Below are 56,192 nucleotides of genomic sequence, written 5' to 3'. Positions count from 1 at the left end.
CAAAGCGCCGACGACCGCGCGCAAACCCAGCAGGTAACTGTCGGCACCGAAGCCGCAGATCTGTCCCTTGGCAATCTGGCCGAACACCGAGTCGTGCCGGAACTCTTCACGGGCATGCACGTTCGACATATGCACTTCGATAATCGGAGCGGTGAGGATGGCGAGTGCATCGCGCAAGCCATAGCTGTAGTGTGTCCATGCACCCGCGTTGATCACCACCCCGTCTACCTTCTCGGTGAAGGCCCTGTGGATGCGCTCGCACATCTCGCCTTCGTGATTTGTCTGGAAACACTCGACTTCGACGCCGAGTTCCTGCCCGAGAACACGCAACCGAGAATCGATCTCCGCAAGCGTAACGGTGCCGTATTGCTTCGGATCGCGCTTGCCGAACATATTGAGGTTGATGCCGTGCAGAACCAGTATCTTCTTCATTTCTCTTTTCTCCGCCCCCGGAGAGCGGCCAAGCGAAAGCTCTCGCGGGAAACGTAGCGAGCCTACGGCGGCAATTCACCGGGGCGATAACTAAATTGGAAGGGGATAGCCGACGTGCGGAGCGCGCGTCGGCGGAGGCCGCCGGGCTGCAAAAGCAGCCCGGCGCCGTCAGGCCAGATTACTTCTTGGCGGCGCGATACTTGGCGATCTCGGCGAAGAGTTCCTTGCCGAGTTGTTCGTCGTACACCTTCAGGTACTTCTCGACGACCGGCTTGGTCGCTTCGCGGAAACGAGCAATTTCTTCCGCGGACAACTCGGTAACCGCTGTCTTCGTCTTCTTCAGTTCAGCCAAGCAATCGGCCGACTTTTTGAGGGACATCTGGCGCTGATAACTCAACGACTCTTTGGCCGCATCCAGAATGATCTGCTTTTCGTCGGCGTTCAGCTTGTCCATCGACTTCTTGCTCATGAGCAGAGACACCGGCGTAAATGAGTAGCGGTTCACCGTGTAGTACTTCGACACTTCGCCGATCTTACCGTAGATCATGTTGAGCGGCGGTTGTCCGCCACCATCAACGATTTTCGACTCGAGCGCGGTGAAGAGTTCGGCGTAAGCCAGAGGCACGGCGTTGGCACCCCAAGCCTTGTAGGTATCGATGGTCACCGGCGTTTCGGTAACCCGCATCTTCAGGCCCTTGACGTCCTCGACCTTGGTAATGGGATGCGTGTTGTTGTGCAGGCTGTAATAGCCCATGTCGAAAAACGCCAGGCCGACCAAGCCCTTTGATTCAAGCTGGCCGTGAATTTTCTTGCCGAACGGGCCGTCGAGCACGGCGTAGGCTTCCTGCTCGGTATCGAAAAGGTAGGGGAGATCGACCAGGCCGGCATCCTTGATGATGCCGACGAGGAGGTTCGTGTTCATCGTCGCGCCGTCGACCGTGCCACCCTGCATCGAGGAAAGAACCTGGATATCCTTACCCAGCGTCGCGCCGGTGAATACCTTCACGGTCATTTTGCCGCCGCTCTTCGCGCCCACAAGTTCCGCGAACTTCATCAGGCCGTCGACTTGGGGATTGCCTTCTACGTTGCTCGTCGCAAACCGGAAAACCCGCTCATTGATTTCCGCCGCACCGGCACTGGCCGAGAGAACCAGACCACAAGCCGCCATGGCAATGCACACCGATTTCATACTCTTGATCATTGAGACTCCTCCTCCGTTTTCGAATCGTCGCTGACCGATGTTCCCGGCCAGACCACAGGAATAACAGGCAGACGCCCGCCGAAACGAGGAACGAACGCGAAACTGGAAAGACTCTCCACTAACGGCTCGCCCACCCCACACGACATCCTCGCATACGGCTTGCACAAAATCCTAGCCCTCGGAAACTATATTGTCCATCTGATAACTTAGATAATATTTATCCCGTTTTTCCGATAATCCCTCTCCCCGTGATTCCTCGCTGAGACGTGCACAATTATTCGTTTTTTTGATACTAGGTATCGCCGATATCGAATTTACAGGATGGGGCGGTCTTCCTATCATCCGTAACGACAGTCCGGCTGCTGCGACTCCGGACGCTTGTTAAACGAATGTTCCGGAAAACCAAAAATGATCACCGGCACCACTCAATTGCTCCCGCTGTTCGGATATCCCACTTACGCCTTCAAGGCTCCGCTCATCTACAACCCCTGGTTCGAAAAACGCGGCATCGACGCTGTTGTGGTACCAATGGGCGTGAAGCCCGAGGATTTTCCTGACGTCGTTAAATCGGTGTTCCAACTCACCAATGTCCCAGGCGCATTGGTCACCATGCCGCACAAGATCACGACGGCGGGTCTTGTCGATGACTTGTCCACGACAGCGCGCGTTGCCGGCTCGTGCAACGCGATTGCCAGGAGGCCGGACGGCTCGTTGTTCGGCGACATGTTCGACGGCACCGGCTTCACGCGCGGCCTCCGGCGCAAAGGATTTGAATTTTCAGGCGCTCGCTGCCTCGTCGTGGGCGCAGGTGGTGTCGGATGCGCCATTGCCGCCTCGTTGGCGGCCGAGGGCGTGGCCGCAATCACCGTATTCGATGCGGCCTCGGATGCGGCGGCTGGCCTCGTGGAACGGCTGCGTGAACACTATCCGCAGGTTTCAGCAAACACGGGGCCCAACTCGGCCGTTGGCCAAAACCTCGTGGTCAACGCAACCCCGCTCGGCATGCCTGGCGATCCGCTGCCTATCGATGTACGCGGCCTTTCGCCGGAGACTTTTGTCGGCGAAGTGGTGATGAAGCAGGAAATCACGCCGCTTCTGGAAGCCGCACAAAAATGCGGATGCCGCTATCAGGTCGGCGTCGACATGCTGTACGAAATGGTGCCTGCGTACCTCGAATTCTTCGGTTTCGGTAGTGCCACCCCGAGCGAGCTGCGCGCTGTCGCCCAGATTCGCTATTGAGTCCCCGCGCCGGTCGTGCCTTCGCCAGCCAACGTTAAACCACTTAGCTTGTAGCCTTGAGCCTAGGCCCGCCCCGACCAACCACGGGGTGGGCCTCTTTTTTTCCCATTGGCTACTAGAGCAACGGCAGGGCAACCGGCCATTGAAAGCCGGTATGATGAAGTCGCCCTGTCCGGGCCACTCGGCTCAAAGGTCCGACAAGGGCGCCTTCCGGGGAGCAGTCGATGAACGAAGCGCTGGAATACGAAAAATACCTCGACGCAAAAGACCTGAAGCTGATTGACGTCCTTTACACGACTCGCAGCGTCTCCAAGACAGCCGAAGTCATGGGGCAAAGTCAGCCGAAAATCAGTACGTGGCTGAAGCGCATCCGCGAGCAACTCAAAGACCCGCTGTTCGTACGTACGTCGGAAGGCATGACGCCGACGCCACGCGCCGAGGCCATCGTCGGCAAGGCGAGAAGCATCCTGGAAGCGATGCTGCAGATCATCGATGCGCCGAACTTCGACCCGCAGACGTCAACGCGAACGTTTCGCATGTGCATTCCCGACGGTGCTCAGACAACGCTGCTGCCCAACATGCTGCGTACCATCTGCGCGAATTCACCCGGCATTCGCTTCGAAGCGCTGCCTCTCGATCACAACACGCCAAGGCTCCTGGAAAGTGGCGCCGCCGATTTGGCGTTCGGCGGTTTTGTGCCCGAGATGGAGACCGGCTTCTACGAACAGACCCTGTTCGACCAGAACTACGTTTGCCTCGTCAGCGCGGAACACCCCCGGATCAAGGAGGAACTGACGCTCGATGCCTTCCAGCGTGAATCGCATATAGCGTTCGGATACGGTCGCTCGTATGAGCTGATCGAATCGGAGATGAAGCGCTTCAACATCTCCCGCCGGGTTCGCGTCTATTTGCCGGGCGTATTGGGGGTCACCAAGATCATCGCGGCGACGGACATGATCACGACGCTTCCGGGACAGATCGGCACCATCCTCGGCCGCAGCAGCCCGGCAATCCGGTTGTTTCCGTGCCCGGTACCTCTGGCCAACGTCGTCGTGAAGCAGTTCTGGCACAGTCGCTTTCACCTCGACCCGGGCCACCAATGGCTGCGCCGCATCTGTGCGGAGGAAGCGCGGCGCGGTATGGAAAACCTCTCGGTCGAATGAGTCCGCAGCCCTGACCGCTCTTCGCCTCGTTCAAGGCACACCGAAAAACGAATCGCTGTGTAGCGCCTGCCGCTGCGTTGCCGCGTCCGCTGCCCGGGTGTCGACCGTCAATAAACGGCGGGCGTGCTGAAGCACGGCGGAAACCGACCGGCCTTCCGGGTCCCAGATGCTGGCATGCAGCGATGTATCGATCGGCGCCCAGCGTGCCATTTCGGAGCGGGAGAAAATGACAACACTCGGCAATCCTAGACCATCCGCGATATGCGAAACCCCGGTGTCATTGCAGACAAGAAGCCGTGCCCGGCTCATCAGCGCGGCCATGGCGCCGATCGAAATCGGAGCGGCGGCATCTACCGGCGTATGGCGCATGCGCGCGGCCACGGCGGCCGTCATGTCGCGCTCCTTCTCGGAGCCGGTCAACACGACGGCTAGACCCGTTTCGTCCGCCAGGCGATCGGCCACCTCGGCAAAGTGCTGGGCCGGCCAGCACTTGTCGCGGCTGCGAGCGCCGGGGTGGACGCAGATATACGCCCCGGGGGTAAGGCCGGGTTCCAACCCGCTCGCATCCAGCTCGGCGTAATCCGCTTCGCGGAGCGGGAATTCCAGTCGCATTCCCGCGTCCGGCAGGCCGAGGTGTTGCGCAAGGGCAAGCAACCTGACGGCCTCGTGTCCCACCGTCGGATACGCGATGTAATTCAAGGCGTTGGCCGCCGCTCCGCCCGACGCCTCGTCGGCCGGCCGAAAACCCACTGAATGAGCGGCTCCCAAAGCCTCGACAATGGAGTTGCTCACCAGACCGTTGCCATGAAGCTGGACCGCCAGGTCGAAGCGGCATGCTCGCATGTTCTCGAAGAACCCGTCGGCAGCCTCACCCCGCACAGGTTGTTCGGGAAGGTCTGGATGTCCGGGGAAAGCGGCGAAGACGTCCACGTAACGATGGAAGCGGGCAGCGAACTGTTCTGCCCAAGGCAGACCGATGAGCGTTATTCGGGCTCTCGGAAACCCGAGTCGCAGTGCGCGAAGGGTGGGCACCGCGCACAACATATCGCCCAGTTGCAACGCGCGAAAGACCACGATCGAGCGAATCGCCCTGCCTCGGGACACGATGAAGGCAGGCTTGGAGGGTGTTGGCAGCCGTGGAGTCTTGGGCTGGTTTGGCATGGACACGCTTTCTTTAGGGCGAATCCCGCCTTCCTGCAAGCCATGTTCCCATGCCGTCAGCGGAGAGTTTCGGCGCTTCCTTCTTCACCGATCCGCGCGCGCAGGAAGTCCATGAGCACGCGCAGCCGGTGCGGCACATGCCGACTGTCCGGCAACACCGCGTAGATGCCGATTTCCGGCGGCGCAAAGTCCTTCAGAACTTCAACGAGTTGGCCGCTCGCCAGCAGTTCGCCGGCGCTGAACATCGGTTCGTAAGCGATACCCAAACCGGCGCAAGCGGCCTTGAGCAGGACTTCGCCGTTGTTGGCCTGCAAGCGCGAACGCGCCACGGCGAAACTTTCGATACGGCCATCGACTGAAAATGCCCACCGCTGTGCATTCGCCGTTGCCGTATAACCGAGGCAATGGTGGCGAACAAGCTCGCTTGGGTGCTTCGGTTCTCCGTGCTGCTCGATATAGCCTGGCGAAGCGACGACGACCATGCGGCCCGAGCCAAGACGGCGGGCCACGTCGTTCGGATCGAGACGCGGCGTAATGCGCACCGCAAGATCGATCCCTTCCTTGATCAGGTTTGCGCGCCGATCCGAAAAGTCCATATCCAGCTCGACCTCGGGATACCGCTGCGAGAATTCGAGCAACCAGGGCGCGAGATACTTGAGCCCATAGACGAGAGGAAGACTGAGCCGGATCAGCCCGCGCGGCGTCTGGTGGTCTTCGGCAATGCCCGCTTCCGCCACGTCGACAAGATCGAGGATGGCACGGCAACGTTCGAGGTAAGCGGCACCGGCCGGCGTCAGGGACAGACGCCGAGTACTGCGCGCCAGCAACTTCGCCCCAAGGTGCGACTCCAGCGCCGCCACCTGCCGCGTAACGACAGAACGTGCGACACCGAGTTGCACGGCTACCGCCGAGAAACTCCCGAGGTTGGCAACGCGCGAAAAGAGGCGCATTGCGTCGAGCTTATCCATAAGCGGAATTCCGAGCGAAAGGGTATTTGCCGGTAAACTGTTGCAACTAGAGCAACAAACCTTTCCAGATTGTCGCCTATTTTGGCACAGCCACAATCCGTACAGTGTCGTCTGCGGTCACATCCCGGGGCACTGGGTTACCTTCTTGCCCCTTCCGAGGACCGAGCCATTTACCCGATCGTGCCGTAACGCGACGCGACGGAATTGATACGCACTCCATGACTAAATACTCGACGACGGCAATCGTTTTGCATTGGCTGATGGCCGCGGGATTGGCGGGGCTCTTTGTGTTCGGTCTATACATGACCGACCTGCCCTTCTCGCCGCAGAAGCTGCAGTTTTACTCCTGGCACAAATGGGCCGGCGTCATTCTCTTCATGCTGGCGGTCGGGCGCATTCTCTGGCGCCTGACGCGCACACCGCCGCCCCTGCCAGGAACCATGTCCCGCCGCATGCAGGCAATCGCACATGCCGGACACGGCCTCCTTTACCTGCTGATGCTGGCGGTGCCGTTTTCCGGCTGGCTAATGAGTTCGGCCAAGGGCACGCAGACTGTATTGTTCGGCATCTTGCCGCTTCCGGACCTCCTGGCCCGTAACAAGGAACTGGGCGACCTGCTCGCCTCCCTGCATTGGTCGCTGAACGTGGCGCTGGCGGCCGTGGTTGCCGGACACGCGGCGGCGGCGCTCAAGCACCACTTCGTCGACAAAGACGACGTGCTCACCCGCATGCTGCCAGGGCGCCACGCGCGCTAGCCGGACCGGAGCACCCTCAGCTTGTCGGAAATCGAAAACGCTTCGGAGAAACCATGACATTCCGTTCGATCAGCACCCTCGCCTTTGGCGCCGCCGTTGGCCTTCTTCCCCTCGCAACGCAGGCGGCTGAATTCAGCGTCGTCCAGAACTCGCAAAGCACGATCGCCTTCGCCTACAAACAGATGGGGGTCGGCATGGACGGGCACTTCAAGAAATTTATGGCACAACTCGCCTTCGACCCGGCCAAGCCAGCGAACGCCCGGGTGAGTCTCGACGTTGATGTCGCCAGCATCGATACGGGCTTTGCCGAAGGCGATAGCGAGGTCGCCGGCAAAGCCTGGTTTGATGCCAAAACCTATCCGAAGGCGACGTTCTCAGCGAGCAGCGTGAAAGCCCTTGGCGGTAACCGTTATGAAGTCACGGGCCCGCTAACGATCAAGGGACGCACGCAGACTGTCACCGCCCCGACGAACGTGACGGTCCAGGGCAATACGGCCGCCTTCGACGGTGCATTTACGATCAAGCGAGCCGATTTCGCCATTGGCGAAGGGCAATGGGCCGATTTCGGCACCGTTGCCAACGAAATCCAGGTCAAGTTCCACATCGTCGCGGGCGCCAAATAGAGCGGTCCGCGGCCAATTCAATCCATCACCACCACCCGCAAGGAGTTCCCCCGCATGAAAAGAGCCCTCCGCCTGACGCTCGCCGTTACCGCGTTCGCCGCCCTCGGCGGGTCGGCATTCGCCGCACCCGAGACCTATGTCATCGACGGGGCGCACACCTTTCCTCGCTTTTCCTACAGCCACCTTGGTTTTACCACGCAGCTGAGCCGCTTCAACAAAACGACCGGCAAGATCGTGTTCGATAGGGAAGCGAAAACCGGCTCGGTGGACATCGTGATCGATACCAAGTCGGTCGACACCGGATTCCCGCTCTTCAACGAGCACATCCAGGGGGCGGATTTCCTCGATACGGCGACGTATCCGACGGCCACGTTCAAATCGACGGCAGTACGCTTCGACGGCGACGCGCCGGCCGCCATCGAGGGTAACCTGACGATCAAGGGCGTCACACGGCCGGTCACGCTGGCCGTCACCTCGTTCAAGGCCGTTCCCCATCCGATGCTGAAGAAGGATGCGCTCGGCGCGAACGCGACGACGAAGATCAGCAGGACCCAATTCAATGCCGGGAAATATGCACCCACGGTTGGCGACGAGGTGACGATCGACATCGCCGTCGAAGCGATCAAGGAATAGCGTCTACCTTTGAGTGCCCGGGGAACCCCTCCCTTCCAGTTGTCCCCGGGGCTTGCGACCGTCGCCCTTCTCCGCCGATCACGCGGAACTATCGTCTATTCCGTTGCCTAATTCTTTCGCGGACGCCTAACCGGACGTCTGGCGAACGGAATACCCGTTTGCGAGCGTCTATAGTGTTGTGATGCAGGCATGTGAATGACAAGCGGCAGATAAGCCGCGGGTCTCTCGTTTGCCTGTCTTTCGGCAAACGGAGGAAGTGGCATGCGATCGACGACGCTGACGAATCCCGAGAATCGGCCCGACCTGGAAGCCCAGTCCGACACGGGGCACGTTCCATCCACCTTGCAGTCCTTGGCGGCCGCCGCCGGGTTCCGATTCAATGGCAACGATCCTTGGGATATCCAAGTCCTCGACCCGCGGCTTTATCGGCGCATTTTCGTCGACGGCTCGCTCGGCTTCGGCGAAGCCTACATGGACGGATGGTGGGAATGTGCCCGCCTCGATCAACTCTTCCACCGGTTGCTCTCGGTCGACGCCGACCGGCAAGCCGACCGGTGGGCCTGGTTGCGCTCGACGAAGGCGGTGCTTCGTCACACGCTGTTCAACCTGCAGTCGATGCGCCGCGCCTTCCAGGTCGGCGAACGTCACTACAACATCGGCAACGACGTATTCACGACGATGCTCGACCCGACGATGAGCTACTCGTGCGCTTACTGGGCGCGAGCGAATAGCCTCGCCGACGCGCAGGAGCATAAGCTCGACATGATCTGTCGCAAACTCGAACTGCGGCCTGGCGAACGCCTTCTCGACATCGGTTGTGGCTGGGGCGGCCTGGCTCGCTTCGCGGCAGAGCGCTACAACGTCGAGGTGGTCGGCATTACCGTGTCGGTCGAGCAGCAGGCGCTTGCCCGTGAGCGTTGCGCCGGCTTGCCCGTGCATATCGAGTTGATGGACTACCGCAAGCTCGATGGCCACTTCGACAAGGTGGTCTCAGTCGGCATGTTCGAGCACGTCGGCCCGAAAAACTATCCTTCGTTTTTCGAGGTTGCTGAGCGCGTTCTCAAGGACCATGGACTGTTCCTGCTACACACCATCGGCAACTATCGGCCGACGCGCAAGGTCGACCCGTGGATCGACAAGTACATCTTTCCGAACGGCCATCTGCCTGCCGCGACCGAGATTTCCAATGCCGTCGAGGGTCGTTTCCTGATCGAGGATTGGCACAACTTCGGCCCCGACTACGATCGCACGCTGATGGCGTGGTGGGAGAATTTCGAGCGCGGCTGGGACGATCTGTGCGAGAAGTACGGCGAACGCTTCTACCGCATGTGGAAGTATTACTTGATGAGCTGTGCCGGCTTCTTCCGCGCTCGCCAGGGCCAACTCTGGCAGGTGGTCATGAGCAAGCGCGCCCGCACAGGGGTTTATCGCTCGGTCCGCTGAAACGGAGCCGGCGGGGCCCGCTCCGTTTCAGGTACCGGCGGGAGAGGTGAAATTCTGCGCTACCGATCACCCTGCCGCGTCGGCCAGGAAAACCTTTTCCGCCTCTTGAGTCGCGTCGTGGTCGAGCAGCTCGGGAAAGAGGCGCGGCGGAATCGTGATCGCGCCGACACCGATCTCCAGCAGCGCAAGATAGGCCGCCCGAGAGCGAATACTGGCCACGAGCAGGCGCGTTTGCGCATTACTGCGCTCGATGAGTCCTTGCATCTGCCGAATCAACGCCAGCCCGTCGATGCCGGCGTCTTCAAGGCGCCCGAGATAAGGGGCAGCATACGCGGCATCGAGTTGGGCTGCGAAATGGGCTTGTTCCTGAGCATAGACGGCGGTGAAGGTCACTGGCACGCCTTCGGTGGTCAGCGTCGCACCGGCGCGCAACCCTTCACGGGTCGCCGGAATCTTGATGACGATCTGGCCGACATCGAAACCTTGCAACAACGCTTGGGCGTCGCGCAACATCCCGTCGGCATCGCTTGACGAAACCTGCGCCTGCACCTGCTTGGCTCCGAACCGCAACAGCTGCTCGAAGAGCCGCGACCGCTCGGCAGGGCGAACCCCGGCGCGTTTAAGCAGCGTCGGGTTCGTCGTCACTCCATGAACGACGGGATGCGGCAAGCACTGACGCACCTCCTCAAGGTCGGCGCTGTCGAGGTAAAGGTGGAAGGATTTCATCGCGGTATCGTGCTTTCGAGGACGAAGCGAAATGATACGCCCGGCCACGAAGCCTTACCGATCGATTCCTGCCAGGCACACGTACTTTATTTCGAGGTACTCGTCGAGGCCGTGGCGCGAGCCTTCCCTGCCGAGACCCGACGATTTGACTCCGCCAAAGGGGGCAATCGCCGTCGAAATGATGCCGGTGTTGACGCCCACCATCCCATACTCGAGCTGCTCTGAAACGCGCATGATGCGGCCGATGTCGCGGGCGTAGAAGTAGGCGGCGAGCCCGTACTCGGTGTCGTTTGCCATGGCGACGGCTTCTTTTTCGTCGCGGAAGCGGAACAGCGGCGCCACGGGAGCGAACAACTCTTCGCGGGCAAGCCGCATGGCTGGGGTCGCATCGGCGAGGATCGTCGGCTCGTAGAAGGTACCGCCGAGGGCATGCCGACGCCCGCCCCGCACAACCCGCGCGCCTTTCTGCACCGCATCGGCGACAAGGCTTTCCACCTTCTTGAGCGCGGCCTCGTCGATCAAAGGTCCTTGAGCGACACCCGCCTCCAGGCCATTGCCGACCTGGAGCGCCGCGACCGTCGCCGACAACTTCTCAGCAAAGACGTCATAGACGCTGTCCTGCACCAATAGACGGTTCGCGCAGACGCACGTCTGGCCGGAATTCCTGTACTTCGAGGCGATCGCGCCGGTAACGGCCGCGTCGAGATCCGCATCGTCGAAGACGATAAACGGCGCGTTGCCACCCAACTCCATCGATAGCTTTTTCACCGTCGGCGCACACTGGGCGATCAGCCGGGAACCGGTTTCCGTGGAACCGGTAAACGACAGTTTACGCACCAGAGGATTCGCGCACAGCTCGTCGCCGATGGCCTGTGCCGAACCGGTGACGACGTTGAACACGCCACGAGGCAGTCCCGCTTTCTCGGCGAGCGCCGCGAGTGCCAGCGCCGAAAAAGGCGTCTGACTCGCCGGCTTGACGACGATCGTGCAGCCGGCCGCCAGTGCTGCCCCCGCCTTGCGCGTGATCATCGCCGCCGGGAAATTCCAGGGCGTGATCGCCGCGCACACACCGACCGGTTCGCGGGTCACGAGCAACCGGCGATCCGCCATGTGCGTCGGAATAATTTCGCCGTAGGCGCGTTTTCCTTCCTCGCCGAACCACTCGAAAAAGCTCGCCGCGTAAGCGATCTCGCCGTCCGATTCGGCTAACGGCTTGCCTTGCTCCAGCGTCACGATCCGGGCCAGATCCTGACGGTGTTCGAGCATCAGGTCGCTCCAGCGGCGCAGCAATTTTCCCCTGGCGGCCGCCGTCTGCGCTCGCCATCCTGGCAAAGCGGCGTGAGCGGCGGCGATCGCGCGCCGCGTCTCGTCGCCTCCCATGCGCGGTACGGCCCCCAACTCCTCACCCGTCGCCGGATTGCGCACCGTCAACGTCCCGCCTTGGTCGGCGTTGGTCCAGATTCCATCCACGTAGCATTGCGAGCGGAAGAGCCCGGCGTCCTTCAGATTCGACATGGTGATTTTCCTCTTCAGGTGGCCCAACAAGACCTCATCGTAGGCGCGCACGTCACGTCGTTTGCGCCGGCGACATCCTGCGGCGATAGCGGTATTTCAAAGGGGAGTTGCAGCTCCGCTTAGGCTAAACCTGCCGCGTTCTTCGGGCAAGGCGTATGCCTCGGCCGCGGCAATGCGTCTCTGCGGGCCGTTGGCATTTGACGGCAAATGCCGGCCGCCTCTCATGCTGACCAGAAAAAAAGACGGGCGCCCTTGGGCGCCCGAAAGTGGCTTTGCTACGAGGATAAAAAGGCTAGATGTGGTACGCGGTTTCGCCGTGGGAAGTGATGTCCAAGCCTTCGCGTTCTTCTTCTTCCGGAACGCGCAGGCCAATCAGCATATCGACGATCTTGTAAGCCACCACCGAGACGATACCCGACCAGATGATCGTGGTGCCGACGCCCCACAACTGGCTGATGACTTGCGCCGTCATGTCGTAATCGGCGACCTTGTTCGCGACGTAGTCGTAGACCCCGGTACCACCGAGCGACGGCGCGGCAAACACGCCGGTCAGGATGGCGCCGAGAATGCCGCCCACACCGTGGACGCCGAACACGTCGAGCGAGTCGTCCGCACCAAGCATGCGCTTCAGGCCATTCACGCCCCACAGACAGATCACACCGGCCAGCAACCCGATGGCAATGGCCCCCGGTACGCCGACGAAACCGGCCGCTGGCGTGATGGCAACGAGGCCTGCGACAGCGCCGGACGCCGCACCGAGCATCGACGGCTTGTCTTTGAGCATCCATTCCACGAGCATCCAGGACATCGTCGCGCAGGCCGTCGCCACCCAGGTGTTCACCATCGCCAGCGCAGAACCGCCACTCGCCTCGAGCGCCGAGCCTGCGTTGAAGCCGAACCAGCCGAACCACAGCAACGAGGCGCCGATCATGGTGAACGTCAGGCTGTGCGGCGCCATCGACTCGCGGCCGTAGCCGACCCGCTTGCCCATCAGGAACGCGCCCACGAGGCCAGCCACCGCCGCGTTGATGTGGACCACGGTGCCGCCGGCGAAGTCCAGGGCGCCCTTCTGAAACAAGTACCCGGCCGTTTTGCCCGCGGCTTCACCCGCCGCTGCGTCGACGTAGGCGTCCGGACCGGCCCAGTACCAGACCATGTGTGCCATCGGCAAGTACGAGAACGTAAACCAGAGCACCATGAACACGAGCACGGCGGAGAACTTTGCCCGCTCGGCAAACGCGCCTACGATGAGGCCGCAGGTGATCGCCGCGAACGCGCCCTGGAAGATGACGTAGGCGTACTCGGAGATGACTACGCCCTTGCTGAAGGTCGCCGCCGGGGAATCGACAGTCACACCGCTCAGGAAGAGCTTGCTCAACGTCCCGAAGAACGCGCCGCCTTCAGTAAAGGCGACGGAATACCCGTAGCAGACCCAGAGCACGCTAATCAGCGCAAACGTGACGAAGACTTGCATCAGTACCGAGAGCATGTTCTTCGAACGCACAAGGCCGCCGTAGAACAGCGCGAGGCCGGGGATCGACATCAAGATGACGAGCGCCGCGCTCATCATGATCCAGGCATTGTCGCCCTTGTTGACCACCGGCGCGGGTGCGGGCGTCGCTGCCGCCGCAGCAGGAGCCGCGGCCGCCGGGGCGGTGGCGGCGGGAGCCGAAGCCGCATTGTCCTGCGCCCACGCCGGAGAGATGCATAACACGGCGCCAAGCACAGCAAGTATTGCAAAGAGGTGTTTCATGGCTTTTGTCTCCTTACAGGGCTTCTTCACCGGTTTCGCCGGTGCGAATGCGAATGACTTGTTCGAGATCGAAGACGAAGATCTTGCCGTCACCGATCTTTCCCGTTCCCGCCGATTTTTCGATCGCCTCGATCACCTGGTCGAGGAGGCCGTCGGCGATCGCCGCCTCGACCTTCACCTTCGGCAGAAAGTCGACGACATACTCGGCGCCGCGGTAGAGCTCGGTATGCCCCTTCTGCCGGCCGAACCCTTTGACTTCCGTTACGGTGATGCCCTGAACGCCAATGACCGACAGCGCTTCGCGCACCTCGTCAAGCTTGAAGGGCTTGATAATTGCTGTAATCATTTTCATGATTGGCTCCAATTCTGAGGCCGGCTATCCAGACCCCGGTGGTTACTGAAGTTCTAGAACGAGTGGGTCACCGAAAGGATGGCGATGCCCCGCCCGGCGTCTTTGTTGCTGCTGCTGAGGTCGGCTACGCCGCCGTCATCCTGCCAAGACTTGGCGAAGCAGTACGGCTGGTAGGTTGATGCGCCAGAGCACTTGCCGGATGCATTGGTATCGACATAGGAGAGGCCGACGACCCAACCGTTGAAGTCCTTGGTCACACCCACCTTCCAATCGGTGTAGTCACCGTTGTAAACATTCTTCAGGTTCAGGTGACCGACGTGGCCGTTGACGCCCCAACCATCGCCGAGATCGTAGTTCGCATTGACCTCCAGGTAGCCCGTGCCACGCGTCTTCTTGCCCGTGCTCGTGCCGCTGGAATCAACCCCGCGCAGCGAGAAGTAATCGTCGATGCTGTGCGAGTACTTCACGGACAAGAACTTCCACGAGCCGCCAATGTAGAGTTCCTTGTTCGAGACGGCTCCATGATCGGCATGCAGCCCGAGCGAGCGGCCCTCGGAGCCGGGGTAGTAGTAGTAAATGGCGCCGACGTCGAGACCGAAATCGCCGAGCGACGTCTTGTAACCGCCATAGAAATCCATTTCGAGATTGCCGTCCGGGAAGCCGGCGCCCGAACTCACGTTGGAGTTCCAGTTGCCCGCGTAGAGACCGCTCGAATGTGCGTAATCGACGCCGCCCTGAATCGCCGGCTTGCCGTAGGTCTGATCAATACCGCGGAAGCGGTAGCTCGAGACGAGTCCGATGTTGCCGGTCACCGAATGCTCAGGCGTTGGCGCGGGAGTTTGTGCCGACGCCGCCATGGAAAATCCGGCGGCAAGCAAAGCGGCGATGATCGACTTGTTCATTGTCTGCTCCTCATGTAGACAGGAAAACTCAAAGCGGTGCCCACACTCTTAAGCAGCCTCCGTGCCAGAAGAAATCTAACGTATTTTCAGTTAGTTACTCTGCGACCGATAATCACCAGCCATAGGAGCGCACTGTGCTGGCGCATGATGCAAGCCCCCCGCACCACGCGAGGGCAACCGCGGAAATCCGCGCACCATCGAACAGCGCGCACGCGAAAGAACCGTCCTCCGGCGACATTCGGCGTATCGCCCCCAAAGCTGGCGGCCGCTACGGGCCGCTCCGTCTCGCAACCCACCGTGTGATAAACTCAGAGCGGTCTTCAGGGATAAATGACGCCATGCTCGACCCGAAAATATTTGAGGAATTCAGCGCCCGGCTCGGAGCGATCATCGCCGCCAGCCCAGCCGCCGACATCGAGAAGAACGCCCGTGCGCTCCTGTCGAGTTTTTTCACCAAGCTCGATCTTGTGAGCCGCGAGGAGTTCGATATCCAGGCGCAGGTGCTGCAACGCACCCGCGAAAAGCTCAAGGACCTCGAAGCCCGCGTCACTGCGCTTGAAAGCCGCAATCAGAACGACGCCTGATCCCGCGCCCGGCTGCGACGCGCTAAGCGCGGCCGGCTGGCCGTCGCAACCGATCCTCCGCACATGCCGCTAGCCATCGTCCATAGCCGTGGCCTCGACGGGCTTTCCGCTCCGGAAATCGCTGTCGAAGTCCATCTGGCCGGCGGGCTTCCGAGCGTCACTCTGGTCGGGCTCCCCGACACGGAGGTCAAGGAAGCGCGTGACCGCGTCCGCGCTTCCTTGCAGAACTCGGGCTTCGAGTTCCCCGCCAAACGCATCACCGTAAATCTGGCGCCCGCCGACCTGCCGAAGGAATCGGGCAGGTTCGATCTCCCGATCGCGCTCGGCATCCTGGCCGCCTCCGGGCAGATTCCGGACAGCGCGTTGCAGGGTTACGAGTTCGCCGGGGAGCTTTCGCTGTCGGGTGGGTTGCGCCCCATACGCGGCGCGCTCGCGATGGTCCTTGCCGCAGGCCAGCGCGGACGAGCGTTTGTCATGCCGACTGAGAGTGCCCGTGAAGCGTCGCTTGCTCGCGACGCGGAAGTGCTCGGCGCCGATACGCTGCTGCAGGTGTGCGCACATCTGGCCGGCCACGAGACGCTGCCCCACAGGACTCCGGAACTAACTGAGAGCGCGGAGGCTGACGCCTATCCTGACCTGACCGATGTGCGCGGGCAGACGCAAGCCAAGCGCGTGTTGGAAATCGCTGCAGCAGGCGGCCATTCATTGCTGCTCGCCGGACCGCCCGGGACCGGCAAATCGATGCTCGCGACCCGATTGCCCGGTTTATTGCCGCCCATGTCGCACGCAGCGGCGCTGGAATCGGCAGCGATCCTGTCGCTCGCCGGGCAGTTCCGCCCCGATGGGTTCGGACGCCATCCTTATCGCTCGCCCCATCACACGGCCTCGTCGGTCGCTCTGGTCGGAGGCGGCAGCGTGCCGCGCCCGGGCGAAATCTCGCTCGCTCACCAGGGCGTATTGTTTCTCGATGAGTTGCCCGAGTTCGATCGGCGCGTCCTCGAAGCACTACGCGAACCGCTGGAAAGCGGTCGCGTCCATATTTCGCGAGCCGCTCGACAAGCGGAGTTCCCAGCGCAGTTCCAACTCATCGCCGCGATGAACCCATGTCCGTGTGGATACCACGGCGACGCGAATGGAAAATGCCGCTGTACTCCAGACCAGGTGGCGCGTTATCGAAACAAACTCTCTGGCCCGTTGCTTGACCGCATCGATTTGCAAATCGAAGTGCCCGCTGTGCCGGCCGACGCGCTACAGAAAGCGCCCGATGGCGAGCCGTCCTCAATCGTACGTGAGCGCGTAAGTCAGGCACGCGCCTTGCAAATAGCGCGTCAAGGAAAACCAAACGCCCGGCTGACGGTAAAAGAAATCGACCGGCATTGCGAAACGGACAGTGACGGATCGGCACTGCTGAAACACGCCTTGGCCCGCCTGAACCTTTCGGCCCGCGCCTATCACCGTGCGCTGAAGGTCGCGCGCACGATTGCCGACCTAGCGGGAAGTCCGGACCTCCGTTCCCAACATATCGCCGAAGCCGTCCAGTACCGTCGCTTCGCCAAGGATTAACGTGTCGCAAACATCCAGCCCGCCACCGCGTGGCATCGCTCTTGTATTGGCTGCGCTCGGCGCGCTCGGCCCCTTCTCGATCGACGCCTACCTGCCTTCGTTTCCCGATATCGCGCAAAGCCTCGGCGCGACACCGATCGAGGTACAGCAAACGCTAACCGCCTACCTGATCCCCTTCGCCGTCATGGCGTTGTGGCACGGAGCCATTTCGGACGCCCTCGGTCGCCGGCGCGTAATCCTTGTCAGTCTCGTCCTGTTCGGCCTGGCCGCCGGCGGTTGCGCCTTCGCCACACGCATTGAGCATTTGTGGGCGCTACGCGCGCTGCAAGGCATATCGGCCGGAGCAGGTATCGTCATCAGCCGCGCCATCGTGCGCGACCTGTTCGACGGCCCGGCGGCGCATCGTTTGATGTCTCACATCGCCATGATGTTTGCGTTCGCCCCCGCCGTCGCGCCGATGATCGGCGGCCGGCTGCAGGCCTGGTTCGGCTGGCGCTCCGTGTTCGGCTTTCTGGTCGTGGCCACCGTCATTCTGCTCATCGCCTGCTGGCGGCTCCTGCCCGAAACGCTGCCCCTGGAACGCCGGCAACCACTGTATCCGGGCTACCTTGCGCGGACTTATGTGAAGGTTCTCAGTTCGCCGGTTTTTCTGTGTGCATGCGCGGCGCTGGCACTCAACTTTGCCGGCTTCTTCATTTACGTGATGTCGGCTCCGGAATTCCTGATGCGCCACCTCGGTGTCGCGGAAACGGGCTTTCTGTGGCTCTTCGGCCCGGCGATGGCCGGGCTCATGGCCGGTTCCTGGTACTCGGGACGGCTCGCCGGAAAACTGTCGCTGGAACAGACCATCGTCCGGGGTTACGTGGTGATGGCTTGCGCCGCGCTTGCCAACGTCATCCTCAACATAACGTTCCCGCCAGGACTGCCGTGGAGCGTGATGCCGATTCCGCTCTATACGTTCGGCATGTCGCTCGCCATGCCATGCCTGACGTTGCTTTCTCTGGAGCCTTTTCCCGAGCAACGCGGACTCGCCGCCTCGTGCCAAATGTTCCTGCAGTCGATAGGAAACGGGGCAGTGGCCGGCATCCTCGCACCGGCCCTCTGGGGATCGACGCGTACGCTGGCCTTCGGCATGGTCTCGCTGATGCTGTTTGGCGCCACCGCCGCGTGGCTGCATCGTCGGCTAACGAGCCGGCGTCAGGCCGCTTAGCATTGCCCCGCGGCCACCATGCGCGATCGGAGATGACCGCTTCAGTTTGCTGATGAGGCTTCGTACGCCGACAGAGTCACGCCGGCCCGAGCGAGGAACTCGCGTATCTGCTTGATCTCCTGCTTCGGGCACGTCGGGCTATTGTGCGGATGATGCAGGAAGATCTCGATGCGATTGAGCACGATGCGGAAACGGGCACCGTGTGCAGATTCGACTGTAGCGCCAAGGTGGTCGAATAGCGACTCGACCTCGCGCCAATGGATATTCGAACTCGGCGGATCGCGGTAGATCGCCTGAAGCAAATGCAGGTGTTTGTGGCTCATGCCGTCCTCCACGCCGAAACGGTCACCCACGCGGGCGGGGAAATGCTTTCGGGCATTTTGCGCCGACGCGCGCGACAAGAAAACCCATCGGCGCCAAAACGCACCACCATCCGCGCCGCCATCCTCACGGTACAGAGGGCGTGAGCCCGCTTTCGGCCCTGCAGAAACACCGTGGCCGCCGGCTTGCGGCGGTCACGGTAATGCGCGACCGTTTAAAGCGCAGCGATCTTGGCGCGCATCGATTCCGTTCCCGACACGATTTTGTCGAGAATGGCATCAAGGGCCCAGAAACGTTCGCGTACGTCGAAAGTGATCGTACGGCTGTGAATTGAACCGAAGGTGCCAATGCGCTGGTGGTACATCTTGGCCAACACGGGGTAGCCAAAGGCTTCGGACAACGCCGCCAGAACGAGGAAAGTCGCCACCTCGTCGGCCAGTTTCGGGTGCTTCGTACCCGACGTGTACAGCCATTTATAGAGGTCGGGGTGGAAGTTCGTGAACACGCCATTGAAGCCGCGCGAGCCGGCCTTCATCGCGTCATAGGCGATTGCCGCATTGGCGTTCAGAATCGCGAATGGCGAACCCTTGGTCAGGGCCACGCGGCGTTTCACAGTCTCCAGGTCGCAGGAAACGTCCTTGAGCATGATGAACCGGCCGCTATCCATGCAAAAGCGGAGTTCGTCGTCGCTCAAGAGGCGACGATACGGGGCCGGGCACTCGTAGAGCCCGAGAGGCATATCCTTCGGCAGACGCTCGAGCAACCAGCGCATGTTTCCGAGGAAGGTTTCCGTGCCGCGATTCTTCGGATCGAGATGGTTGGTCACGAGCACGACGCCGTCGGCGCCGGTTTCGGCGGCGACCGTCAACTCCTCGATCTGGCTGTGCGGATCGTCGCTGATGTGCCCGGAGACAACCACGGGAACCCGCCCGGCCGCTTGCTTGACGACGAACTTGCCCAGCGCAGCACGCTCTTCCAGCGACAGAAACTGCATTTCGCTCGACTGGCAAACGGCGAACAGCGCGTCCGAACCGTTTGCGATGTACCACTCGATGAGGCGCTCGAGTCCCGCATAGTCGATTTCGCCCGATTCCAGATAAGGCGTGATCATCACCGGGATGATGCCTTCGATTCGTTTCGCGTTCATTTGCCACCCTCCGAAAAATACCGGCGTCTACCCGAATAGGGTTCTCGCGGGTTTTTGCTAAATCGTATCAGCGCTAAATTTTAGGAGGTATCCGGTAGAGGGGCAAGAAGCAAGCGACAAAGAGTCGAGGAGCCTATTGCCCGACCGAAGGAGCCGTTGTCGGGAACACGACCTCCACGATCAGCCCTCCTTCGTCGGCATTCGAGAGCCGCACTTGCCCACCACACGAAGCGACGATCGTACGCACGATGGCAAGGCCCAAACCGCAGCTTCCGCGGGTAGCACGGGCGGGTTCGATCTGCGCGAACGGTTCCAGTGCGCGTTCGCGCAACTCCGCCGGGATGCCCGGCCCATGGTCGCGTACTCGTAGGCACACGCTACCCGGCCGATCGACCAGGATTTCGACCTCCACCGGCGGCGCTCCATACTGCAGGGCGTTGCCGATGAGGTTGTCGAGGATGCGACGGAGCGCGACACCCGCGATGGCTACCTGGCATGGCGCCGCGGCCTCGCTCACCGTCATCGTGACGGCGCGGCCGAGTTCGGCATGACGAGCGACTTCGTCGCTGACTGCGTCGGCGATCAACAAGGGCGCGGTCGGCTGAGCACAATCTTCCTCGGAGCGCAGAAACGCCAGACATTGACTGACAATGCGTTCCATGTCATCGACATCATGCGTCAGTCCGGCGGAATCGTCGGCGTTTTCGAGCAGCGCGAGGCGAACGCGCAACCGCGCCAGCGGTGCCCGTAGATCGTGCGTCAGCCCGGCCAGCATTTCACGCCGCTCGGCATCGGACCGTGCAAGCTGAGCCACCATCGTGTTGTGCTGAGTGGCCAGTGTCTGCACTTCCTTCGGTCCTTCAGGGAGAACGGTACGCGCCGCTCCTCCGCCCGTCGCTGCGACGGCTTCGCCCAATCGCTGCAAAGGACCTACGATGCCGCGTACAAAGATGGCCGCCAGTCCGACGAGTACGGCCAGCGTCGCGGCCAGCCATTGCCACAGATCGCGCGGTAACCCCTGGGGTTCGAAACGAGGGGGCGGCAGGACCAGCCACCACCGTTCCCCGCCCGCCTGGAAGCCGATCCAAAGGCCACCGCGAGGATTCTGCCGCGAATGGCGCAGCAGCACGGGTTCGCCGAGAGCCTGCTCGAGCCGTTCACCGAGGCCGTGCGCAAACCCGAAACGGGCCTCGCGGCGTGGCACGAGGTCGCCGTCCGGCACCAGTTGCAGCCACTGCTCGCCAATGTCCGCGCCTTCCAGATTCTGGCGCGCTCCCGGGTCAAGACCGGGCAGGACACTCTGCAGCAAGCGAATTTGCCCTGTGACGAACTGCACGGTTTTGTGCATATGCGTCGCGCGGCCGTTCTGGAAGATCAGCGAAAAGGTCGCGAACTCGGCGATAGCCACCGTGGCCACCACCAGCAGGAAAGTGCGCGCCGCAAGCGACGATGGAAGCAGCTTCATGAGGCGCGCTTTTCTTCGGCACCGCCGTCCGGCACGAACACGTAGCCGACGCCCCATACCGTTTGCAGATAGCGCGGGCGCGAGGGATCGGTTTCGATCAGTCGGCGCAGGCGATGGATCTGCACGTCGATCGCGCGATCGAACGAGTCGCTGTCGTCACCGCGCGTCAACTCAAGCAGGCGCTCTCGCTTCATGGGCCGATTGGCATTCATGACCAACGCATTGAGCAGAGCGAACTCGCCGCTCGTGAGGGCGACCACCTCGCCATTGCGGGCGAGCTGGCGCGTGCCGCGATCGAGCGACCATTCACCGAAGCACACGACCCCGCCCTGCGGGTCGGGCGCCGCAGCGGAGCGCAGACCGCGCCGCAACACGGCCTCGATGCGTGCCACCAGTTCGCGCGGATCAAAGGGCTTGCCGACGTAATCGTCGGCGCCCATTTCGAGACCGATAACCCGGTCAACTGGCTCATCGCGCGCCGTCAGCATGATCACCGGCAACGTTTCACCGCGTGCGCGCAACCGGCGGCAAGCAGCCAACCCGTCTTCGCCCGGCATCATGAGGTCAAGGACCACGAGGTGGGGGTGATAGCGCTCGAGATACGCGTCGAGTTGGCGCGTATCGGGCAGGAGCAGCGTGTCGAAACCGTGCCGCCCCAGATAGGTCGCGAGCAGTTGGCGAAGCTCCGGGTCGTCGTCGACGAGAAGTATCTTTTTCATAGTGACGGGCATCTGCATTGTTTTACGGAAATCATTCTATGCCTGCGCCCGGATGACGCCAGGCGACGGAAACAATTTGCAACGCACTGGTACGGCCTCGAAATCCTTTGCAATGGCATGCGCTGGAAAATGACGTCGTCGAAAGGGGCGGCCGAATCTCCCCGGCTCCAACTGCCGAACCGCCCTCGACCTATCTGAAGGAGAAAATGTCATGAAGAAAACCTATACCCCCCGCCTGATCGTCGCCGCGATCGCGTTTTCGATGGGCCTTGCCGTCAATGCCTACGCCATGCCGCGCGGAGAACATCCGGGCCCGGGAATGGGCATGTCGGGTCATCATGAGATGTACCATGGCCGTGCCATGACGCGCTTGCACGACGACTTGAAACTGGACGCGCAACAGGAGTCCGCGTGGAAGGACGCCGAGGCGTTCGCCAAGGAGACGATGGACGGCATGCATGAGCGATTCCGCAAGCATCACGAGGAAATGCGCAACGCACTCAATCAACCGAATGCCGATCTGCGTGACCTGGCCAAGCGTATGGACGACTTCCGCGCTGAAAGCCAGAAACTGCGCACCGCGGTGCGCGATCGTTGGCTGGCCGTTTACGACAAGCTGAATCCTGAGCAAAAGGAGAAAGCGCGCGTATTCTTCAAATCCGGCATGGAACGCATGGACCAGATGCACGAGCGGATGCAGAATCGCATGCACGAGCGTGGCCGCGGTCAGCCTGCGCAGCCGCAAGGGGCTCCGAAGAACTGAGGCTACCTGAGAGACCGGGAGCGCACCCCGCACCGCCGGGGTGCTACCCGCCATGTTTCGATCGGAGCTTCCTTCTTTACCCGGATTTACCGCTCATCCACCCGGAAAGCTTCCGCCTCTTTGGCTTGGCCGAAGATTTCCGGACCGATAATAGCGCCTCTCCAATCCAACAAAAAAATCGTGACTGCGTCACACACCGGAATCCGTACCGCTGCCCTTGCCATTACCGCCCTCTTTTTTCTTGGCGGATGCGCATCCCTCGAAGAACGCGTCGCCCAGATAAAGGCGACAAGCACGGTCAACGCACCGTCTACTTGGAATTCTGCCGCCGAAGCCACCCGAACGATAGCTCCGACGGATGACACCCTCGCCGTCTGGTGGCGTCAGTTCACCGACCCGCAACTCGATGCATTGATCGAGGCCGCCCTGACCGCCGCACCCGACGTCCGCACGGCGCAAGCCAAGCTGCGGCAATCGCGCGCGGCACGCGAACTGGCCGTTGCCAATCTGTATCCCAGCCTCGACGTTTCAGCTTCGGCTACCCGCTCCCGCGCTGCGGCTTCAGCCGGAGGCACGGGGAAGACGCAGACCTTGTATGCCGCCGGCTTCGACGCCAGTTGGGAGCCGTCGATCTTCGGCGGCCTGCGCGACGCCGCTTCAGGGGCCGAAGCAGACGCAGCGGCGGCAGCCGCCACGCTCGAGTCGACGCGAGCGTCATTAGCCGCCGAAGTCGCGTTGGAATACGTCACGCTGCGGGCAAGCCAGCAACGGCTTGAGATCGCCCGCGCCAACGTGGCCAGTCAGGCCGAGACGCTGCAAATTGCGACGTGGCGCGAGATGGCGGGACTGGTAACCACTCTCGACGTCGAACAGGCGCGCACCAATCTCGAACAGAGCCGCGCGTCAATCCCGAGTCTGGAAAACAGTCGCGCGGCGGCGGAGAACCGCCTCGCCCTGCTCACCGGTCGAGTTCCGGGCAGCTGGCATACCGCGTTGCAGGACGTAAAACCATTACCTACGGCCCCGGACGAGATCGCCGTCGGCATTCCAGCCGACACCTTGCGCCGGCGCCCGGATCTGCGTTCTGCCGAATTCACGTTACGTGCCGAGATTGCTCGCACGGCGGAACGCGAAGCGGATCGCTACCCGACGTTGACGCTGAGCGGCTCACTCGGCTGGAAGGCGTTCAGCACGGCGGCACTCGGAGGCAGCGGGAGCCTCGCGCGTTCGCTGGCGGCAAGCCTTGCGGCGAACATTTTCGACGCCGGACGCATCAGCAGCCGCATCGAAGCGCAGTCGGCGGTGCAAGAACAAGCGCTGATCACCTACGAGAAAACGCTCCTGACGGCACTCGAAGACGTCGAGAACGCGATGGTCTCGTACGCTACCGGACGCGACCGCATCGAAGCGCGGCGCCGCGCCGCCGTGGCCGCCGCGAACGCCGCTATCCTCGCCCGCAACCAATACGAAGCGGGCATTGCCGACTTTCAAAAAGTGCTCGAAACCGAGCGTACGCGGCTGACGGCCGAGGACAACCTCGCCAGCGCCGAAGCCGACATCCTCACCGCCGTCATCCAACTGTACAAGGCGCTCGGAGGCGGCTGGCAGGCAACTCCCACGCCACAATAGAAACGGACGGATTCAGGCAACATGCACAAATCAAACGACACTCCTGACTTCCTCAAACCCGGCGCCGGCGTATCACGGCGTTTTCTCGGCAGGTCAAAACGCTTCTGGGTAGTCGCAGGAGGCGCGGCAATGGCCATCGTCCTCGGTACGCTAGTCTTCGGTGGCGGCAACGGGCCCGCTGGCCAGTACGTGACTGAAGAAGCAGTGACCGGCAATCTGGTCGTCAGCATCTCGGCGAGCGGGACGTTGCAACCGACGCGCTCGGTCGACGTGGGCAGTGAGCTTTCCGGGACGCTGGAAGCCGTCCTCGCCAATGAGAACGATCGCGTCACAAAAGGGCAGATCGTCGCCCGCCTCGACACGGCCAAACTACGCGACTCGGTCGCCAAGTCAAGAGCCGCCGTCGAGGCGGCGGAGGCAAGCGTTGCCGAGGCGGAGGCGACGGTATCCGAATCACGCGCGAGCCTTAACCGCCTGCAACGCGTCGCTGAGCTTTCAGGCGGCAAGGTGCCTTCGAAGACAGAACTGGAGACGGCCGAGGCCACTTATCAACGTGCGCTGGCCAGTGTGTCAAGTGCCAAGGCGGCGGTCGCCCAGGCACGGGCCACGCTGAAGACGGACGAGACGAACATCGAAAAAGCGGTCATTCGTGCGCCGATCAACGGCGTCGTCCTGACGCGCAAGGTGGAACCGGGGCAGACCGTGGCGGCGCAGATGACAACGCCCGTTTTGTTCACGATCGCCGAAGACCTGACCAAGATGGAGTTGCAGGTTAAGGTAGACGAAGCCGACGTCGGCAGCGTTCAGCTCGGCCAGACGGCCAGCTTTACGGTGTCCGCGTGGCCCGGCCGGAGCTTTCCGGCGACCATCGAGCGCGTCGGGCTCGGATCGACAACGACCGACAACGTCGTTACGTACAAGACTGTCCTCGCGGTGACCAACGACGATCTTGCCCTCCGCCCCGGTATGACGGCGACCGCGCGCATCATCACCGCGAACCGGGAGAACGTGCTGCTCGTACCTAACGCGGCGCTCCGCTTCACGCCGCCGCAGACACTGGCACAAGGCCCATCCGGCAGTGTGCTCTCACGGCTGGTGCCGCGTCCGCCGCAGCAGAAACGACCGCCCGTGAAAGCCACCAATACGAGCGACGCCAAGCAGGTCTGGGTGTTGCGCGACGGCCAACCGGTCGCCGTCCCGGTCCAGGACGGCCCGAGCAACGGGCGCCTGACGGAGATTACCGGCGCCGACCTGAAAGCCGGCATGGCGGTGATCACCGACTACCAGGAAAAGGCGAAGTGAGGAATTGGTGAAGGACACTCCGGACAGGGCAGTGCCGTTGATATCGCTGCGCGCCGTCACCAAAACATACGGGAAGGGCTCGGCGGCTTTTCAGGCCTTGAAGGGTGTCGATCTCGACATCCCGCAGGGGCAGTTCATCGCCATCATGGGGCCGAGCGGCTCAGGCAAATCGACGGCTCTCAATATCCTCGGTTGCCTTGACGGCCCGACGACCGGCTCCTATCAGTTTCGCGACATTCAGGTCGAGGAGCTGACGCGCAACCAGCGTGCGTTGCTGCGGCGGCACTACCTCGGTTTTGTATTCCAGGGCTTCAACCTGTTATCGCGCACGTCGGCGCAGGAGAACGTCGAGCTGCCACTGCTTTACCGGGGCGCAGAGACAAAGGTACGTCATGCCGCGGCGCGCGAAGCGCTGGCGCAGGTCGGCCTTACCGGCTGGGAACACCACACGCCCGGCGAACTCTCCGGCGGCCAGCAGCAACGCGTCGCCATCGCTCGTGCCATCGTCACCCGGCCGCTCGTCCTCCTGGCCGATGAGCCGACCGGCAACCTTGACAGTCAACGCGGGCATGAAATCATGGACCTGCTCGTTGCTCTCAATCGGGACCAGGGAATCACCATCATCATGGTGACCCACGAACCAGAAATGGCCGCCTACGCGGGACGCGTGGTGAAGTTTGTCGATGGGCTCGTCGACAGCGACGTGCACGCAATCGAACAGAAGGGCGACCGATGACCCAGATGCTGCTAAACGCCTTGTTGCTCGCGCTGCGCGCCATCCGCCGCAACCTGATGCGCTCGTTCCTTACCGTCCTCGGCGTCGTCATCGGGGTCGCCGCGGTTATTACGATGGTAACGCTCGGTAATGGAGCAACGCGCATGGTCGCCGACCAGATTTCGAGCCTCGGCAGCAACCTGCTCATTCTGCGCCCCGGCCAACAGCTTGGCCCCGGACGCGACAGTGCCGGCGCGCCGAGCTTCAAGCTGGCGGACGTCGAGGCGGTGCAGACCCAAGTCCCGAGCTTGCGTGCCGTCGCCCCCGTGGTCGGCAGCAAAGTCACGCTCGTTGCCGGTAACCAGAACTGGCAATCGCAGGTGAATGGCACCAACAATGCCTATTTCACTGCCGGCAACTGGCAAATCGCCGCCGGGCGACAGTTCGAGGAAGACGAGGAAAGCGCCGGCAAAGCGGTGTGCATCATCGGTGCCACGACGAAAAAGCAGCTATTCGGCAATACCTCGCCAATCGGCAACGAAATCCGGGTCAAGAATTTCACCTGCCAGGTCATCGGCCTGCTGCAGGCCAAGGGCCAGGGCGCGATGGGCCAGGACCAGGACGATATCGTGCTGATGCCCATCCTCACCGCCCAGCGCCGGCTCACGGGCAGTACCGACGTATCGACCCTGATGCTTTCCATGCGTGACGGCATCGCCTCGGATCCCGTGATGGAACAGATCCGCAAGTTGATGCGCGAACGGCGCAAGCTTTCGGAAAACATGGACGACAACTTCAGCGTCATGGACACCAAGCAGATCGCCGAAGCGTTGTCGGGGACGATTCGCACGATGACCGGCCTGCTCGGTGCCGTCGCCGCCGTGAGCCTACTCGTGGGGGGCATCGGTATCATGAACATCATGCTCGTGTCGGTCACCGAACGGACCCGCGAAATTGGCGTACGCCTTGCCATCGGCGCCCTTGAACACGAAGTTTTGCTGCAGTTTTTGATCGAGGCCGTCGTGCTTTCCGCTCTCGGAGGATTGGTCGGCATCGTCCTCGCCCTCGTCGTCTGCCTCGGCCTCACGGCGCTGATGCACATGCCCTTCCTGTTCAGCCCGGGAATCAACCTGCTGGCTTTCGTGTTCTCCGGAGCCATCGGCATCGTTTTCGGTTACATGCCGGCACGGCGGGCGGCAAGCCTGGACCCGATCGTCGCCCTGCGCTTCGAATAACCCGCGTGCGCGGGTTTGGCCGCGGCTTTTTGACGTTGTCGAACGTCTCATTCGTTGATCTGACAAACGCTGACAACGTCCAAGCTTTCGTACGCCAAGGCGGCCGATCAGTGTGGGATCACGAAAAACGAAGGGGCGGCGGCCGCAGCGTCGAGCCGAATCGGCCTTACGGCAAGGTTCGATGCTTGACGTCGGAATCAACGCCGGGTGTTGCCCTCGCGTGTGCGAGTTTCTTCGCGCAAGCCATTGTCAGGAGTTCCCTCTGGTTGACGCCTATGACCCGTCCAAAGCGCTCATACTCGCTACGCGGGGGAACGAAACTGCTTAGTTGTTTTTCGCGCCCTGCTCGACCCACTTTTTGAGAACAGCGATCTTCTCTTTCGGTAACGGCTCACGCCCGTGCGGCATCTTGATCGACGGATCGGCGCGACCTTCGACGAGCATGATCAACACGCTGCTCAAGCTATCCCCCGGTTTGACGATCGCGCCGAAGCGGGTGCCTTTCATCAAGCTGTCGTAACTCGTAAGAACAAGGCCCGACGCCTGGCTTCCCTTGCCGCCTTCAGCGTGACACTCGACGCAATACTGCTGAACGATGGGCTGCACGTCCGCTTTGTAGCTCACTTCCTTTTCGCTGCAGCCAGCCAACGCGAACGCGACGGCGACAAAGAACGGTTTATGGAGACCCGGAGTATTCATGACACGCTCCCTTCCCAGTTGTCGTTTTCGCACGAGCCCGCCGGAACAGCAGACCCGGTGTTGTCTTCAATATAGCGCTACAAGGGAAGCAAGCGCCAGCACGGGCTTGTCCCCGTAACGTTGCCTGGAAGTTGCGACGCTAGAACCTCCTGCGGCTCGAGGTTTCGACAAGCAGAAAAGAAAGAGCTCACGTCGTTTTCCGGCGCCCGAAGTCCTACGCCATGTTCGTTGCCACAAGGATTACTGGCAAAAAAAATCCCGCGCCAGTTTGGCACGGGATTGAAATCCCATCATTGCGATGGGTCAGGGAGGGTCAAACGTTGCCAGCGGGGGGCGCTGAAGCAACGATTGCAGTGTACGGAAAACGGAATCTCAGGTCTGTACCTCGATTGAACTTTTGCGTAACAGTTTGTAATCGAGCATGACAATTGGTAACCTGAATGGCATAAACCGCGATGCCTCGGCATTTTAGCCGCTTCGGCACACCAGTCACCAGAATTTCGTCGTCATCGCCGCACCACGTGGTTTCTTCAAGTCGGCCGCACAGGGACTGACACAGTGACTGCGGCGCATGCGGCGGCGAAAACCTCTCGTTACAAATCGGCCGCCCGTTTTGACGAAGGCACCTCGATGCGCGCGCTATAATTCCCGGCTCCCACAGACACACTGCACAGGGTTCTCATGCGCACGCTTCAGAAGCTCTTTCTCTCCCTCCTGATTCTTCCAACGCTCGTTTTTGCCCAACAGCTTCCCACCCCGCCGGCGCTGGCCGCCAAATCGTGGTTACTGATCGAAAGTGCATCTGGCCAGGAACTCGCATCGCAGGCAGCCGACGACCGTCTGGAACCGGCATCGCTGACTAAGTTGATGACCGCGTACCTCACTTTCGCCGCGCTCAAACAAGGGACGATCAAGCTCGATCAAGCCGTGCCGGTTTCGGAGAAGGCGTGGAAGACGGAAGGCTCGCGCATGTTCATTCAGGTCAACACCCAAGTCAAAGTGGAGGATCTGATCAAGGGCATGATCGTTCAGTCGGGAAATGACGCCTGCGTAGCCCTCGCCGAAGCGATCGCCGGCAGCGAAGACAACTTCGCGCAGATGATGAACCGGGAGGCGCAGCGCCTCGGCATGAAGTCGTCCAGCTTCCGCAATGCCGCCGGCTTGCCAGACCCACAGCACTACACGACGGCCCGCGACCTCGCCACTTTGACCAATGCCCTGATCCGGGATTTTCCGGAGGAGTACGCCAAGTACTACTCGCTCAAGGAGTTTCGTTACAACAACATCACCCAGCCGAACAGAAACCGGCTGCTCTGGCTCGACCCCACGGTTGACGGTGTAAAGACCGGCCACACCGAAGCCGCCGGCTATTGCCTGATCTCGTCTTCCAAGCGGGGCAACCGGCGCTTGTTGTCGGTGGTTCTCGGCGCGAGCTCGGACAACGTGCGCGCGCGCGAGTCGCTGAAGCTGCTCAATTACGGCTTCCAGTTCTATGACGCGGTGCAGATGTACGCCAAGGATCAGGCGGTCTCAAACCTGAAGGTCTGGAAGGGCGCAGAAAAGACCGTCAAAGCCGGGTTCACTCGCGATTTCATTCTCGCCGTTCCCAAGGGCTTTGCGCCGCGGTTGAAGGCCGAGCTCGTATCGCAGCAACCCCTCATCGCCCCGGTAACGGCCGGCCAAGTCGTCGGCACGATGAAAGTCACCCTCGACGGCAAAGCGTACGGCGAGTATCCCGTTGTGGCGATCGACGGCGTCCCGGTGGCCGGCGTCATCGGTCGCGCGATCGACACCGTGCGTCTGTGGTTCAACTGACCGTCTGATTGTCCGGCGAGCGAAGGAGCACGTCATGATGGCTTATCTCAATGGGGCCTTCATGCCCCTGGCCGAAGCGCGGATTTCGCCGCTTGACCGCGGCTTTCTGTATGCCGACGGTGTTTACGAAGTCATTCCGGTTTACTCGCGCTGCCCTTTTCGGCTCGACGAACATCTGCGACGCATGCAAGCATCGCTCGACGGTATTCGCCTGAAGAATCCGCACTCGGCCGATGAATGGCGATCGATCATCCGGCGTCTGGTTACCAGCGCCGACTATGTCGACCAGACGGTCTACATCCAGATCACCCGGGGCGCCGATGTGCGGCGGGACGCCTGTTTCCCATTGCATGCCCAGCCCACCGTTTTCCTGTTTACGTCGCCGCTTGTCGGGCCCACGCCCGCGCAGCGGGAGAGCGGAGTCGCCGCCATCACGCAACCGGATATTCGCTGGGGACGTTGCGACCTGAAGACGCTCGCACTCCTGCCCAACGTGCTGATGCGCCAACTTGCGGCGGACGCAGGCTGCGCCGAGACGATCATGCTGCGTGACGGTTTCCTTACCGAAGCGTCGACGTCCAATGTGTTCGTGGTCAAAGGCGGAGTGATCCTGACGCCTCCCAAGGACCATCGTGTGCTCCCTGGAATTACTTACGATGTCGTGCTCGAGTTGGCCGCCAAGCACCAGGCGCCATACGAGGTCCGACCAGTTTCCGAAGCCGAACTACGATCCGCGGATGAGTTGTGGTTGACGGCCTCGACGAAGGAAGTCTTGGCAATCACGACACTCGATGGCAAACCGGTCGGGAACGGACCAAACGCAGGCAGGCCCGGTCCGCTCGGACGACAAATGTATGCTTGGTACAGCGACTTCCGCGAAGAGGTGATGCGGCATGCCGAAACCTGACCCGAACGAAACGTTGCTAGACTTCCCCTGCGCGTTCCCGATCAAGATCATGGGACTTGCCGAAGAAGCGCTGGCGCAGACGGTGCTGAGCATCGTGCACCACCACGCGCCCGATTTCGACGGTGCAACGATGGAGATGCGCGCGTCATCCAAAGGTAAATACATCAGCCTGACGTGCACGATCAACGCCACCTCCCGTCCGCAACTTGACGCGCTTTACCGCGAGCTCAGCGGCCATCCGCTGGTCAAGGTCGTTCTCTAGACCAAGTCCGAATAGCGAAACCGGTGATCAGCGTGCGGTGCGAGATAGACGAGCAACTGTCGGTAGCCCCCGGCACAAAGGAGGAGTTATCAGGAACGCTAGTCGTTCGCCATCTTGGCTGCGCTGACTATGAGGCGACGTGGCAGTCGATGATGCGGTTTACCGCCGACCGCAATGCGGAAACACTCGACGAGCTGTGGGTATGCGAACACCCGCCCGTGTTTACACTCGGTCAAGCGGGGAAACCGGAGCATCTGGTCGCTGATACCAGCATTCCGGTCATCAAAGTCGATCGCGGCGGCCAGATCACATATCACGGCCCCGGACAGGTCGTGATCTACCTCCTGCTCGATCTCACGCGCCGCGGGCTCAAGGTGCGCGAACTCGTACGCCACATCGAGCAAGCAATTATCGACATGCTTGCCGAACAGGGAGTGGAGGCGGCGCGTCTTGATGGGGCGCCGGGCGTCTATGTTCGACTTCCGGAGCAGAAGGAAGGCTACCCGGCCAAAATCGCCGCGCTCGGCCTCCGTATCCGCAAAGGTTGCTCCTACCATGGACTGAGCCTGAACGTGGATATGGAACTCGCCCCGTTTTCTGCGATCAACCCCTGCGGATATGCTGGAATGCCGGTGACCCAGATACGTGATCTGGGCACTCGGCTCACCGTCGACGAGGCCGCCGCGGCACTGATTAGAAACCTCGTCCAACAACTGGAGCGGAAATGAACGAGCAGGAAAGCAACCGTATCGGCGAAGACGCCGGCACGGTGACGAAGGAGGCCCCAGCGGCAAAGGTCGCGGGCGTCAAACAAAAGGGAGAACTGAAAACGGCGCGCATCCCGATCAAGATCGTGCGGGCCGAAGAACCTCTGCGCAAACCCGAGTGGATTCGCGTCAAGGCCGGCAACGACGCCGGGCGCTTCGGCGAGATCAAGAGAATGTTGCGCACGCAAAAGTTGCACACCGTCTGTGAGGAAGCGGCTTGCCCGAACATCGGTGAATGCTTTGGCCGCGGCACGGCGACGTTCATGATCCTTGGCGATATATGCACCCGGCGTTGCCCGTTCTGCGACGTCGGCCACGGCAAACCCTTACCCCCGGACCCCGAAGAACCGGCCAGCCTCGCCGAGAGCGTGGCCAGACTCAAGCTGCGTTATGTAGTCATCACGAGCGTGGATCGCGACGATCTACGCGACGGCGGTGCCGATCATTTCGTCAAAGTCATCTCCGCCGTTCGCGAGCAATCACCGGCGACGACGATTGAAACGCTCGTCCCCGATTTCCGGGGCCGGATGGACGTGGCCATCGAGGTGCTTGGCCGCGCGTTGCCCGACGTGCTTAATCACAACATGGAAACGGTACCGCGTCTTTATAAGCAGGCAAGACCGGGCGCCGATTACGCGCACTCGCTGGAGTTCATGCGCCGTTTCAAGGAACGCTACCCGAGCGTCCCGACAAAATCCGGGCTGATGGTCGGACTCGGCGAAACCGACGACGAAATCCTGGCCGTCTTGCGCGATCTGCGTGCCAACGGCGTCGAGATGCTGACGATCGGGCAATACCTCGCGCCCTCCGTGCATCATCTCCCGGTAGCGCGTTACGTTCACCCGGATACGTTCGCACGCTTCGAACGCGAAGCGCTGGCGATGGGATTCACGGGCGCCGCCTGCGGACCCATGGTTCGTTCCTCGTATTGGGCAGACAAGCAAGCGCATAGCGCGGGTGTCGTAGCGACCGCCTGATCCAAGTCCCCTGCGCTGGAGCCTGCAGCCGTTCGGCGAGAGCGGCCGCCCGAACGAAATCAGGTCGTACGGTCCGGCAACGTCAAAATTTCTACACAGATCGGGTCTTTTCCGGTCGCCTGGCGATGCCGTGTTGTGAGCCTGCCCGTAGCGCCGTCCCGCTCATAGAGGGTCACGCCGGCCGAAAGCTGCCCAGCGGCTACCAGCCACCGGCCGGAGGGGTCAATGGCCATGCCGCGGGGTTGCGTCTCCGTCGGATAATGTCCGAACGCCGACAGACGACCACTCTGAAGGTCGACGGCGAACACCGCGATCACACTCGATGTACGCTCCGTCGCATACAAGAAGCGACCGTCGGGGGTTCCGCGCAATTCGGCCGCCCACGGCTTGCCGTCGAAACCGTGCGGCAGCATGCTGATCGACTGGACCCGCTCCAGCGTTCCAGTCGCCGCATCGAAATCGAAGGCGTCGATACTGCCATCGAGTTCGTTCAGACAGTGAGCGTGCCGGTTGTCCGGCGAAAAGACAAAATGGCGCGGCCCACACCCAGAGCGAACGATCACGGCAGGCGGGTCATTGGCGACAAGAACGCCGCCCGTATCCAGCCGATAAACGCGGATTGCGTCGACACCGAGTGTTGGCACGATGAGCCAACGATTGGTTGCATCCATTACTGCTGCGTGGGCGCGCATCAGGTTTTCCTCGACCTGACTCACTGGCTCGGGCGCACCGGCCGCGTCAAGCGGAAAAACTGCCAGATTATTGTCGCCATAGGACGCGGAAAACCCGAAGCGCCGGGCGTTGTCACACGCCACGTAGGTAGGCCGCCCGGGCGCCGGTACGGTGCCAAGTAGTGATAGGCGGCCGTCGGACGCATCGATCGTGTACGCAGCGAGAGCGCTTCCGGAATCCTCCCGGGTACCGGCGTAAAGGACCCTTCCTTGGCGATCGAGCTTCAGCGGCGACGGAGCACCGCGCGTACCGATGCATTGGCGCGGGCGCAACTCGCCTGCCGCAGAGTCGAGCGAGAATACGTGGATTTCCCGGCTTTCAGCGCAGGATACGTAGACGAGTGTCTGGGTCACAAGCTTTCCTTTTGGAATAACGGTCTTGCCCGGCGTACAAAAAGCCGAATATGGCAGACAAAACCCGGGGGAACGGCGACGATAACAAAGGCTTCGTGGGGAAGAGTATAAACTGCACTGGATCGTTATAGCAGCTTAAGACGACAGGATATTTGCGATGACGAACAAGTATGCAAGCCTCATCGGTGCGCCGACAGACATCGGTGCCGGTGTCCTCGGTTCCCGCATGGGTCCTGAAGGGATGCGGGTTGCGGGGATTGCGCCAGCACTGGAGCAGTTCGGCTGTGACGTCCGGGATCTGGGAAACCTCAACGGCCCTCACAACCCTTCGCAATTGGCCGTGGACGGATTCCGCCATTTGCCTGAAGTGGTGCGATGGAATCGACTCGTTCACGACGCAGTGTACGGTGAGCTTGAAGATGGCCGGCTGCCGATTCTGCTTGGCGGAGATCACTCGTTGGCCATTGGGTCGATCAGCGCCGTGTCGCGCTACTGCCGCCAGCGGCATAAAAAACTGCGCGTTCTCTGGTTCGACGCCCACGCGGACTTCAACACCTCGGCACTTACGCCGAGTGGAAACTTGCACGGGATGCCCGTGGCTTGCCTCTGTGGCCACGGCCCCGCGGAACTTGTCGAACTCAGCGGTCAATCACCGGCACTCGCTGCTCGTGAGATACGGCAGATCGGTATACGCAGCGTCGACCCCGGGGAGAAACGCCTGGTCCATGAAGAAGGAATCGAAGTTTTTGATATGCGCTACATCGACGAGATGGGCATGCGCCACGCGATGGAACTGGCCCTGGCCTTGATCGGTCCAGACACGCATCTGCACGTAAGTCTCGATGTCGATTTCCTCGACCCCGACATTGCGCCCGGGGTCGGGACAACGGTTCGCGGCGGCCCAACCTATCGCGAGGCACAATTGTGTATGGAGATGGTTGCCGACACCGGCCTCTTGGCCTCGCTAGACGTGGTCGAGTTGAACCCCGCACTTGACATACGTAACCAGACGGCCGAGTTGGCGGTCGATTTGATCGAGAGTCTGTTCGGCAAGAGCACACTCATGCGCAAGTCGGGAATCGCTGCCGACCGGACGCCCTAAATTCTGCCGCCCCCTACTCACACGCCTATCGTCCCGAGCGACCCAGTACCCGCGCAGAAGCTGGCGACTAGACGGCGTCCGGGATCGTCATTTCTTCGAGTTGCTGATGCAAAAGCACAGCCGGCGCATTCACCCGCGGGCATTGGCGTACACCGCCGATTTCACGAAAACCCAGCCGGCGCTGGTAATAGAGCGAATGGCGCGGATTGATTTCGATAACGGCATCGCTTGCCTCGAAAATATCCTTGGCATAGGCAAGCGCCACCTTGAACAACTGTCCGAGGAGTTCACGCGATTTGAAGTCAGGGTCCACGGCGAGCCGCGAGACTTCGACAATCAGCCGGTCCGCGCGGCGAAGCCCGGCAAGCTCACGGCCGTATAAAGCGTCAGCGAGCAAGCCAGCCGCCGAATCGAGGCCAAGCGTCAACGTGGCGATGACTTCATCGAAACGCCACGCCGCGAGCGTTATGCGATGCGGATCATCGGGACGGTGAGGCGGTATCTCAGTTTTGTAGTCCCGCCACGCATACATCCTGCGTACGAGCATGTTGGCCAGTCCATGCTGGTACTCGGTTCGCGCCGGCCGAATGTCGTAATCGCGGCGAGGCGTCGCACCCCAGAAATGGCGCAGGGATGAAAACATCGAAGCAGCGGATTCGTCGCCGCGTATCGGCTGCCGCTCCGGCGAAAGCGCATGATCGGGCGACCATACGAGGTCCAAAGCACTATGCATTATGCGTCCGTTATTCTCTCGTTATGCCGCACTATCCCGCGGCGCTGAGCAACGATGGGGACTCCCCCGTCAGTTTTGGTTCTCCGCCACCATGCTTGCTTTTGGTAGCGGCCTCCGTAAGCACATTGATTTCGCCGCAGAGTTCACCGCCTTCGTCCACGACGAGCTTTCCAAAACGGATGGTACCGCTGACACGGCCCGTGGAATGGATGATCAACTGCGACCGCGCGGTTAGTTCGCCGTCGAAGGTGCCGTATACTTCCGCGATATCGATGCTCACCTTGCCGGAAAACGACCCGTTTTCGTCGATGCGGATAACGCGGCTGTCCATCGTCGCCTCGACACGCCCCTCGACCACGAGCGTATCGCAATCGAGAATTTCTGCGCCGCGAAGCTTGACGTCAGGACCGACGATCAATCGGGCGCCGGTAGCGCCCTCCGCGACGGCTGGTTCCTTGGCCACCGCGGACGCTTCCGCTGCCCCGGCGACCGGCTGGGCTTGCAGCGGCGGGACCGAAGCGGAAGCAGACGAGACACTGGAAGACGTTGCTGCTGCCCCGTTTTTTCCGGAAACGGATGAAGGGGTCGTTGCGCTGACAGGCGTTTTTGAGCCGGAAGCGAGTACCGGCGGCGCATCGCGGCGCTGCGTGGATTCGTCGCGACCGAAAACGTTGGGTTTGTTAAACATTTGCGGATAACCTCTCGCTGGTGTGAAAACGCACTTCGCGGAAGGGGAGCGATATCCGTGCCAGGACACAATTTCAGCGCATTTACAAGGAAATATATCACGCTTTTTACGCGATTTATGCTCTGCGGGGACAGATTTGTCGTGGAAAAACGACGTAACAATCGGCCATCTTGCCGCGATTCATAGCCCGCCCGGCTTTTCTCTGTCGCCAAAAAGCGACGCAGTTTTTAACTAATTGATTTTCAATAACATAAACATTACCAGCGTCATCAAGTGAAACCTCCGTCAACGGAAAGTTGTTGTCCACGGCACCCCTTTGCCGTTTTAAACTAGGCGCCTTTCCTGTGTAGGCCAGCTTTGGACGATCCCGCTCGCGGCACCTTGCCCGACGTGCAATCCCCCAGGGGTCTCCTTAGCGCCTTGGAGAAGGTCATGTTCCGAATCTCTTTCCGCCAAAGCATGCTGGCGGGATTTCTGTTGATCGTAGCGCTTCTGAGCTGGGCAGCCATACGCAGTTGGCTGACGCTCGAACATTTCGTTGAGCAAAGCCGGCGCGGCAGCGAACAGGCGCTGCAATTGAGTGCGGCGATCCAGGAACTGTCGGAACGGACAGTCGACCTCGAGCGTAGCGGGCGGCAGTTCATGATCCTCGAAGACGCCGACGTGCTGGCGCGGTTCGACGACAACCTCAAGAGAGCGCTGGGCGCCATAGCGCGACTTGAGAGCATGCCGGCGTCAGCCGTTGGAACACTGCCGGAAGAATGGCGAAAAGCGGTCGAACAATTGAGCGCGGCAGTCCATGTAGCCCCGGCGGGACCCATGCGCGCAAGCGAATTACTCCCGATGCTGAGCCGGATCAATGACGTCAACCGTGATCTGGGAGTCAATGGACGGCGCTGGATTGACGATCAGCGGCTTGCGGTTCTGAGCGAGCTCGAACAAAGCCGGATGCACCTCACGCGCCTGGTTGTCGCAGCGGTGCTTGGCGCCTTGCTCATAGCGCTTACGATGAGTTGGTGGCTCTCCCGTCCCATCGACAGCATCGAACGTTCAATCAAGCGGCTCGGTGAAAACGAATTGGACAAACCGATCACGGTCCGTGGACCGGCCGACCTGCGCCGGCTTGGCCGGCGCCTTGATTGGCTGCGTCGTCGCCTTGGTGAACTGGAGTCCGAGCGCGAGCGCATGTTGCGCCATGTTTCGCATGAGTTGAAAACGCCGCTCACGGCCTTGCGCGAGGGCATCGCGTTGCTTCAGGAAGAGGTCGTCGGTCCTCTCGACGGTTCGCAGAAAGAAGTTGTCGATATCCTTCAGCACAATGTGGTGGCTCTGCAGCGACAGATCGAAAACCTGCTGCGGCTTAACGCAGCCGCATCGGAGGCGCGTCGTTTGTGTTATCGTCCGGTGGCTCTGCGCAAGCTGCTCGCCGATGTCGTCGAAGGCCGCGAACTGCAGATCCAGGCACGCCGGCTGACTGTCCTGCGCGACGCACCCGGTGTGACTCGCCCACTCGACGGGGACAAGCTGCTGGTCGTTCTCGACAACCTCCTTTCCAACGCCATCGAGTTCAGCCCCGAAGGCGGAGTCGTGCGGCTCGAGGCCGCCGTCCAAGACAACACGGTGCGATTTGCCTGTATCGATCAAGGGCCGGGAATCGCTCAAGAGGATGCAGAGCGAATTTTCCAGCCGTTCGTGCAGGGCAGCCGGGCTTCCCCGACACCTCGCCACGGCAGCGGTGTCGGACTGTCGATCGTGCGCGAGTTAATGACAGCGATGGGTGGCCGCGCTTTCGTGGTCCCCAGCAAGGGCAACGTAACCGGTGCCAACTTCCGAATTGAGGTTCCTTGTGAACAGGCTATTTGATGGACCCCGCTCGATGAGTTTTCGCTTTCACCTTCAATGGCCGGGACGAGTGGTCGCACCGTTCGTCATGCTTCTGACCGCGTGCGCAACGACTCCGATTCCCGTGCACGAAGACCCGGGTCCGCCGCCGAGCGATGCATCCTACCGAACTGTAAGAGTGGACGAGTCGGCGATGCTGCCTCTGCTCGGTTACCTGCAGTTGATACAACGTATGACGCCGCACGAACTCGCGCGCGAACGCTCCATGCTTACGGCATTACCGCCCACGCCGGCGATGCAGATACGCTTGGCTATTGTTCTTGGCCAGCCACGTGGCCCCGTGGATCTGACGCGGGCACTGAGTTTGCTGGACAGTGTGCTGAAATCGACCGACCCGGTCGCGACGAGCGTAAATCCACTGGCTCGGACGCTTTCCGTGCAGTACGGCGAGCGGCTCAGACTCGAACTGCAAAATGACAAGCTCGCTCAACAGCTCAAGGATAGTCAACGCCGCAGCGGCGAACTACAGGAGAAACTCGACGCGCTGGCCGACGTCGAGCGCTCGCTCACAGTGCGCCCGGCCGGCGAGCGAGCCCCCGGAGCCCTACGATGAATGTCGCAGAAAGCCATAACTCGACGCCACTCAATCCGCCCGTTTCCCAGCACGCCGCGCATATCCTGATCATCGACGACGATCAGGATCTTCTGCGTCTACTCACCATGCGCCTACATGCCTGGGGATTTCGCGTATCCACCGCGGCCTCCGCCGAGGAAGGGCTCGCTCGCATCGCGGTCGAGCCTCCTCAGCTCGTGGTCAGCGACATTCGCCTCCCGGGCAAGGACGGGCTCGCGCTGTTCGAAGAAATCCGCAGTACCCGCCCCACATTACCGGTAATCCTGCTCACCGCCCACGGAACGATCCCGGATGCTGTCGAGGCAATGTCACGTGGCGTATTCGGATACCTGACGAAACCCTTCGACCGCAAAGTCCTCCTGGAGAAAATCCAGCAGGCACTGCAGGTCGCATCTCCCGGTGGCGTGGGAGACAGCAAGGAAAGCGAAGCATGGCGCGAAGGTATCGTTTTCCGCAGCAGCCGCATGGCCGAGCTGATGGACGAAGCCCGGGTCGTCGCCGCGTCGGACGCGAGCGTGCTCATCCGCGGCGAAAGCGGCACCGGCAAGGAAGTGCTGGCGCGGGCGATCCACCGGGCCAGCCCGCGCTCCAAGGCGCCATTCGTCGCCATCAACTGCGGCGCGATTCCCGAGCAGTTGCTGGAGTCTGAACTCTTTGGCCACGTACGCGGTGCATTCACGGGCGCCGTCGGCGAACACGTGGGGTTATTTCAGGCGGCCGACGGAGGAACGCTGTTTCTCGACGAAATCGGCGACATGCCGGCGGCGCTGCAAGTGAAGCTTTTGCGCGTGTTGCAAGACCGTGCCGTACGCCCGGTTGGCGCCACACGCGCCGAACCCGTTGACGTGCGCGTTCTCTCCGCAACCCATCGCGACCTCGAAGTAGCGATGGCCGAGGGTCTTTTCCGCGAGGACCTCTACTACCGCCTCGACGTCGTCACACTGACCCTGCCGCGACTCGAAGAGCGGCGTGAGGATATCCCGCTGCTGGCCAACTATTTCGTCCAGCAGCTAGTCAAAAAATACAACAAACGCATCACTGGGATCGCGCCGGAAGCGCTCGAGCTGCTCGTCGGCGCCGCGTGGCCCGGTAACGTGCGTCAGCTCTACAACGTCGTCGAACAGTCTTGCGCGCTCGCGACCACCCCGCTCATCACCCTGCCCCTAGTCCAGCGCGCCTTGCGTATACCGACCATGGAGGCGCTTTCTTACGCCGAGGCCAAGCAACGTTTTGAGCGCAACTACTTAGTCCAGCTTCTCAAGTTGACCGACGGCAGCGTGGCGGACGCCGCCCGCATCGCAGAACGCAATCGAACGGAGTTCTATCGCCTGCTCCAAAAACACGAGTTGACGCCCGACATGTTTCGAGGACGGAACGGAAACGCGACGGAACCGGAGCGCTAGAGACCCGGTCCGCCCCGGACTGCCATCCGCATGACGTCGCGTTGCTAAACAGAGGGCGCGTTGCCGAGCAGCAGGCAAAGGCCTATAAAGAGAACAAACTGATCCCTCACGCCTGATTTGCAGAACGCCTTCATTTTTGGGGAGAACTTCATGTATTCCGCTTTATTTGCGCTCAAGACCGCCCTCATGGCCGTGGCCACCGTCATGCTTTTTGGCAATGCCACCGCAACACTCGCCGGCGAAGTATCGAACAAGGACGCCGCCAGCGGATTGAAGGAAGCCCTCGTCCGCGGTGCCGACGCAGCGATCGGTCAGCTTGGCAGGAAAGACGGCTTCCTCGGCGATGCGCGCGTTCGCATTCCGCTTCCCGAATCGGCGCGAGCGGCGGAGAAGATGATGCGCACCCTCGGCATGAAGAAGCAGGCTGACGAACTTATCGAAACGATGAACCGGGCGGCCGAAATGGCGGTCGTGGAAGCCAAGCCCATCCTGAGCAATGCGGTAAGAACCATGAGCTTCGACGATGCGCGCGGTATCCTCACTGGAGGAGACGACGCAGCGACGCAGTATTTCAAGCGCACGACATCGGACGCCATTGCCGGCAAGTTTCTGCCCATAGTGAAAAAAGCCACGGCAAAAGTCGGTCTCGCGGCTCAGTACAACGAATACGCGGGGCACGCGGCCAAATTCGGACTGATCGACAAGAATGACGCCGATCTCGACACCTATGTCACCCACAAGGCGATGGATGGGCTTTTCCTCATGATCGCAGAACAGGAAAAGGCCATCCGCAAAGACCCGATCGGAACCGGATCAAGTCTGCTGAAAAAAGTCTTCGGATCGATTGGTGGGTAGGACGACAGCCGGTTCCGTTCGAGAAGTGGCACCGTTTCCCGGATTGACAAGGGACGACCCGACGCGTAAATTCAAGCGTCTCTGTGTCTCTCTCGCGGAGAGACACGCGCCGATTTGAAGTTCAGCTTGCGGGCGCGTTACAAATCCGGCTAAAGCGGGCGCTTCGACACCTTCTCCGAAACCCGTTCGCCAAAACGCTGAACGGGTTTTTTGTTTTGGGGTTATCCATGCAGCCAGACCGTACGAACGAGCTTACCGCCCTCCTGCGCCAACGTATCCTTCTTCTCGACGGCGCGATGGGGACAATGATTCAACGCCATGCGCTGCAGGAATCCGATTACCGCGGAGAGCGTTTCGCCGCGCACGGGCAGGACGTCAAAGGCAACAACGACCTTTTGTTGCTGACCCGCCCCGACGTCATACGCGGCATCCACGCCGAATACCTGGATGCAGGCGCCGACATTATCGAAACGAACACCTTCAACGCGACGTCGATCTCGCAAGCCGACTACAAGCTTGAGGACATTGTCCACGAACTCAACGTCGCCGGAGCGCGCCTTGCGCGTGAAGTGTGCGATGAGTTCACCGCACGCACGCCGCAAAAGCCGCGCTTCGTCGCCGGCGTCCTCGGCCCGACGTCGCGCACAGCGTCGCTTTCTCCGGACGTCAACGATCCCGGCTTCCGCAACGTGAGCTTCGACCAACTCGTCGACGCCTATACCGAGGCAGTACGTGGCCTCACCGACGGCGGCGCCGACATCCTGCTCGTCGAAACGATCTTCGACACGCTCAATGCCAAAGCCGCGCTATTCGCCATTGACCAATACTTCGAGACGGTCGGCCGGCGCTGGCCGGTGATGATCTCGGGGACGATCACCGACGCTTCAGGACGCACGCTTTCTGGCCAAACACCCGAAGCTTTCTGGAACTCGCTCAGCCATATCCGGCCGCTGTCGTTCGGACTCAATTGCGCACTCGGAGCCAAGGACCTGCGGCAGCACGTCGAGGAGCTCTCGAATGTATGCGACTGCTTCGTTTCCGCGCACCCGAACGCTGGCCTGCCGAACGCCTTTGGGGGCTACGACGAAACGCCCGAACAACTCGCCGACGAGATCGCCGACTGGGCGCGAAACGGATTCGTGAATATCGTCGGCGGCTGCTGCGGGACGTCGCCCGCGCACATCGCGGCCATCGCGCGCGGGGTGGAAGAAATCACGCCGCGAGCGATCCCTGAACTCGAAAAGAAACTTCGCTTGTCCGGGCTGGAACCGTTCAACGTCGGTAAAGGATCCTTGTTCGTCAACGTCGGCGAGCGTACCAACGTGACGGGTTCAAAAGTCTTTGCCCGTATGATCCTCGAAGGGCGCTTCGACGACGCCCTCGCCGTCGCCCGACAACAGGTCGAAAACGGAGCGCAAGTCATCGACATCAACATGGACGATGCGATGCTCGACGGCAAAGCGGCGATGGAACGTTTCCTCAAGCTCATCGCCTCCGAGCCAGACATCTCGCGCGTGCCGGTGATGCTCGATTCGTCGAAGTGGGAAATCATCGAAGCCGGCCTCAAGTGCATCCAGGGCAAGGGAGTCGTTAATTCGATCTCGATGAAGGAAGGCGAAGAGGGCTTTCTACGCCACGCCCGCCTTGCCCGCCGCTACGGTGCGGCGGTGGTCGTGATGGCGTTCGACGAAGCCGGCCAGGCAGACACTTTCGCGCGCAAGACGCAGATCTGCCGTCGCGCGTACGACCTGTTGTTGGGGGTCGGTTTCCCGCCGGAAGACATCATCTTCGATCCGAACATCTTCGCCATCGCCACCGGCATCGAGGAACACAACAACTACGCCGTCGACTTCATCGAAGCCTGCCGCTGGATAAGGGAACATCTGCCGCATGCCCACACGTCGGGCGGCGTCTCCAACGTTTCTTTCTCCTTCCGCGGCAACGACCCGGTTCGCGAAGCGATCCACACGGTTTTCCTTTATCACGCGGTCGAGGCCGGCCTCTCGATGGGCATCGTCAACGCCGGCATGCTCGGGGTTTATGACGATCTCGAGCCCGCTTTGCGCGAGCGCGTCGAGGCCGTCGTGCTGAACACCTCGCCGGACGCCGGCGAGCGGCTCGTTGAGTTCGCGCAGACAGTCAAGGAAGGCAAGGCCAAGGAAAGCGGCCCGGACCTCTCCTGGCGCGAGCTGACGGTGGAGAAGCGGCTCGAACATGCGCTCGTCAAAGGCATCACCGAGTTCGTCGTCGCCGACACCGAAGAATGCCGCGCCGCGCTCGAAGCCGACGGCAAACCGCCGCTATCGGTGATCGAGGGGCCGCTGATGGCCGGCATGAACGCCGTTGGCGACCTGTTCGGTGCGGGCAAGATGTTCCTGCCGCAAGTCGTCAAATCGGCGCGGGTGATGAAGCTCGCCGTGGCGCACCTCATCCCCTATATCGAAGCCGAGAAGCTGCGTACCGGCGCGACCAGCAAGGGCAAGATCGTGGTCGCCACCGTGAAAGGCGATGTTCATGACATCGGCAAAAACATCGTTGGCGTCGTACTCGGATGCAACGGCTACGATGTCGTCGACCTCGGCGTCATGGTTCCCTGCGATAAGATCCTGCACGCGGCGCGCGAGCATGGTGCGCAGGCGATCGGCCTCTCCGGGCTGATCACGCCGTCGCTCGAAGAGATGAGTCACGTCGCGGCCGAGATGCAACGGCTCGGCTTTGCGGAAGGTGAAGCGATCCCGCTGCTCATCGGCGGCGCCACAACGAGCCGCGCACATACGGCGATCAAGATCGCGCCGAACTACACCGGTCCGGTTGTTTACGTCCCCGATGCTTCGCGCGCGGTGGGCGTCGTCACCAAGCTGCTGTCGACGGAACAAGCCACGCAGTTCAAGCAGGACATTGACGCCGACTATGCGCGGGTACGCGAACAGCACGCGCAGAAGAAGGGTGTCCCGCTCGTCTCGCTCTCAACTGCACGCAGTAACCGCTTCGCCTGGAACAGCGATCCTGCGTACCGGCCGACGGCTCCGCGCAAGCCGGGTCTGCACGTACGGCGCGGCATCGATCTCGCCGCCCTCAGGCCATACATCGACTGGTCACCGTTCTTCCAGACCTGGGATCTCGCCGGCAGTTTCCCCAAAATCCTAGACGATACGGTCGTCGGTGAAGCGGCGCGGGCAGTGTACGCGGACGCGCAGAAAATGTTGGACACCATTGTGCAGAGCCAGCAGGGCAAACCCTGGCTCACCGCGAATGCCGTCTTCGGGCTCTATCCGGCAAACGCCGTCGGCGACGACATCGAGATTTACGGCGACGAAACGCGGCGCGAGAAACGGATGGCGTGGCACACGCTGCGGCAGCAGCATGAGCGGCCGCAAGGCAAGCCGCACTACAGCCTGTCGGATTTCATTGCCGGCGAAGGAACGGCGGACTGGATTGGCGCCTTCGCCGTAACGGCAGGCATTGGTATCGAAGAGAAGCTCGCGGAGTTCGCGGCACGCCACGACGACTACAGCGCCATCATGCTGAAAGCGCTTGCCGACCGGCTCGCGGAAGCGTGCGCCGAATGGCTGCACGAACAGGTACGGCGAGACTATTGGGGGTACGCGCCGGAAGAAGTACTCGACGGAGGGGCGCTGATCCGAGAAGAGTATCGTGGCATCCGACCGGCTCCCGGTTACCCGGCCTGTCCTGATCACACAACCAAAGGTGGATTGTTCGCCCTGCTCGACGCTCCTGGCAAAGCAGACATGTCGCTGACTGAATCGTTCGCCATGAGCCCGGCGGCCGCCGTTGCCGGGTTCTATTTCGCGCATCCGCAGGCTCGCTACTTCGCGATCAGCAAGATCGGTGGCGACCAGTTGGACGACTGGGCCGAACGCAACGGCATTGACGTCAAGTCGGCCAAGCGTTGGCTGGCACCACTGTTGTAACTGGACGACGATCCATGAATCTGCCCGCCTGGGTCGAACGCCACGCTGACCTGTCGTCGCGCAATACGCTCGCCCTGCCCGGACGCGCGGCACTGTACGCTGACATCACCGATGCAGCCCAACTTGCCCTGCTACGGGAGCACCCCATGCTGGCGAGAACGCGGCGGTTCGTCCTTGGCGGCGGCAGCAATCTGGTGCTGGACGGCGATTTCGACGGCCTCGTCCTTCACGTGGCGAATCGCGGACGGCGCCTCGTAGCCGAAGATGCAGACGCTTGGTACGTGAACGCGGCCGGTGGTGAGAGTTGGCACCCGTTCGTGCTGTGGACGCTGGAAAATGGTTGGGGCGGACTCGAAAATCTTGTACTGATTCCCGGAACCGTGGGCGCATCCCCGGTACAAAACATTGGTGCCTACGGGTTGGAGCTTGCCGACCGCTTTCACTCGCTGACGGCCTTCGATATGGCAACCGGGGCGGCGGTCCGCTTCGAACGCAACGACTGCCGGTTCGCTTACCGAGACAGCATTTTCAAGCGGGATGGGCAACATCTGGAAGGACGCTATGTGATCACGGACGTGACATTCCGGCTTCCCAAGAACTGGCTCCCGATCACGCGCTATGGCGACGTGGCCGCGGAACTGGATGCGCACAAGACAAAAGCGCCTTCACCGCAACAGGTGGCTGAAGCGGTAATCGCTATCCGCCAACGTAAACTCCCGGATCCAGAATTGCTGCCAAACGCCGGCAGCTTCTTCCAGAACCCGATCGTCGACGCCGAGAGTGCTCGAAACTTGTTCGCCTTGCACCCTCGGATGCCGCACTATCCGCAAGCCGACGGACGAGTAAAGCTAGCGGCTGGCTGGCTGATTGAACAGGCTGGCTGGAAGGGTCGCAGCCTGGGGCCGGTAGGCATGTACGAGAAGCAAGCGCTCGTGCTCGTCAATCAGGGAGGCGCGACGGGTACCGACGTAAGGCGAGCGATGGAAGCGGTGCGCACCGAGGTGTCCACGCGGTTCGGCGTACAACTCGTCCCTGAACCTGTTTTCCTGTAATCCTGAGCAGCGGCCTAGCCGCTACTCGGCGTGAATGAAGCGCACTTGGCCGTACAACTCCGGGTGATTGATCGCGATCCAGTTGGCGGCTTCCGCTTCAGCCCGCTCCCAGGTCGCCGCCCGCAAGGGTACTGCGGTGATCTCATCGCCCCCGTCGCACACCCATTCCAGAATGTAGCTGCGAAAGCCGCCGCGCTCCTGAAAGCGAATCGTTCTTGCGCAACGGGGCGGTTCACGCTCGAGAGTTGCCTCATCGCCTACAAAACGGAGCCGAAACAACGGCCCCTTCCCACGATGCTGGACCAGACAATCGGTGTTCAGGACGATTTCCTGCACAACCTGCCAGTCGGCGCAGCCGGCGATAATGGCAGCGATGGGTGCGCCACGTTCATCGCGCACGATCTCGGCCACAACCTCATGCACCATCATCTCGCCTTCGACGAGATCGTGCCACGGTAATCCGTCGCGAGTCGGTGGCGGGAAAGGCAAGGGCCGTTTGCCTTGGCGGATTCGAGCAAAGAGCGCCGACTTGAGTACGTCTTCGAGTTCGACCAAGGGAAACGCCGAACGCGGTGACGCCGGAAAACTCCCAGCCCCCATGTACCCTACGTCCCAGAGTGTTTTCAGCCACTCCGCTGCATCGAGGGCGACCTGCGCAAGTTGAGGGTCAAACTCCCCTGTCGTTTCCCCGGGCGCGCGCGCGTCGCTCCCTCCCCCCTCACTTTGGGCGGCCATGAGCAGCGCTTCGTTCATGCGCGCTCTCAGGCACTCATCAAACAAACGACGGACCCATTCGGCAGTATCGGGAGCAAGGCTGTCAATACGATCGGCCATCGCCATCAGGTCCTCCGCTTCCAGCGGTTCTTCCATTTGCAACGATATTTCGTCGTCCATTATTTTTCTCATTGATTCGAAACAAGGCGCGCCAGATCTTCCTGCCTCCGGCATTACTCAGTTTGTGGCCTGGAGGAAATACGGGAGTTCGACTCCGGTTACCGCTGTACCCCGCCGCATTCCGGCGGCGGACTCCCACTGCAGAGTTTACCGTTTCTCGGCAAGAACAGCGGACCAATCGTCGGCAGACGAGGATCGCAGATAGCGGCTATTGGAAGGATTTTTTTCGCATTAGCGACCAGTGAAATCCGCTAGAATCGGCCTCCGTGTAAGCTACTCGGGATTTCGGAGTCTTCCGTTGATCGGCAAGACGATTTTGATAACAGGCGCAGCCAAGCGGGTCGGAAGTTCGATTGCTCGCGAATTGCATACCGCTGGTGCGAACCTCGTTCTGCATTACCGTAACGCGGGTGCAGCCGCTGGGGCCTTGGCGGCTGAACTGAACGCGGTACGGCCGGAAACTGCGTTTTGTGAATACGCTGACCTCCTCGATATCGAAGCACTGCCCGGGTTGATAGAAGCGGTCATTGGCCGATTCGGGCAACTCGATGCGCTAGTGAACAATGCGTCCAGTTTCTTCCCCACCCCCCTCGGTTCGATTGATATCAAGGCTTGGGATGATCTCATCGGCAGCAACTTGAAAGCCCCTCTATTCCTCGTACAGGCGGCGGCGCCTCATCTCCGGAGAATGCAGGGGGCGGTAGTTAACATTACCGATATTCACGCCGAACGGCCGCTGGCTGGCTATCCATTGTATTGCGCAGCCAAAGCGGGCTTATTGGGGCTGACGCGAGCGCTCGCTGTTGAACTTGCACCCGAGGTAAGGGTGAACGCTGTGGCGCCAGGTCCAATCCTCTGGCCCGAGGACGACACGTTCGGTAACGAAGCCCGATCGCAGATCGTGGCTCACACGTTGCTTCAGCGTTCCGGTGAGCCGCGGGATATCGCCCGCTGCGTGCGCTTCCTCCTCGATGATGCTCCGTACGTCACCGGACAAGTAATAAACGTCGACGGAGGACGTACTGCACATCTTTAGCCGGCAGTCCGTGCTAAAACGGTTTGTGGAAGCTAACCAACTGCACATAGGGCACCGGCTGGTACGAGCACTGTCAAATATTCCCGGCATGCCAAGGCATCGGCACTCGCCATTGACTACACTTTTAGCATCCCATGAGTCGGTAACAATCTGGTGGAAAACTCGAAAAACGTTCAACGCCTTAAGCGGCGGATAGAAAGCGATGTCGGCAAGGCGATCGCCGACTACAACTTGATCGAACACGGCGACACCGTGCTGGTCTGCATTTCGGGCGGCAAGGATTCTCATGTTCTGTTGTCGACCCTTATGACTCTCCAGCAGCGGGCACCTGTCGATTTTCGACTGATCGCCATGAATCTGGATCAGAAACAACCCGGCTTCCCGGCCGATGTGCTGCCCAAGTATCTATCCGGTCTGGGGGTCGAATACCGCATCGTGGAGCAGAACACCTACTCCGTGGTCAAGGAAAAGATCCCGGAAGGGAAAACGACATGCTCGCTTTGCTCACGGTTGCGGCGAGGCGTTATCTATCGGACGGCCAAGGAACTCGGCGCGAACAAGATCGCGCTCGGACATCATCGCGACGACATCGTCCATACGTTATTCCTAAATCTGCTGTTCGGCGGAAAACTGAAAGCGATGCCGCCCAAGCTCGTCACCGACGATGGCGCCCATGTTGTCATCCGCCCGCTCGCGTATTGCAGCGAAGCGGATATCGGCCGTCTGGCGCGGGCGATGGATTACCCGATCATTCCATGCAATCTCTGCGGTTCCCAGAGCAATCTACAGCGGCAGAAGATCCGGGAAATGATGGCCGATTGGGACCGCCGTTTTCCTGGACGCACGGAGTCTGTTTTTTCCGCATTGCAGAATATAGTGCCCTCGCATCTCGCCGACGGCAGCTTTTTCGATTTTCACAGCCTCCGGGCCGGAGCACCTCTGTCTGAGATGGATGGCGGTGATACGGCCTTCGATAGCCCAACCCTTGACTTCAACCCGTTCTTGACCAAGGAAACAACAGTGCATATTGTTCACGAGCCGACATAACGAATATTTTTATTTGTCTGCATTTTTATAAAACAAAAATGTCTTGAGCATTAACAAGGGGGCCGAGAGATGAGCGTAGAGGCTGTGGAAGCGGTTTTCACCGGAACTGACACCATCGTTTCCGCTGCGGGGTTGCCAATGGAAGACAGCGAACGAATCCTATCCGTATTGTTTGCCGGCGTATCCGGCAGTGCACGCTTGCATGAGAAATTGGGGGGGGCCGAAGCCCTGCGCGCGGTAGACCGATGCCTGAAACGCGTTGAGCGCGCCGTCGAGGCCGCCGGCGGCCGCGTCGTCAAGACGGGAGCAGACGAAATGATGGCGGTTTTCGAAAGCGCCGAAGACGCCTGCCAAGCGGCCATCGAAATGCAAGAACGAGTGATGGATCTCCCATCTGTTTCTGGAATCAAGCTGGCCATCCGAGTTGGCTTCGCTAACGGAGCGGCACATGGAGACGATGATGACTTGGGGGGCGAGACCGTTGACGAGGCCGCCCGCCTAGCCGGTCTGGCGAAGCCGGGTCAGGTACTGACGAGTATCGTGACGCACGGCTTGTTGCCGGCTTCCGCCCGAAGGTCTGCGCGAGAGGTTCGTGTTGGCGAAGGACAGAACCCGCCGACAGTCGCGTTCGAAATTGCGATCCATGAAGCCGGAACCGCAGCCAAACTTGCGGGAGGCGCGGTTGCCGGAACTGAGGCAAAAGCGGCGCACCTTACGCTTCGCTATGAGGACGCTGTCATTGTCGTTGACGAGCAGAACCAATTGCTGAATCTGGGTCGTGACGCCAAAGGCAATACTATCTTGGTCCGCGACCGACGGGCTTCCCGTCACCATGCGCGAATCGAGTGGCGCGGCGATCGCGTGGTGCTTGTCGACTGCAGTACAAACGGTACGTATGTCACGCTCACGGGCAAACCGGAACTTTTTCTGCGTCGCGGCGAATGCATCCTTCGCGGAAAAGGCTTGATCTGCTTCGCTGCGTCGGCGTCGAGTCCGGATGCCGACTTCGCCGAGTTCGACGCTGACTGAAGCGCGCCTAATTTGTGCGCACCGGGGAGAATCCAAAGGCACGGATCACAGGGCGCCGCAATCTTCGGCTCCAAGTAAAAAAGGCGGCGCAAAAAGCGCCGCCTTTTCCTTCCCCGATTGTGCCTAGGGCTTATCTGCCTTGAGGCATTCGCTCATAAACTTCTTCCGCTCGTCTCCCTTGAGCGCCTTGCTTCCAGCCTCGGCATTGCACGCTTTCATCTTGCCTTGCTGTGTCGTCGGCGCTGCCGCCTGCTGAGCGGGCGCAGATTTGGCCCCAAGACACTCGCTCATGAATTTCTTGCGCTCATCGCCTTTCAGGTCCTTGGCGCGAGCGTCGGCGTTGCATGTCTTCATCTTTTCCTGTTGCGCCTGCTGCGCCGGAGAAGGTGCCTTTTTCTCCTTTTCGGTTGCCGCATAGGCACCGGATATCGAAAAGACAAGCGCAATGACTACGAGCATCGACTTCATCGGCAACTCCTTTCTGTGAGCGGGAAAAATGTCGAATGATTATAACCGATGCTTAAATATTGTCATCTAGGACGGCTTGTTGTTGCCGGTTAACGAATTCGCTCATGCTGTCGATGCCGCGCAGGTGCAGGATGCAGTTACGCACGGCGGCTTCCAGCAAAACAGCCAAGTTGCGACCCGGAGCAACGTGAAAAACGACTTTCCGGATCGGAATCCCGAGGATTTCTTGCGACTGGGACTCGAGCGGCAGACGCGGAAGGTTGTCGTTCGGCGTTTGCTTCTGCAGATGAACGATGAGCTTGAGTTTCATCTTCCGACGCGCGGCGGTTTCGCCGAAGATCGTCCGGATGTTGAGCAACCCTAGTCCACGGACTTCAAGATAATCGCGCAGCATTCCGGGACAGCGGCCTTCGATGGTTGTGGGCGCGATCCGCGCCAGTTCGACGACATCGTCGGCAACCAGCCCATGACCGCGCGACACGAGTTCGAGCGCCAATTCGCTTTTGCCGATTCCGGAATCGCCGGTGATCAGCACGCCCATCCCAAACACGTCCATGAAAACGCCATGCACCGACACGGTATCGGCAAACCGGCGTGCCAGGTAAAGGTGCAGCAGGTCGATAACCGCTGAGCAGGCCTTGGGCGAAGTGAACAAGGGCGTGTCTGCTGCCTCGCAGGCTTCAAGCGTTCCGGTCGGAACTTCAAGGCCATCGGCGATGATCAGCGCCGGCGCCTTTGCGGCGAGCAGGTCGCCAATCAGCTGGTGCCAGCGATCCAGACCGAACTGATCGGCCCACTTCTGCTCGGGCTTGCCGATGACCTGAACGCGATGGCTGTAGATGAGGTTCATGTGCCCCACGACGTCGGGGCCATAAGTCTCCATGTCCTTGAGTTCGACATGGCGTTCGACGCCGACCGCGCCGACCCAGGTCAGCTTGAGCTTCTCGAGATTGTCTTCGTAGAGCTGCGTAACGCTAAGGGATCGGGAGGAAATCATGCGCGAACTCTCAAGTGGCAAGCAATTTTCGGATCGTATCAGGACTATCAGCGGTTGAAAGCGCTTCCCGGCACGTCCTGTCGGAAAAACGTTCGGCAAGCTCAGAAAGAATTTGCAGGTGCTGTTCAGTGGCCTGTTCGGGAACGAGGAGGACGAAAAGCAGCGATACCGGCTGGCCGTCTGGAGAATCGAATGGAACCGGCGTCGTCAAGCGCAGAAACGCGCCACGCGCTTCCTTGAGGCCCTTGATCCGTCCGTGGGGAATCGCGATGCCGCGACCGAGGCCGGTCGAACCCAGCTTTTCTCGGGCAAACAGGCTGTCGAACACGGCGCTCCGTGCGATGCCTTGGTTATTCTCGAACAGCAGGCCGACCTTCTCGAAAACACGCTTCTTGCTGCTGGCGTCGACGTCGAGGACGATATTTTCCGGAGCGAGTAACTGGCTGATTTGATTCATGCTGAAACGCCGAGACCGGCTAAGACGCGGGAGGGAACGAGAAGATAACAGCGGATGGGAGAAAATCAAGTGACGGGGCGGCAAATCGCCGCCCCGAAGATTCAAAACATTATTCGACAGTTATTTGACTGGCCTTCTGGCCGCGGTGATGGTCCTGCAGTTTCTGCTTATGCTTCTGGATCTGACGATCAAGTTTGTCGGCAAGAAGATCGATCGACGCATAGAGATCTTCATCAATTGCCTCGACATAGATGTCCTTTCCTGAGAGGTGAACGGTCACTTCCGCCTTCTGCTTCAGCTTGTCCACCGAAAGGATCACATTCACATCGATGACGTTATCGAAGTGGCGTGTAACGCGCTCGAGTTTGTCCAGCACGTAATCGTGAATCGCTGGCGTAATCTCGAGATGGTGTCCACTGATCTGCAGGTTCATGGTGTGGCTCCTTTTCAAGGTGATAGTCGCATGAGCGACTGTCGGACAACCCCCTCCCGCTCCGTGGAGATGGGTTGGGGGTGAAGGTGACAAGCATTGCTTTCATCGCTTGGCTTTGGCTTTTTGTGCAATGCCTCTTCTCAGATCGTCTTGCGCAGCTTCACAGGGGGAATGCCGAGCGCTTCTCGGTATTTGGCAATCGTCCGCCGGGCAACGACGATGCCTTGCTGACCGAGAAGATCGGAAATCTGACTATCCGATAGCGGCTTCTTGGCGTCCTCCGCACCGACAAGTTGTTTGATCAACGCGCGGATCGCAGTCGCCGAACAGGCCCCCCCTGTCTCCGTTGCCACGTGACTTCCGAAGAAGTACTTCAGTTCAAAAATCCCGCGCGGCGTAGCCATGTATTTTTGCGTTGTAACCCGGGATACCGTCGATTCGTGCAAGCCAAGAATGTCGGCGATTTCGCGCAACACTAGCGGTCGCATCGCGACCTCGCCGTGATCGAAGAACTGGCGCTGCCGTTCGACAATAGACTGCGCCACTCTGAGGATCGTGTCAAAGCGCTGCTGTACGTTCTTGATTAACCAGCGCGCCTCCTGCAGTTGTCCGCTCAAACCCGACCCGCGTTGTTGCGAAAGGATCTGCGCGTACAGGCTATTGATCCGCAAGCGCGGAAATGCGTCGGCATTAATGCTCGCCGTCCATTGACCACGAATCTTGCGCACGACAACGTCGGGGGTGATGTAGCGAGCATCGAGAGCCGCGTATTGAGCACCAGGGCGCGGGTTCAAGCTGCGGATTAGGAATTGCGCTTCGCGCAGTTCGTCATCGTCGCAATTGGTCAGTTTCTTCAGCTTCGCAAAATCCCGACTTGCCAGAAGATCGAGATGATTACGAACAATCTTCAGCGCAAGAACTTGCGTCGGGTCGACCGGCAAGGCTTCAAGTTGCAGCGCCAGGCATTCTTGCGCATTCCGCGCTCCAACTCCTGTTGGGTCGAAGTGCTGCAAACGCTTGAGCGCAATCTGCAGTTCCTCCGGTTCGATTTCCTGCTCCGGGGGCAAGGTTTCCGCCAGTTCCTCAAGCGAAAGCGTAAGGTATCCGTCATCGTCGAGGGCCCCGATCAGGCACTGGACGAGCGTACGATCGCGCTCGGAAATTTTCATCAGGCCGAGTTGCCAAGAAAGATGTTCGTGCAAAGACGTCGTCGCCGCTTGCACATCCTGGTAATCGCTATCGTCATCGTCGAAAGATCCCGACGAGCTGGCGTAGTTGCTTTCCTCTCCGAGCCAACTCTCCTCACTTGCCTCAGCCGATGAGGTCGCCGTGTCCGCTTCGGCACCTTCGGTGGCCGCAACTTCTGCAGGCTCCGTCTCACTCGGCTTGGGCGGGGCGTATTCCTCTTCCTCGCGTTCGAGCAGGGGATTCTCCTGCAGGTACTTCTCCAACTCCTGCTCAAGCTCGAGCGTCGACAACTGCAGCAGTCGAATCGACTGCTGCAGTTGCGGAGTCAGCGCGAGGTGCTGCGAGAGCTTGAGCTGAAGGGATGGCTTCATTTACGGAACCAGATCGGCCGCCGAGGTGGGGGAAGGGGCTACTCGTTTGGTTCTGAGTTGTTCAAACGGGCCGGTCAGAGGCGGAAGTTCTCGCCCAAATAGACCTTCCGGACGTTTTCATTATAAATGATTTCATCCGGGCGACCAGCCGCGAGGACCGCCCCCTCATTGAGGATGTACGCGTGGTCGCAAATACCCAATGTCTCACGGACATTGTGGTCGGTAATCAGAACACCGATCTTGCGTTCCTTGAGAAAGCGGATGATTTTCTGGATATCGAGCACGGCGATCGGGTCGACCCCGGCAAACGGTTCGTCGAGCAGGATGAACTTCGGCTCGGTGGACAGGGCACGCGCAATTTCAACGCGACGCCGCTCGCCGCCAGAGAGCGAGGCCGCAGGACTATGACGGATATGACCGATGTGCAATTCGTCGAGCAAACGTTCGGAGCGCTCCTCGATTTCGCTTTTCGCAATGTGCTGCAGTTCCAGAACCGCCTTGATGTTCTCGATAACGGTCAGTTTGCGGAAGACAGACGCCTCCTGAGGAAGATACGAAACACCCAATCTGGCGCGCTGATGAATCGGCATGTGGGTCATTTTCCGGTCGTCGATGTACACCTCACCGCCGTCGCACGCCACAAGGCCCACCACCATGTAGAAACAGGTCGTTTTGCCCGCACCATTAGGACCAAGCAACCCGACCACTTCCCCGCTGCGTACCTCAAGCGACACGCCGTTCACGACGGTGCGGCCTTTATAGGCCTTTCTCAGATCATGCGTGGAAAGGGTAGCGACAGTGCTTTCCGCACCCAGGTCGATCTCAACTTCGGACATTGTTCAATCGTCTTCAAAAGCGCCGCGCAATACGCGACGGACTGTTTCACCGGAAAACCCGCGACCGGCCAGGAATCTCGCTTGGCGCGCCCGCTCGGCCGCATCTTCCGGAGCTTTTCCTGCAAACTTGCGCCGCCAGACTTCCCGTGCACGATCGAGTTCATCCTCGGTTGCCGCCAGCGCCGCACTTACCAGATCATCTGCCACCCCTTGCGTACGCAGTTCATGCGCTAGGCGGGCATTACCAAAGCGCGCTGCCCGGGCACCCAAGCGCATTTCAACGTAACGCTCGTCCGACAGCAGGCGACGCGCCTTCAGATCATCGAGTAGCGCATCTAGTGCCTCAGCCGACTCGGCGTACGGCTTGAGTTTGCGCATTAACTCGGCCCGCGTATGTTCCCGCCGAGCGAGCAGGCGTAACGCACGCTCGCGCAACGTCTGCTCCATCGTTGCCTGCTTGCCGCTTACTCTGCCGTATCCTTGATCGCCTGCGGCGACGGCACGTGAACCGCTTCCCGGATCTTCGCTTCGATTTCTTCGGCGATCTGGGGATTGGCTTTCAGGAACTCGCGCGCGTTATCTTTGCCCTGGCCGATTTTCTCACCGTTGTAGGCATACCAGGAGCCCGATTTTTCAACGAGTTTGTGCAGTACACCGAGTTCGATGATTTCGCCCTCGCGCGACGTCCCCTCCCCATACAGAATATCGAAAATGGCCTCGCGGAAAGGTGGAGACACCTTGTTCTTGACGACTTTGACGCGGGTTTCGCTGCCGACAACCTCATCGCCCTTCTTGATGCCACCGATACGCCGGATGTCGAGGCGAACCGACGCGTAGAATTTAAGAGCATTACCCCCGGTCGTGGTCTCAGGGCTACCGAACATGACGCCGATCTTCATCCGGATCTGGTTGATGAAGATAACCAAGGTATTGGTACGGTTGATGTTCGCCGTCAGCTTCCGCAACGCCTGACTCATTAGACGCGCCTGCAAGCCGGGCAGCGAATCACCCATCTCGCCTTCGATTTCCGCCTTCGGAACCAACGCCGCCACCGAGTCGACAACGACGACGTCCACGCTGGCTGATCGCACAAGCATGTCCGCAATTTCCAACGCCTGCTCGCCGGTATCAGGCTGAGAGATCAGGAGTTCGTCGAGGTTAACG

55 protein-coding genes and 1 riboswitch (2 of these 56 running past the window's edge) are annotated in these 56,192 nt (G+C 60.8%); of the genes, 29 read left to right on the top strand and 26 right to left on the bottom strand.

Translation table 11 applies throughout. The annotated features are described in order from the left end of the window. Together aroQ and dctP are read right to left on the bottom strand one after the other, a co-directional pair. Positions 1 to 432, bottom strand: the 5' portion of a protein-coding gene (gene aroQ, locus NZ453_RS16090) for a type II 3-dehydroquinate dehydratase (protein ID WP_263771748.1). It extends 15 nt beyond the left edge of the window; 432 of the gene's 447 nt are visible here — the first part of the coding sequence; its start codon is at positions 430 to 432; the stop codon falls past the left edge of the window. Positions 433 to 610: 178 nt separating this feature from the next. Further along, positions 611 to 1,633, bottom strand: coding sequence for a TRAP transporter substrate-binding protein DctP (gene dctP, locus NZ453_RS16085; RefSeq protein ID WP_263771746.1), 1,023 nt, complete (start codon positions 1,631 to 1,633; stop codon positions 611 to 613). Positions 1,634 to 2,041: 408 nt separating this feature from the next. Between dctP and NZ453_RS16080 the strand changes: the two genes are divergently transcribed. Together NZ453_RS16080 and NZ453_RS16075 are read left to right on the top strand one after the other, a co-directional pair. Next, positions 2,042 to 2,872 (top strand): shikimate dehydrogenase family protein, encoded by an 831-nt coding sequence (locus NZ453_RS16080; RefSeq protein WP_263771745.1) that lies wholly within the window; start codon positions 2,042 to 2,044, stop codon positions 2,870 to 2,872. Between the two features lie 224 nt (positions 2,873 to 3,096). After that, positions 3,097 to 4,035 (top strand): LysR family transcriptional regulator, encoded by a 939-nt coding sequence (locus tag NZ453_RS16075; RefSeq protein ID WP_263771744.1) that lies wholly within the window; start codon positions 3,097 to 3,099, stop codon positions 4,033 to 4,035. Positions 4,036 to 4,065: 30 nt separating this feature from the next. Here NZ453_RS16075 and NZ453_RS16070 read toward each other — a convergent pair whose 3' ends face one another. Together NZ453_RS16070 and NZ453_RS16065 are read right to left on the bottom strand one after the other, a co-directional pair. Continuing rightward, positions 4,066 to 5,196, bottom strand: coding sequence for a glycosyltransferase family 9 protein (locus NZ453_RS16070; protein ID WP_263771743.1), 1,131 nt, complete (start codon positions 5,194 to 5,196; stop codon positions 4,066 to 4,068). 56 nt (positions 5,197 to 5,252) lie between these two features. Beyond that, positions 5,253 to 6,164, bottom strand: coding sequence for a LysR family transcriptional regulator (locus tag NZ453_RS16065; protein WP_263771741.1), 912 nt, complete (start codon positions 6,162 to 6,164; stop codon positions 5,253 to 5,255). 218 nt (positions 6,165 to 6,382) lie between these two features. Between NZ453_RS16065 and NZ453_RS16060 the strand changes: the two genes are divergently transcribed. The 4 genes from NZ453_RS16060 to cfa all read left to right on the top strand — a co-directional run bounded on the left by NZ453_RS16060 (position 6,383) and on the right by cfa (position 9,618). Further along, positions 6,383 to 6,919, top strand: coding sequence for a cytochrome b (locus tag NZ453_RS16060; protein WP_263771740.1), 537 nt, complete (start codon positions 6,383 to 6,385; stop codon positions 6,917 to 6,919). A gap of 53 nt (positions 6,920 to 6,972) precedes the next feature. Continuing rightward, positions 6,973 to 7,542 (top strand): YceI family protein, encoded by a 570-nt coding sequence (locus NZ453_RS16055; RefSeq protein ID WP_263771739.1) that lies wholly within the window; start codon positions 6,973 to 6,975, stop codon positions 7,540 to 7,542. Positions 7,543 to 7,596: 54 nt separating this feature from the next. Further along, positions 7,597 to 8,175, top strand: a complete 579-nt coding sequence (locus NZ453_RS16050; protein WP_263771738.1) for a YceI family protein — start codon at positions 7,597 to 7,599, stop codon at positions 8,173 to 8,175. 261 nt (positions 8,176 to 8,436) lie between these two features. Continuing rightward, positions 8,437 to 9,618: a cyclopropane fatty acyl phospholipid synthase gene (gene cfa / locus NZ453_RS16045; RefSeq protein WP_263771737.1), complete on the top strand. Its 1,182-nt coding sequence runs from the start codon at positions 8,437 to 8,439 to the stop codon at positions 9,616 to 9,618. A 66-nt stretch (positions 9,619 to 9,684) separates the two neighbouring features. On the opposite strand, the gene NZ453_RS16040 is transcribed toward cfa, so the two are convergent. The 5 genes from NZ453_RS16040 to NZ453_RS16020 form a co-directional block, all read right to left on the bottom strand. Beyond that, positions 9,685 to 10,344: a transaldolase family protein gene (locus NZ453_RS16040; protein ID WP_263771736.1), complete on the bottom strand. Its 660-nt coding sequence runs from the start codon at positions 10,342 to 10,344 to the stop codon at positions 9,685 to 9,687. A 54-nt stretch (positions 10,345 to 10,398) separates the two neighbouring features. Continuing rightward, entirely contained in the window at positions 10,399 to 11,859 is a 1,461-nt protein-coding gene (locus NZ453_RS16035) for an NAD-dependent succinate-semialdehyde dehydrogenase (protein WP_263771735.1), read from the bottom strand. Between the two features lie 292 nt (positions 11,860 to 12,151). Then, positions 12,152 to 13,612: an ammonium transporter gene (locus NZ453_RS16030; protein ID WP_263771734.1), complete on the bottom strand. Its 1,461-nt coding sequence runs from the start codon at positions 13,610 to 13,612 to the stop codon at positions 12,152 to 12,154. Positions 13,613 to 13,625: 13 nt separating this feature from the next. Further along, the gene (glnK, locus tag NZ453_RS16025) at positions 13,626 to 13,964 is read right to left on the bottom strand and encodes a P-II family nitrogen regulator (protein WP_263771733.1); all 339 of its coding nucleotides are present in this window, start codon (positions 13,962 to 13,964) and stop codon (positions 13,626 to 13,628) included. Between the two features lie 53 nt (positions 13,965 to 14,017). Continuing rightward, positions 14,018 to 14,866: a TorF family putative porin gene (locus NZ453_RS16020; protein WP_263771732.1), complete on the bottom strand. Its 849-nt coding sequence runs from the start codon at positions 14,864 to 14,866 to the stop codon at positions 14,018 to 14,020. A 338-nt stretch (positions 14,867 to 15,204) separates the two neighbouring features. Here NZ453_RS16020 and NZ453_RS16015 point away from each other — a divergent pair, with 338 nt between their 5' ends. From NZ453_RS16015 to NZ453_RS16005, 3 genes are all read left to right on the top strand, one after another. After that, positions 15,205 to 15,450: an accessory factor UbiK family protein gene (locus NZ453_RS16015; RefSeq protein ID WP_263771730.1), complete on the top strand. Its 246-nt coding sequence runs from the start codon at positions 15,205 to 15,207 to the stop codon at positions 15,448 to 15,450. Between the two features lie 63 nt (positions 15,451 to 15,513). Beyond that, positions 15,514 to 17,013: a YifB family Mg chelatase-like AAA ATPase gene (locus NZ453_RS16010; RefSeq protein ID WP_263771729.1), complete on the top strand. Its 1,500-nt coding sequence runs from the start codon at positions 15,514 to 15,516 to the stop codon at positions 17,011 to 17,013. Between the two features lies 1 nt (position 17,014). Next, positions 17,015 to 18,223: a multidrug effflux MFS transporter gene (locus NZ453_RS16005; protein WP_263771728.1), complete on the top strand. Its 1,209-nt coding sequence runs from the start codon at positions 17,015 to 17,017 to the stop codon at positions 18,221 to 18,223. Positions 18,224 to 18,264: 41 nt separating this feature from the next. Here the strand turns inward: NZ453_RS16005 and NZ453_RS16000 are convergent, their stop codons facing one another. The 4 genes from NZ453_RS16000 to NZ453_RS15985 all read right to left on the bottom strand — a co-directional run bounded on the left by NZ453_RS16000 (position 18,265) and on the right by NZ453_RS15985 (position 21,875). Beyond that, the gene (locus NZ453_RS16000; protein WP_263771727.1) at positions 18,265 to 18,546 is read right to left on the bottom strand and encodes a type II toxin-antitoxin system HicA family toxin; all 282 of its coding nucleotides are present in this window, start codon (positions 18,544 to 18,546) and stop codon (positions 18,265 to 18,267) included. Positions 18,547 to 18,758: 212 nt separating this feature from the next. Next, a complete protein-coding gene (locus tag NZ453_RS15995) occupies positions 18,759 to 19,691 on the bottom strand; it encodes a dihydrodipicolinate synthase family protein (RefSeq protein WP_263771726.1) in 933 nt (310 codons plus the stop codon). 133 nt (positions 19,692 to 19,824) lie between these two features. Continuing rightward, on the bottom strand, positions 19,825 to 21,156 hold the full coding sequence (locus NZ453_RS15990; protein ID WP_263771725.1) for an ATP-binding protein: 1,332 nt from the start codon (positions 21,154 to 21,156) through the stop codon (positions 19,825 to 19,827). Further along, entirely contained in the window at positions 21,153 to 21,875 is a 723-nt protein-coding gene (locus NZ453_RS15985; RefSeq protein ID WP_263771724.1) for a response regulator, read from the bottom strand. Before NZ453_RS15985 ends, NZ453_RS15990 begins: the two co-directional genes overlap by 4 nt. A gap of 211 nt (positions 21,876 to 22,086) precedes the next feature. Between NZ453_RS15985 and NZ453_RS15980 the strand changes: the two genes are divergently transcribed. From NZ453_RS15980 to NZ453_RS15960, 5 genes are all read left to right on the top strand, one after another. Beyond that, positions 22,087 to 22,638 carry a Spy/CpxP family protein refolding chaperone gene (locus NZ453_RS15980; protein WP_263771722.1) on the top strand — a complete coding sequence of 184 codons (552 nt, stop codon included), beginning with the start codon at positions 22,087 to 22,089 and terminating at the stop codon, positions 22,636 to 22,638. A gap of 180 nt (positions 22,639 to 22,818) precedes the next feature. Beyond that, positions 22,819 to 24,267: an efflux transporter outer membrane subunit gene (locus tag NZ453_RS15975; RefSeq protein WP_263771720.1), complete on the top strand. Its 1,449-nt coding sequence runs from the start codon at positions 22,819 to 22,821 to the stop codon at positions 24,265 to 24,267. 21 nt (positions 24,268 to 24,288) lie between these two features. Beyond that, positions 24,289 to 25,569, top strand: a complete 1,281-nt coding sequence (locus NZ453_RS15970; protein WP_263771719.1) for an efflux RND transporter periplasmic adaptor subunit — start codon at positions 24,289 to 24,291, stop codon at positions 25,567 to 25,569. A gap of 31 nt (positions 25,570 to 25,600) precedes the next feature. Beyond that, entirely contained in the window at positions 25,601 to 26,305 is a 705-nt protein-coding gene (locus NZ453_RS15965; RefSeq protein ID WP_263771718.1) for an ABC transporter ATP-binding protein, read from the top strand. Next, positions 26,302 to 27,519: an ABC transporter permease gene (locus tag NZ453_RS15960; RefSeq protein ID WP_263771717.1), complete on the top strand. Its 1,218-nt coding sequence runs from the start codon at positions 26,302 to 26,304 to the stop codon at positions 27,517 to 27,519. Before NZ453_RS15965 ends, NZ453_RS15960 begins: the two co-directional genes overlap by 4 nt. 324 nt (positions 27,520 to 27,843) lie before the next feature. Here NZ453_RS15960 and NZ453_RS15955 read toward each other — a convergent pair whose 3' ends face one another. Beyond that, entirely contained in the window at positions 27,844 to 28,218 is a 375-nt protein-coding gene (locus NZ453_RS15955; protein WP_263771716.1) for a c-type cytochrome domain-containing protein, read from the bottom strand. A 681-nt stretch (positions 28,219 to 28,899) separates the two neighbouring features. Between NZ453_RS15955 and NZ453_RS15950 the strand changes: the two genes are divergently transcribed. The 5 genes from NZ453_RS15950 (at position 28,900) to lipA (ending at position 32,946) form a co-directional block, all read left to right on the top strand. Next, entirely contained in the window at positions 28,900 to 30,033 is a 1,134-nt protein-coding gene (locus tag NZ453_RS15950; protein WP_263771715.1) for a D-alanyl-D-alanine carboxypeptidase family protein, read from the top strand. Positions 30,034 to 30,067: 34 nt separating this feature from the next. Further along, entirely contained in the window at positions 30,068 to 30,940 is an 873-nt protein-coding gene (locus NZ453_RS15945) for a D-amino acid aminotransferase (RefSeq protein ID WP_263771714.1), read from the top strand. Next, on the top strand, positions 30,927 to 31,202 hold the full coding sequence (locus tag NZ453_RS15940; protein ID WP_263771713.1) for an HP0495 family protein: 276 nt from the start codon (positions 30,927 to 30,929) through the stop codon (positions 31,200 to 31,202). The genes NZ453_RS15945 and NZ453_RS15940 overlap by 14 nt, the downstream gene beginning before the upstream one ends. A 149-nt stretch (positions 31,203 to 31,351) precedes the next feature. Continuing rightward, positions 31,352 to 31,930 carry a lipoyl(octanoyl) transferase LipB gene (gene lipB / locus NZ453_RS15935; RefSeq protein ID WP_420851675.1) on the top strand — a complete coding sequence of 193 codons (579 nt, stop codon included), beginning with the start codon at positions 31,352 to 31,354 and terminating at the stop codon, positions 31,928 to 31,930. Continuing rightward, complete coding sequence (gene lipA, locus NZ453_RS15930; protein WP_263771711.1) at positions 31,927 to 32,946, top strand: lipoyl synthase; 1,020 nt, start codon at positions 31,927 to 31,929, stop codon at positions 32,944 to 32,946. Before lipB ends, lipA begins: the two co-directional genes overlap by 4 nt. A 59-nt stretch (positions 32,947 to 33,005) precedes the next feature. On the opposite strand, the gene NZ453_RS15925 is transcribed toward lipA, so the two are convergent. Continuing rightward, complete coding sequence (locus NZ453_RS15925; protein ID WP_263771710.1) at positions 33,006 to 34,031, bottom strand: lactonase family protein; 1,026 nt, start codon at positions 34,029 to 34,031, stop codon at positions 33,006 to 33,008. Positions 34,032 to 34,188: 157 nt separating this feature from the next. On the opposite strand from NZ453_RS15925, the gene rocF reads away from it, so the two are divergent. Next, positions 34,189 to 35,133, top strand: a complete 945-nt coding sequence (gene rocF, locus NZ453_RS15920; RefSeq protein ID WP_263771709.1) for an arginase — start codon at positions 34,189 to 34,191, stop codon at positions 35,131 to 35,133. A gap of 67 nt (positions 35,134 to 35,200) precedes the next feature. On the opposite strand, the gene NZ453_RS15915 is transcribed toward rocF, so the two are convergent. Together NZ453_RS15915 and NZ453_RS15910 are read right to left on the bottom strand one after the other, a co-directional pair. Beyond that, positions 35,201 to 35,866 carry an N-acyl amino acid synthase FeeM domain-containing protein gene (locus NZ453_RS15915; RefSeq protein WP_263771708.1) on the bottom strand — a complete coding sequence of 222 codons (666 nt, stop codon included), beginning with the start codon at positions 35,864 to 35,866 and terminating at the stop codon, positions 35,201 to 35,203. Between the two features lie 31 nt (positions 35,867 to 35,897). Further along, positions 35,898 to 36,554 (bottom strand): bactofilin family protein, encoded by a 657-nt coding sequence (locus tag NZ453_RS15910; RefSeq protein ID WP_263771707.1) that lies wholly within the window; start codon positions 36,552 to 36,554, stop codon positions 35,898 to 35,900. Positions 36,555 to 36,986: 432 nt separating this feature from the next. Here NZ453_RS15910 and NZ453_RS15905 point away from each other — a divergent pair, with 432 nt between their 5' ends. From NZ453_RS15905 to murB, 6 genes are all read left to right on the top strand, one after another. Continuing rightward, on the top strand, positions 36,987 to 38,417 hold the full coding sequence (locus tag NZ453_RS15905; protein ID WP_263771706.1) for a sensor histidine kinase: 1,431 nt from the start codon (positions 36,987 to 36,989) through the stop codon (positions 38,415 to 38,417). A 13-nt stretch (positions 38,418 to 38,430) separates the two neighbouring features. After that, positions 38,431 to 39,009 carry a permease gene (locus NZ453_RS15900; protein ID WP_263771705.1) on the top strand — a complete coding sequence of 193 codons (579 nt, stop codon included), beginning with the start codon at positions 38,431 to 38,433 and terminating at the stop codon, positions 39,007 to 39,009. After that, positions 39,006 to 40,433 (top strand): sigma 54-interacting transcriptional regulator, encoded by a 1,428-nt coding sequence (locus NZ453_RS15895; protein WP_263771704.1) that lies wholly within the window; start codon positions 39,006 to 39,008, stop codon positions 40,431 to 40,433. The genes NZ453_RS15900 and NZ453_RS15895 overlap by 4 nt, the downstream gene beginning before the upstream one ends. A 150-nt stretch (positions 40,434 to 40,583) precedes the next feature. After that, complete coding sequence (locus tag NZ453_RS15890) at positions 40,584 to 41,288, top strand: DUF4197 domain-containing protein (RefSeq protein ID WP_263771703.1); 705 nt, start codon at positions 40,584 to 40,586, stop codon at positions 41,286 to 41,288. A 96-nt stretch (positions 41,289 to 41,384) separates the two neighbouring features. After that, positions 41,385 to 41,462: riboswitch (SAM riboswitch) on the top strand. Between the two features lie 53 nt (positions 41,463 to 41,515). Beyond that, the gene (gene metH, locus NZ453_RS15885) at positions 41,516 to 45,220 is read left to right on the top strand and encodes a methionine synthase (protein WP_263771702.1); all 3,705 of its coding nucleotides are present in this window, start codon (positions 41,516 to 41,518) and stop codon (positions 45,218 to 45,220) included. Between the two features lie 14 nt (positions 45,221 to 45,234). Further along, entirely contained in the window at positions 45,235 to 46,272 is a 1,038-nt protein-coding gene (gene murB, locus NZ453_RS15880) for a UDP-N-acetylmuramate dehydrogenase (RefSeq protein ID WP_263771701.1), read from the top strand. A 21-nt stretch (positions 46,273 to 46,293) separates the two neighbouring features. Here murB and NZ453_RS15875 read toward each other — a convergent pair whose 3' ends face one another. Further along, positions 46,294 to 47,166: a hypothetical protein gene (locus tag NZ453_RS15875; RefSeq protein ID WP_263771700.1), complete on the bottom strand. Its 873-nt coding sequence runs from the start codon at positions 47,164 to 47,166 to the stop codon at positions 46,294 to 46,296. Positions 47,167 to 47,464: 298 nt separating this feature from the next. Here NZ453_RS15875 and NZ453_RS15870 point away from each other — a divergent pair, with 298 nt between their 5' ends. The 3 genes from NZ453_RS15870 to NZ453_RS15860 all read left to right on the top strand — a co-directional run bounded on the left by NZ453_RS15870 (position 47,465) and on the right by NZ453_RS15860 (position 50,278). Further along, positions 47,465 to 48,202, top strand: coding sequence for a pteridine reductase (locus NZ453_RS15870; RefSeq protein ID WP_263771699.1), 738 nt, complete (start codon positions 47,465 to 47,467; stop codon positions 48,200 to 48,202). Between the two features lie 153 nt (positions 48,203 to 48,355). Continuing rightward, entirely contained in the window at positions 48,356 to 49,249 is an 894-nt protein-coding gene (gene ttcA / locus NZ453_RS15865; protein WP_263771697.1) for a tRNA 2-thiocytidine(32) synthetase TtcA, read from the top strand. Between the two features lie 69 nt (positions 49,250 to 49,318). Further along, positions 49,319 to 50,278: an adenylate/guanylate cyclase domain-containing protein gene (locus NZ453_RS15860; RefSeq protein WP_263771695.1), complete on the top strand. Its 960-nt coding sequence runs from the start codon at positions 49,319 to 49,321 to the stop codon at positions 50,276 to 50,278. 123 nt (positions 50,279 to 50,401) lie between these two features. Here NZ453_RS15860 and NZ453_RS15855 read toward each other — a convergent pair whose 3' ends face one another. The 8 genes from NZ453_RS15855 to recA form a co-directional block, all read right to left on the bottom strand. Further along, entirely contained in the window at positions 50,402 to 50,746 is a 345-nt protein-coding gene (locus NZ453_RS15855) for a PsiF family protein (protein ID WP_263771693.1), read from the bottom strand. A gap of 52 nt (positions 50,747 to 50,798) precedes the next feature. Beyond that, positions 50,799 to 51,743: an HPr(Ser) kinase/phosphatase gene (hprK, locus tag NZ453_RS15850; protein WP_263771692.1), complete on the bottom strand. Its 945-nt coding sequence runs from the start codon at positions 51,741 to 51,743 to the stop codon at positions 50,799 to 50,801. 10 nt (positions 51,744 to 51,753) lie between these two features. After that, a complete protein-coding gene (gene ptsN, locus NZ453_RS15845; RefSeq protein WP_263771691.1) occupies positions 51,754 to 52,200 on the bottom strand; it encodes a PTS IIA-like nitrogen regulatory protein PtsN in 447 nt (148 codons plus the stop codon). A 109-nt stretch (positions 52,201 to 52,309) separates the two neighbouring features. After that, entirely contained in the window at positions 52,310 to 52,633 is a 324-nt protein-coding gene (gene hpf / locus NZ453_RS15840; RefSeq protein ID WP_263771690.1) for a ribosome hibernation-promoting factor, HPF/YfiA family, read from the bottom strand. A gap of 140 nt (positions 52,634 to 52,773) precedes the next feature. Beyond that, positions 52,774 to 54,192 (bottom strand): RNA polymerase factor sigma-54, encoded by a 1,419-nt coding sequence (locus NZ453_RS15835; RefSeq protein ID WP_263771689.1) that lies wholly within the window; start codon positions 54,190 to 54,192, stop codon positions 52,774 to 52,776. Positions 54,193 to 54,266: 74 nt separating this feature from the next. Beyond that, the gene (gene lptB / locus NZ453_RS15830) at positions 54,267 to 55,028 is read right to left on the bottom strand and encodes an LPS export ABC transporter ATP-binding protein (protein WP_263771688.1); all 762 of its coding nucleotides are present in this window, start codon (positions 55,026 to 55,028) and stop codon (positions 54,267 to 54,269) included. A 3-nt stretch (positions 55,029 to 55,031) separates the two neighbouring features. Beyond that, on the bottom strand, positions 55,032 to 55,475 hold the full coding sequence (gene recX / locus NZ453_RS15825) for a recombination regulator RecX (RefSeq protein ID WP_263771687.1): 444 nt from the start codon (positions 55,473 to 55,475) through the stop codon (positions 55,032 to 55,034). 17 nt (positions 55,476 to 55,492) lie between these two features. Continuing rightward, positions 55,493 to 56,192, bottom strand: the 3' portion of a protein-coding gene (gene recA, locus NZ453_RS15820; RefSeq protein WP_263771685.1) for a recombinase RecA. The gene runs 323 nt beyond the window's last position; 700 of the gene's 1,023 nt are visible here — the last part of the coding sequence; its start codon lies beyond the right edge, outside the window; its stop codon occupies positions 55,493 to 55,495.

This window comes from Propionivibrio soli (assembly GCF_025770765.1).
GTDB lineage: Bacteria > Pseudomonadota > Gammaproteobacteria > Burkholderiales > Rhodocyclaceae > Propionivibrio > Propionivibrio soli.
Note: the sequence above shows the minus strand (reverse complement) of the source record. Positions and strands in the feature narration are given on the sequence as shown.

What these genes read in the sequence shown, in the direction of transcription:
- dctP (WP_263771746.1), bottom strand. Translation starts at nt 1,633, where the DNA reads ATGATCAAGAGTATGAAATCGGTGTGCATTGCCATGGCGGCTTGTGGT.
- NZ453_RS16080 (WP_263771745.1), top strand. Translation starts at nt 2,042, where the DNA reads ATGATCACCGGCACCACTCAATTGCTCCCGCTGTTCGGATATCCCACT.
- NZ453_RS16075 (WP_263771744.1), top strand. Translation starts at nt 3,097, where the DNA reads ATGAACGAAGCGCTGGAATACGAAAAATACCTCGACGCAAAAGACCTG.
- NZ453_RS16070 (WP_263771743.1), bottom strand. Translation starts at nt 5,196, where the DNA reads ATGCCAAACCAGCCCAAGACTCCACGGCTGCCAACACCCTCCAAGCCT.
- NZ453_RS16065 (WP_263771741.1), bottom strand. Translation starts at nt 6,164, where the DNA reads ATGGATAAGCTCGACGCAATGCGCCTCTTTTCGCGCGTTGCCAACCTC.
- NZ453_RS16060 (WP_263771740.1), top strand. Translation starts at nt 6,383, where the DNA reads ATGACTAAATACTCGACGACGGCAATCGTTTTGCATTGGCTGATGGCC.
- NZ453_RS16055 (WP_263771739.1), top strand. Translation starts at nt 6,973, where the DNA reads ATGACATTCCGTTCGATCAGCACCCTCGCCTTTGGCGCCGCCGTTGGC.
- NZ453_RS16050 (WP_263771738.1), top strand. Translation starts at nt 7,597, where the DNA reads ATGAAAAGAGCCCTCCGCCTGACGCTCGCCGTTACCGCGTTCGCCGCC.
- cfa (WP_263771737.1), top strand. Translation starts at nt 8,437, where the DNA reads ATGCGATCGACGACGCTGACGAATCCCGAGAATCGGCCCGACCTGGAA.
- NZ453_RS16040 (WP_263771736.1), bottom strand. Translation starts at nt 10,344, where the DNA reads ATGAAATCCTTCCACCTTTACCTCGACAGCGCCGACCTTGAGGAGGTG.
- NZ453_RS16035 (WP_263771735.1), bottom strand. Translation starts at nt 11,859, where the DNA reads ATGTCGAATCTGAAGGACGCCGGGCTCTTCCGCTCGCAATGCTACGTG.
- NZ453_RS16030 (WP_263771734.1), bottom strand. Translation starts at nt 13,612, where the DNA reads ATGAAACACCTCTTTGCAATACTTGCTGTGCTTGGCGCCGTGTTATGC.
- glnK (WP_263771733.1), bottom strand. Translation starts at nt 13,964, where the DNA reads ATGAAAATGATTACAGCAATTATCAAGCCCTTCAAGCTTGACGAGGTG.
- NZ453_RS16020 (WP_263771732.1), bottom strand. Translation starts at nt 14,866, where the DNA reads ATGAACAAGTCGATCATCGCCGCTTTGCTTGCCGCCGGATTTTCCATG.
- NZ453_RS16015 (WP_263771730.1), top strand. Translation starts at nt 15,205, where the DNA reads ATGCTCGACCCGAAAATATTTGAGGAATTCAGCGCCCGGCTCGGAGCG.
- NZ453_RS16010 (WP_263771729.1), top strand. Translation starts at nt 15,514, where the DNA reads ATGCCGCTAGCCATCGTCCATAGCCGTGGCCTCGACGGGCTTTCCGCT.
- NZ453_RS16000 (WP_263771727.1), bottom strand. Translation starts at nt 18,546, where the DNA reads ATGAGCCACAAACACCTGCATTTGCTTCAGGCGATCTACCGCGATCCG.
- NZ453_RS15995 (WP_263771726.1), bottom strand. Translation starts at nt 19,691, where the DNA reads ATGAACGCGAAACGAATCGAAGGCATCATCCCGGTGATGATCACGCCT.
- NZ453_RS15990 (WP_263771725.1), bottom strand. Translation starts at nt 21,156, where the DNA reads ATGAAGCTGCTTCCATCGTCGCTTGCGGCGCGCACTTTCCTGCTGGTG.
- NZ453_RS15985 (WP_263771724.1), bottom strand. Translation starts at nt 21,875, where the DNA reads ATGAAAAAGATACTTCTCGTCGACGACGACCCGGAGCTTCGCCAACTG.
- NZ453_RS15980 (WP_263771722.1), top strand. Translation starts at nt 22,087, where the DNA reads ATGAAGAAAACCTATACCCCCCGCCTGATCGTCGCCGCGATCGCGTTT.
- NZ453_RS15970 (WP_263771719.1), top strand. Translation starts at nt 24,289, where the DNA reads ATGCACAAATCAAACGACACTCCTGACTTCCTCAAACCCGGCGCCGGC.
- NZ453_RS15960 (WP_263771717.1), top strand. Translation starts at nt 26,302, where the DNA reads ATGACCCAGATGCTGCTAAACGCCTTGTTGCTCGCGCTGCGCGCCATC.
- NZ453_RS15955 (WP_263771716.1), bottom strand. Translation starts at nt 28,218, where the DNA reads ATGAATACTCCGGGTCTCCATAAACCGTTCTTTGTCGCCGTCGCGTTC.
- NZ453_RS15950 (WP_263771715.1), top strand. Translation starts at nt 28,900, where the DNA reads ATGCGCACGCTTCAGAAGCTCTTTCTCTCCCTCCTGATTCTTCCAACG.
- NZ453_RS15945 (WP_263771714.1), top strand. Translation starts at nt 30,068, where the DNA reads ATGATGGCTTATCTCAATGGGGCCTTCATGCCCCTGGCCGAAGCGCGG.
- NZ453_RS15940 (WP_263771713.1), top strand. Translation starts at nt 30,927, where the DNA reads ATGCCGAAACCTGACCCGAACGAAACGTTGCTAGACTTCCCCTGCGCG.
- lipB (WP_420851675.1), top strand. Translation starts at nt 31,352, where the DNA reads ATGATGCGGTTTACCGCCGACCGCAATGCGGAAACACTCGACGAGCTG.
- lipA (WP_263771711.1), top strand. Translation starts at nt 31,927, where the DNA reads ATGAACGAGCAGGAAAGCAACCGTATCGGCGAAGACGCCGGCACGGTG.
- rocF (WP_263771709.1), top strand. Translation starts at nt 34,189, where the DNA reads ATGACGAACAAGTATGCAAGCCTCATCGGTGCGCCGACAGACATCGGT.
- NZ453_RS15915 (WP_263771708.1), bottom strand. Translation starts at nt 35,866, where the DNA reads ATGCATAGTGCTTTGGACCTCGTATGGTCGCCCGATCATGCGCTTTCG.
- NZ453_RS15910 (WP_263771707.1), bottom strand. Translation starts at nt 36,554, where the DNA reads ATGTTTAACAAACCCAACGTTTTCGGTCGCGACGAATCCACGCAGCGC.
- NZ453_RS15905 (WP_263771706.1), top strand. Translation starts at nt 36,987, where the DNA reads ATGTTCCGAATCTCTTTCCGCCAAAGCATGCTGGCGGGATTTCTGTTG.
- NZ453_RS15900 (WP_263771705.1), top strand. Translation starts at nt 38,431, where the DNA reads ATGAGTTTTCGCTTTCACCTTCAATGGCCGGGACGAGTGGTCGCACCG.
- NZ453_RS15895 (WP_263771704.1), top strand. Translation starts at nt 39,006, where the DNA reads ATGAATGTCGCAGAAAGCCATAACTCGACGCCACTCAATCCGCCCGTT.
- NZ453_RS15890 (WP_263771703.1), top strand. Translation starts at nt 40,584, where the DNA reads ATGTATTCCGCTTTATTTGCGCTCAAGACCGCCCTCATGGCCGTGGCC.
- metH (WP_263771702.1), top strand. Translation starts at nt 41,516, where the DNA reads ATGCAGCCAGACCGTACGAACGAGCTTACCGCCCTCCTGCGCCAACGT.
- murB (WP_263771701.1), top strand. Translation starts at nt 45,235, where the DNA reads ATGAATCTGCCCGCCTGGGTCGAACGCCACGCTGACCTGTCGTCGCGC.
- NZ453_RS15875 (WP_263771700.1), bottom strand. Translation starts at nt 47,166, where the DNA reads ATGGACGACGAAATATCGTTGCAAATGGAAGAACCGCTGGAAGCGGAG.
- NZ453_RS15860 (WP_263771695.1), top strand. Translation starts at nt 49,319, where the DNA reads ATGAGCGTAGAGGCTGTGGAAGCGGTTTTCACCGGAACTGACACCATC.
- NZ453_RS15855 (WP_263771693.1), bottom strand. Translation starts at nt 50,746, where the DNA reads ATGAAGTCGATGCTCGTAGTCATTGCGCTTGTCTTTTCGATATCCGGT.
- hprK (WP_263771692.1), bottom strand. Translation starts at nt 51,743, where the DNA reads ATGATTTCCTCCCGATCCCTTAGCGTTACGCAGCTCTACGAAGACAAT.
- ptsN (WP_263771691.1), bottom strand. Translation starts at nt 52,200, where the DNA reads ATGAATCAAATCAGCCAGTTACTCGCTCCGGAAAATATCGTCCTCGAC.
- hpf (WP_263771690.1), bottom strand. Translation starts at nt 52,633, where the DNA reads ATGAACCTGCAGATCAGTGGACACCATCTCGAGATTACGCCAGCGATT.
- NZ453_RS15835 (WP_263771689.1), bottom strand. Translation starts at nt 54,192, where the DNA reads ATGAAGCCATCCCTTCAGCTCAAGCTCTCGCAGCACCTCGCGCTGACT.
- lptB (WP_263771688.1), bottom strand. Translation starts at nt 55,028, where the DNA reads ATGTCCGAAGTTGAGATCGACCTGGGTGCGGAAAGCACTGTCGCTACC.
- recX (WP_263771687.1), bottom strand. Translation starts at nt 55,475, where the DNA reads ATGGAGCAGACGTTGCGCGAGCGTGCGTTACGCCTGCTCGCTCGGCGG.